The sequence below is a fragment of the Pseudomonas sp. KB_15 genome (assembly GCF_052114525.1).
Classification (GTDB): Bacteria; Pseudomonadota; Gammaproteobacteria; order Pseudomonadales; family Pseudomonadaceae; genus Aquipseudomonas.
In genome coordinates this window covers 1-57,671 of record NZ_JBFREX010000022.1, presented here as the reverse complement: position 1 = coordinate 57,671, position 57,671 = coordinate 1, and the positions used below count along the sequence as shown (strand labels likewise).

Genomic DNA, 57,671 nt, shown 5'->3' with positions numbered 1-57,671 from the left:
GAAACAGGCCGGTGAAGGCGCGGGTGTAGATTTTTTCTCTGGAGGCGTAGAGGTCGACGCTGTTGTTCGCGTTCCTGGCGGGTGGAGTGACGTCGTGTACCGGAATCTGGTTGCTCATCATTGCATCCCACGGCAGTGGAAAAGTGCCTCGGTCAGTACGTGCCGACCGGGGTCAAAAAGGGGTGTTGCAGTGGCTCAATGATACGCCTGTCGCTCTAGCCTGCGGGTGCGACCTTTGGTCACGTTTGGCAAAATCAATTGTTGGTGTAATGACTTGAATCAATTGACTTGAGAATTATGGACGGTTTTCAGGTGCGGGCGGAATCAATTCTCTGATGGCCTGCTAATGATGACTACTCGCTCAGGGTTGAAGTCGATGCTGTCTTCAGGCAACGCAACAACCTGTAGGAGCCAGCCTGCTGGCGATGGAGTCAAGGGCGCCGCGTTGAACCAGAGAGCACGCGTTATCGTTAACGACCATCGCCAGCAGGCTGGCTCCTACAGGTTCCCGGGAATGCGTGAAGAACCATAAAAAAAGCCCCGCCAATTCTCATTGGCAGGGCCGTTTTTTATTGCATCAAGCGTTTGCCTTACTCGGCGTCCGCTGCCTTCTCACCGTGAGACAGGCTGTAGACGTAAGCGGCCAGCAGGTGAACCTTGTCGTTACCTTGCAGTTGCTCTTGCGCAGGCATCTGGCCCTGACGGCCGTAACGGATGGTCTGCTGCAGTTGAGCGAAGCTCGAACCGTAGATGAACGCTGCCGGGTGAGTCAGGTCAGGCGCGCCCATCGCTGGCGTACCTTTGCCTTCCGGACCGTGGCACGCCACGCAGTTGGTGGCGAACAGTTTCTGCCCGGCAACCGGGTCGGCCTTGGTGCCTTCCGGCAACTTGCGGCCATCGAGGTTGGTCAGGACAAACGCGGCCACGTCGGCCACGCCTTGCTCGCCGATCACTTCAGCCCACGCCGGCATTACTGCATGACGGCCGCCCATGATGGTGGTCTTGATGGTTGCCGGCTCGCCGCCCCAGCGCCAGTCGGCGTCGGTCAGGTTAGGGAAGCCATAGGCGCCCTTGGCGTCGGAACCATGGCAAACCGAGCAGTTGGAGGCGAACAGACGGCCACCCATCTTCAGGGCTTGCGGGTCCTTGGCCACTTCTTCGATTGGCATGGCAGCGAACTTGGCGAAGATCGGACCGAACTTGGCGTCCGACCTGGCCATTTCCTTTTCCCACTCGTGAACGCCGGTCCAGCCGGTCTGGCCGTTGGCGAACGGGGTCTGCTTCTCGTTGTCGAGGTAGCCGTAACCCGGCAGCAGGCCTTTCCAGTTACCCAGGCCCGGATACAGCGCCAGGTAGCCCAGTGCGAAGATGATGGTGCCCACGAACAGCATGAACCACCATTTCGGCAGCGGGTTGTCGTACTCCTCGATCCCGTCGAAGGAGTGCCCGACTGTCTCGTCCGTCTGCTCTGCGCGCTGGCCCTTGCGGGTCGACAGCAGCAGCCAGGTCAGGGAAAAGATCGTACCGAGACTGAGGACTGTGACGTACAGACTCCAGAATGTAGTCATTCTTTGTTACTCCTAGAAGCTTGCTCGACGTGCTTGATGGCTTCGGGATCATCCGCGAAAGGCAGCAAGGTCGCGTCTTCAAACTCCGACTTGCGCTTGGGACTGAACACCCACAGTGCCAGTCCGATGAAGGCCACCATCACGACAACGGTGCCCAGGCCACGAATCATCCCGATATCCATCCAATTCACCGTTTGCTTTTGATGATGGTGCCCAGGCCTTGCAGATAGGCCACCAGCGCGTCCATTTCGGTTTTGCCCTTCACAGCATCCTTGGCGCCGGCGATGTCTTCGTCGGTGTAAGGGACGCCGAGCGTGCGCAAGACTTCCATTTTTTTCGCAGTGTCTTTACCGTCGAGCTTGTTTTCCACGAGGAACGGGTAGGCCGGCATTTTCGACTCAGGCACTACGTTGCGCGGGTTGTACAAGTGCGCACGCTGCCAGTCATCGGAGTAACGGCCGCCGACACGGGCCAGGTCCGGACCGGTACGCTTGGAACCCCACAGGAAGGGGTGGTCCCAGACGCTTTCACCGGCGACCGAGTAGTGGCCGTAGCGTTCGGTTTCAGCACGGAACGGACGGATCATCTGCGAGTGGCAGCCGACACAACCGTTGGCGATATAAACGTCCCGGCCTTCCAGTTCAAGGGCGGTGCGGGGCTTCATGCCCTCGACCGGCTTGTTGGTGACATCCTGGAAAAACAGCGGAACGATCTGGGTCAGGCCGCCGACGCTGACGGCGATGACCATGAAGAAGGCCAGCAGGCCAATATTCTTCTCGACTGCTTCATGCTTCATCAGTGAGCTCCAACTACAACGATCTGTTCGGCGGCTTCAGCTTCAGCCGGGTTCGAGGCACGTACGGTACGGAATACGTTGTAGGCCATGAACAACATGCCGGTGGCGAAGAACGCACCGCCCAGGGCACGAACGATGAAACCAGGGTGGCTGGCTTGCAGCGCTTCGACGAACGAGTAGGTGAGGGTGCCGTCGTCGTTGATTGCACGCCACATCAGGCCCTGGGTAATGCCGTTGACCCACATCGAAGCGATGTAGAGCACGGTACCGATGGTCGCGAGCCAGAAGTGGGTGTTGATCAGGCCGGTGCTGTGCATCTGCGCACGACCGAACAGTTTCGGGATCATGTGGTAGATGGCGCCGATCGAGATCATCGCCACCCAGCCCAGAGCGCCGGCGTGTACGTGGCCGATGGTCCAGTCGGTGTAGTGCGACAGCGAGTTGACGGTCTTGATCGCCATCATCGGACCTTCGAAGGTCGACATGCCGTAGAACGCCAGGGACACCACCAGGAAGCGCAGGATCGGGTCGGTGCGCAGCTTATGCCAGGCGCCCGACAGGGTCATCATGCCGTTGATCATGCCGCCCCAGCTCGGAGCCAGCAGGATGATCGACATCGCCATGCCCAGGGACTGCGCCCAGTCCGGCAGTGCGGTGTAGTGCAGGTGGTGCGGACCGGCCCAGATGTACAGGGTGATCAGTGCCCAGAAGTGCACGATCGACAGGCGATAGGAGTAGATCGGACGTTCGGCCTGTTTCGGCACGAAGTAGTACATCATCCCCAGGAAGCCGGTGGTCAGGAAGAAACCCACGGCGTTGTGGCCGTACCACCACTGGATCATTGCGTCCGTCGCGCCCGAATAGGCCGAGTACGACTTGAACAGGCTGACCGGCAGCGACATGTGGTTGACGATGTGCAGCATCGCGGTCACGACGATGAACGCGCCGTAGAACCAGTTACCCACATAGATGTGCTTGGTCTTGCGCTTGACGATGGTGCCGAAGAACACCAGACCGTAGGTGACCCAGACAATGGCCAGCAGAATAGCCAGGGGCCATTCCAGTTCCGCGTATTCCTTGGTGGTGGTGAAACCCATCGGCAAGGTAATGATCGCGCCGACGATCACCGCTTGCCATCCCCAGAAGGTGAAGGCGGCGAGGCTGTCGGAAATCAGTCGCGTTTGGCAGGTTCGCTGCACGACGTAATAAGAAGTGGCAAACAGTGCACATCCACCGAAGGCGAAAATCACCAGGTTGGTGTGCAACGGGCGTAAGCGTCCAAAAGTCGTCCACGGCAGACCGAAGTTCAATTCCGGCCATACGAGCTGTGAGGCGATGAAGACACCGAGCCCCATGCCAAGGATCCCCCAGACCACCGTCATGATGGCGAACTGGCGGACTACCTTATAGTTATAAGCAGTCGGACTGATTGCTGTGCTCATTCTAAGGTTCCACGGTTTGGGTGTTTTATTAGGATTAAAAATCGGCCGCAAGTATGGAGAAAGCAGGGGGTCATTGCAACGCGCCATGACCTGGGTCAATGCTTTCAAATGCTGATTCTGCGGCCTTTCCATGCGCCGCGTAGGGACAAAATTGCCCGTGGGCAAAACGTCCTGGCGGACTGATCAGGCGAGGGGGTCAGGTCGGATGTAACGAGGTGTGTTCAAACGCAACGTTTGGCTGACCGAAGGCAATTGGCGCGACAGCCGGTATCTACCAGCCTTTGCGGCCTGTCATCGGGCAGATTCGTCGAACACATCGTTCAGGGTCGACCTGGAACCGGCACCGGCCAGTCCGCATCGGGGGAAGCTTAGACCTGAATCCGGGGAACCGAAAGGAAGAGTCAAAGAGGGTGCGACAATGCGTCGCAAAGGAGCAGGGAACTGCCGCATCCGGGAGAATGCGGCAGCAGAGCGGTCGGGATTTATTCGCGGTTGTCTTCAGCCTGTAAGCGCTCGGTATTCAAACCGTGGGAGAGGCTGTACACATACGCGGCCAGCAATTGCACCTTATCGTTGCCGAGCAGTTCGTTTTGCGCCGGCATATGGCCCTGGCGGCCATGCCGAATCGTCTGTTCAAGCTGCGTCAGGCTGGTGCCGTAGATGAAGCCGGCCGGGTGCGTGAGGTTCGGCGCACCCATGGCTTCGGTGCCCTGGCCGTTTGCGCCATGGCAGGCGACGCAGGTGGTGCTGAAGGCTTGTTGTCCGGCTTGCAGGTCGGCCTTGCTGTCGGCAGGCAAGGGCAGGCCGGCCAGACCATGGCGCACATAAGCGGCGACGTTTTTCACACCATCTTCCCCCAGGACTTCACCCCAGGCCGGCATCATCGCCATCCGGCCACCCATGATGGTGGTCTTGATGGTTTCCGGGTTGCCACCCCAACGCCAGTCGCTGTCGGTCAGGTTGGGGAAGCCGAATGCACCCTTGGCGTCCGAGCCGTGACACACCGAGCAGTTGGAGGCAAACAGGCGGCCGCCCATTTTCAGCGCTTGCGGGTCTTTGGCCACTTCTTCCAGTGGCATTGCCGCGAATTTGGCGAAAATCGGTCCGAACTTAGTGTCAGCCTTGGCCATTTCCTTTTCCCATTCGTGCACGCCGGTCCAGCCATTTTCGTAGCCGGGCAGGATGCCTTTCCAGTTGCCCAGGCCCGGATAGAGGATCAGGTAGCCGACGGCGAATACCAGGGTGCCGGCGAACAGCATGAACCACCATTGCGGCAACGGGTTGTCGTACTCCTCGATGCCGTCGAAGCTGTGGCCCATGGTCTGGTCGACGCTGCCCTTGGTTTCACCCTTGCGGGTGCCGATCAACAGCCAGGTCAGGCCGATCAGGCTGCCGATGGTCAGTACGCAGATCCACGTACTCCAGAAGGTGGTCATGGCCGGGTACTCCTTGTTGCAGATTCTTCGGTGATGTCGGGTTGTGGCTCGTCGGCGAACGGCAGCAGGCGCGCTTCGGCGAATTCCGGATTGCGCTTGCCGTTGAACACCCACAGGGTCAGGCCGACGAAGGCGATGAAGACAACGACGGTGCCCAGGCCGCGGATCATTCCAGTGCTCATCTCAACAACCATGGCTCACCTCTTGCTCTTGATCGCAGTGCCGAGCACTTGCAGGTAGGCGACCAGCGCATCCATCTCGCTCTTGCCCTTGAGCGAAGCGACGGCACCGGTGATGTCCTCGTCGGTGTATGGCACGCCCAGGGTGCGCATGGCGCGCAGCTTGGTTTCGGTGTGGCTGCTGTCGAGCTGATTGGCCACCAGCCACGGGTAGGCGGGCATCTTCGACTCCGGCACGACGTTGCGCGGGTTGTACAAGTGCGCGCGGTGCCAGTCATCCGAGTAACGCGCGCCGACCCGTGCCAGGTCCGGCCCGGTGCGTTTCGAGCCCCACAGGAACGGGTGATCCCAGACGCTTTCGCCGGCCACCGAGTAGTGGCCGTAGCGTTCGGTTTCGGCACGGAACGGACGGATCATCTGCGAGTGGCAACCGACACAGCCTTCGCGGATGTAGAGGTCGCGACCTTCCAGTTGCAACGCGGTGTAGGGCTTCATGCCTTCCACCGGTTTATTGGTCACGTCCTGGAAGAACAGCGGGACGATCTGGGTCAGGCCGCCGATGCTCACGGCCAGGATCATCAGCAGCAGCAACAGGCCGACGTTTTTCTCGATAGTTTCGTGTTTCATGGCGGACTCCTCAGGCCATCTGCGCGGCAGCGGCGACGGCGGCAGGCTGCGAGGCCCGCACGGTGCGCCAGGTGTTGTAGGCCATCAGCAACATGCCCGTGAGGAAGATCGCGCCACCCACCAGCCGCACGACGAAGCCAGGGTGGCTGGCCACCAGGGTCTCGACGAAGGAGTAAGTCAGCGTGCCGTCCTCGTTCACCGCACGCCACATCAGGCCCTGGGCGATACCGTTGACCCACATCGAGGCGATGTACAGAACGGTGCCGATGGTGGCGAGCCAGAAGTGCGCGTTGATCAGGCCAATGCTGTGCATCTGCTCGCGTCCGAAGACTTTCGGGATCATGTGGTACAGCGCGCCGATGGAAATCATCGCCACCCAGCCGAGCGCGCCGGCGTGGACGTGGCCGATGGTCCAGTCGGTGTAGTGGGAGAGGGCGTTGACCGTCTTGATCGCCATCATCGGCCCTTCGAAGGTCGACATGCCGTAGAACGCCAGGGACACCACCAGGAAGCGCAGGATCGGGTCGCTGCGCAACTTATGCCAGGCGCCCGACAGGGTCATCATGCCGTTGATCATCCCGCCCCAGCTCGGTGCCAGCAGGATCAGCGACATCACCATGCCCAGCGACTGCGCCCAGTCGGGCAACGCGGTGTAGTGCAAGTGGTGCGGGCCGGCCCAGATGTACAGGGTGATCAGCGCCCAGAAGTGCACGATCGACAGGCGATACGAATACACCGGGCGCTCGGCCTGTTTCGGCACGAAGTAGTACATCATTCCGAGGAAACCGGCGGTGAGGAAAAAGCCTACGGCGTTGTGTCCGTACCACCATTGCACCATCGCGTCGGTGGCACCGGCGTACAGCGAGTAGGACTTGGTGAAGCTGACCGGCAATTCCAGGTTGTTGACGATGTGCAGGATCGCCACGGTGATGATGAACGCACCGAAGAACCAGTTACCGACATAGATGTGTTTGGTCTTGCGCTGCATGATCGTGCCGAAGAACACGACGGCGTAGGCGACCCAGACAATGGTGATCAGAATGTCGATCGGCCATTCCAGCTCGGCGTATTCCTTGGAGCTGGTGTAGCCCAGCGGCAGGCTGATGGCCGCGAGCAGAATCACCAGTTGCCAGCCCCAGAAGCAGAACGCGGCGATTTTCGGCGCAAACAATGGCGTCTGGCAGGTGCGTTGCACCGAATAGAACGAACTGGCGAACAAGGCGCAGCCGCCGAAGGCGAAGATCACTGCGTTGGTGTGCAGCGGGCGCAGGCGGCCGAAGCTGGTCCACGGCAAATTGAAGTTGAGTTCGGGCCAGACCAACTGGGCCGCGAGAAAAACCCCGAGCCCCATGCCGACGATGCCCCACACCACCGTCATAATGGCGAATTGGCGGACCACCTTGTAGTTGTAGGCGGTACTGATAGAAGTGTTCATGGTTCCCCATCCACGGTTCAGCCGAAGTGAGCGCGCAGCGCAAGGCAGTGCACCCTTCGGCCGGAGTTATAGGCAGACTGAAAGCGAGGCAAGCATGGACAAAGGGCACAAGGCCGGTATTGACGGGGATCAATGGGCGCAGTGTGTGCGGGATCATGGATGGTTGTGGAATGCCGCCGCTGGCAAGGCTGCGGCGACGCTGATCCTCGCCCATGGCGCCGGCGCACCGATGGACAGCGACTGGATGAGCGACATGGCTGCACGCCTCGCCGCGCAAGGCGTCAACGTGTTGCGCTTCGAGTTCCCGTACATGGCGCAACGGCGTATCGACGGCGGTAAACGCCCGCCGAACCCGGCGCCGAAACTGCTGGAGTGCTGGCGCGAGGTGTATGCCCAGGTGCGACGCCATGTCGCCGGGCCACTGGCCATAGGCGGCAAGTCCATGGGCGGTCGCATGGCCAGTTTGCTGGCGGATGAGTTGGGGGTGGATGCGCTGGTGTGCCTGGGCTATCCGTTCTATGCGGTGGGCAAACCGGAGAAACCGCGGGTCGAACATCTGGCCGGGCTGAAGACACGGAGCTTGATCGTGCAGGGTGAGCGCGATGCGTTGGGCAGCCGGGAGGCGGTCGAGGGTTATACGCTATCGCCGGGTATCGAGGTGTTCTGGCTGGTGGCGGGGGATCATGATTTGAAGCCGTTGAAGGCTTCGGGGTTTAGTCATGAGCAGCATTTGACGGCTACAGCAGGGAAAGTGGCCGAATTTCTTCGTTGATCAACAGGCTTCCAAATCCTCATGTTAGATGGTGTGGTACGGATATTGGCGAGTATTTGAATGCTTGAATAATAGTGCCCCTTGGGGAAGGGGCACCGGCAATAAGCATTAACAACTAGGTGTTAGAGTTGGCCTGATTGAGTTCAAGTTGGTTCTGGGGGTTTTTGTTGCGCAGCTTCCTGATAAGGTTTTTTCCGAAGTCAATTGATTTTGTTTCTATCGTTATGTGCAGTGCATAAGATATGGCAATAATAATTGATACGGCGATCAATAAGGCTGCAAAGTAAGGGATGTTTTTGTCCATTGCGATTCGGATAATTGAATAGCCGATTAAGGAATGGGTTATGTAAAGGGGGTAGCTGATTTTAGCAATAAAATCTAATGGTGCAAATGGCCGGAAGTATTTTCTAAGGGTATAGGCTGCGACAAATACACAAAGGCCATAAATATAATTTTGTGGTGTGCTTGGGATTTGGTCTGCCCAGGAGTTTCGTGTCCAGCACATCAAAATCAGAAGAAGCAATATTGAAGAGTATGAAATTAGTTCTATGGTGGTGATTTTTTCAGAGAAGTGAAAATAGAAAAAGGTGCCTATGAACATGAAGCACACAACCATGAGCTCTACTTTGATTGACTCAATGGACAGGTTGAAATAGGTAAAGTTAATGATGGAGTGCGCTACGGGGTACCAGTCTGTGAAGCAGAGCGTGGCCACCGCCAGAAATACTATTGGCAGCGGGTTTGCTTTTCTTATAGCGCTGTAAAGGATTGCGGAGATAAGGTAGAACTTGATTTCGATTGCGAGTGTCCAGTTTACAAGATCAATTGTTTTTATCAGGATGTTTGAGTGTACAAGTGAAAGGTTGGCCAGCAGCACCTCTACGGTCATTGCGAATTCTTTGCCCCAGTAGTGACTCGAAAGCCAAATGCAAAGCAGCATGACAGCCGTGCCTGTCAGGTAGGTGGGGTAAATTCTAAGAAATCTGGATATCAAGAACTCTACCGGTGATGATTTAGCTAATGAAAAAGGTATTACGAATCCGCTGATGAGAAAAAAAATAGCAACGCCAAATGGGCCGTAGTTTACCGTTGGTGGTGATAACCACCCCAGTAGTCTGGAGGATGGGCCTTCGATTGCCGGGGCGAATATATAAGCCGAAACCGTGTCTCGCGCCACCCAGTAGATTCCGCATAAATGGATAACCATGACGGCAATAATGGCTATCGCGCGGAGTTGGTTTGCGAATATTACCTTATCTTTCTCTTGTTGCATTTAGATGATCCATTTCCAGTGGGTTGCTCTTCAAGGCCATGGTCGAAAGTTTGTGGGCGTGTGGGAGCTTGATTGTTGTTTTTTGATTCGGATGCCAGCCGAGTGGAGATTCTATCGATGAGCAGGTTCGCGGTCATCCATGTGATGACTTATTTTCTCACCAAAAAAAAGGCCCCGCTGGCGAAGGCTGCGGGGCCTTTTATTTCAAGTGTCGATCAACGGTTAAACCGCTCCACCAACGAGTACTGGGTATTCGCAGTCCTGGTCAGCTCTTCACTCAGCAACGCCGAGCTCTGCGCCTGCTCCGAGGTCTGGTCAGCCAGGGCCGAAATATTGCTGATGTTGCGGCTGATTTCTTCGGCCACGGCACTTTGCTCTTCGGTTGCGGCGGCGATCTGGGTGGTCATGTCGGTGATGTTGGCCACCGCTTCGCTGATACCCACCAGTGCCTGGTCCGCTTCCAGTACCCGCGCCACGCCTTCTTCCGCCTGACGATGCCCGGCTTCCATGGTTTGCACCGCAGTGCCGGCGGTTTGCTGGAGCTTGGCGATCAGTGCATGAATCTGCCCGGTGGACTCGCTGGTGCGTTGCGCCAGTTGACGAACCTCGTCGGCCACCACCGCAAAACCACGACCCATCTCTCCGGCACGGGCCGCTTCAATGGCAGCGTTCAGCGCCAGCAGGTTGGTCTGGTCGGCGATGCCTTTGATCACGTCGACCACGCCACCGATTTCGTTGCTGTCCTTGGCCAGTTGAGTCACGGTCACACCGGTTTCACCGACCACCACCGATAGGCGCTGGATGGCTTCGCGGGTTTCCCCGGCGATGTCGCGACCACGACCGGTCAGGCGATTGGCTTCCTGGGTGGCGTCGGCGGTGCGTTGTACGTGGCTGGCGACTTCCTGGGTGGTCGCGGCCATCTGGTTGACCGCGGTGGCCACTTGCTCGGTCTCGACCCGTTGACGCTCCAGGCCGCTGGAGCTGTTGTGGGCGAAAGCATCGGACTGCTTCGCCTGATCGGTCAGGTGCTCGGCAGTGTCCTGCAGACGTGTCAGGCAGGTTTTCAGACGCGCTTCCTGGCTGAGGATCGACATCTCCAGACGCGCCTGGGCACCACGGCTGTCGGTGTACATCTGCGCAATCAACGGGTCAGACGTCGTCTGTTCAGCCAGTTTCAACAAACGCTTGAGACCGCGCTGTTGCCAGCTCAGACCCAGCAAGCCCAGAGGCACCGAAAGACCGGCCGCCAGGGCAAAACCCCAGTGCGAGTTCAGCGACGCCCCGATCATGAAGCTCAACTGACTGACCAGAATGAACGGCAGCCAATCCTGCAGAACCGGTAGCCATTTATCGGTGGAAGGAATGGCCGACTTGCCCTGGTTGATGCGTTGGTAAAGCGCTTCGGCACGGCGGATCTGCTCGGCGGTGGGCTTGACCCGCACCGACTCGTAACCGATCACCTGATTGCCTTCGAAGATCGGCGTCACATAGGCGTTCACCCAGTAGTGATCGCCGCTCTTGCAGCGGTTCTTCACAATGCCCATCCAGGGCAAGCCTTGCTTCAGCGTGCCCCACATGTGCGCGAACACCGCAGCCGGCACGTCGGGGTGACGCACCAGGTTATGCGGCGCACGAATCAACTCATCACGAGAAAACCCGCTGATCTCGACGAAGGCGTCGTTACAGTAGGTGATCATGCCCTTGGCATCGGTGGTGGAAATCAGCCGTTGCTGAGCGGGAAAGGTTCGTTCGCGTTGTGTAATAGGCTGGTTGTTACGCATGGCGTTTTCAATCCGTGAGGCTTTGACAGGGTGTCGGCGGGGGAGGGGATTTGTTGAGTTTATTTTTCAACAGCCGCTGTTGTGCCAAGGGATGTACACAAAACCAATGTGGGAGCGAGCTTGCTCGCGATGGTCTATCAGGCAACAACTGAAGTTGACTGAACGACCATCGTCGGAGCGCCGCCCGGAGCAAGCTCGCTCCTACATTAGGTCGGGACGGCTAGCGCTTTACGACGCCAGCACAGACACCTTTTTGAGCTTCGTATTCCGATACCCGCGCCAAGCCAGAATCACCAACATGCCGCACGTCACACCCGTGGCATTGGCCACCATATCGCCCCATGACGCACTGCGCAGCGGCATTAAGCTCTGCTCCAGCTCAATCACCATCGAGCCTACCAACGGCCAGAACAACAACCAGATCAACCGCGTACCGGGGAACGCCAGATAAGCACTCACCGTCAGGCAGGCAAAACCTGCCCAGTGATGCAGCTTGTCCTGGTTCTCGAAAACCTGAGGCACCGGCTCGCCGCGCATTCCGGCGAAACACAGCACCAGCAAGATCACGAAAAACGCCAGCTTGGGCAGGGCACGCAGGATTCGCTGCTTCATTCGGTGACCTTGTAGAAGTTGCTGTGGAACAGGTCGATGTTGCGACGCTCTGTCAGGGAATACAGCGAGTAACTGCGAGCCAGTGCGGCACCACCGTCACGGGTCAGCGGTGTCCACGCCAGGGTGGCACGGCGCGTGGTAGAACTGGCCATCAATTCGTCGAACGGAATCGAGAAGTAAATGCCTTTGCCGAAACTACCTTCGCCGTACTCTTCCGTGGTCGCATTGGTCAACGTCACCCAGCCACCGAAACGCACGCCATTGTTGAATTCGCGGGACAGGTCCAGGGTAACCCCATAGTCCCTGGCCAGATAACGCCCAACGCTGACTGCACCGAGAATGTCCTGGAAGGCACTGCGGTAGTAGAGCGTAGCGTTACCGGTGACGGTGCTGTAGTCACGCAGACCAAAGCCCTGATCGAATTCACGCTGCTTGACCCAGTTCATGTCCACACCCACGGCCCAGCGTTCGCCCATCGGACGATACAGCGCTTCGCCACCGACACCGGCGAACATCGATTCCAGGTAGCCGCCATACAGCATGCCGTAAAGGTCCTCATCCAGCTGTTTGACCTTGTTCATCTGGAAGGTCGGCATGGTGACTTCCGAAGTCGTCATGTACTGGCGCAGGTCGGTACGCACACGCGGCAGACCGCTAGGTGCGTCGTACTTGAACTTGTCGAAGTTGTTTGCCAGGTTCGCACTCAGGGTGCCGCTCCACCACAGGTCAGGCTTGAAGCGATACTCGCCATTCAAGTCCGCACTGAACTGGTACAACAGGAACCCGTCGGGGCCGCCGACGTTTTGCTTGTAGCCCAGGCCCAAGCCATAGCTGAGCGGGTCAGGCTTCTGCTCGAACAGGGTCTTTTCCTGATGCGGTACCGGGACGGTCATCTCGGTGACCCGACGCAGGTCTTCCAGCGGACGATCCTCTTGCACCACTTCACGGAAGGTATCCCGCGGCAGGCTGACTTCCTCGACCGGCAGGCTGTAGCGCGTGTCGACCATGGTGAACCAGTCGATTTCGTCGTTGACGCTGTTGTCCAGAATGCGCGAAGCGCGGCCCACGGCTTTCGGCGTGTGGAAATAGCGCCCCTGTTCGCCATAGACGATCACCTCGGAATCCCGCTGGGTGATGCGTGAAACCGTGTAGCCCGCGTTGTTTTGCAGGCGCTTGGCGACACCGGCCCACTGCACATCCTGCGGCGCGACCATGGGTTTGGTGTCGGACACAGGTTCAGGTTTCGGGTCGAAGCTCTTGGTCGGTGCCTTGCGGGTGGCAAAGTTGGTGTGCATGGTGATGCCGAACATCGCGGTGTTGCCGCGTTCCCAGGCAGCGTGCAGGTCGATCCAGTCGTTGGCTTTGAAGACGAAGCCGAGGTTGATTGGGGAGTCCTGGATTTGGTTGTTCTGCTTCGGTTCGTGCTGGTAGTCGTTGCCTTCGTATTCGAGCTTTAGAGACAGTGGGTCCCAGGGTGTTTGGTAAGTTACGCCGCCGAAGAAGGAGGGTGAACCGCGAAAGTACTGGTTGCCGTTAAAGTCACCGGCTTGGCTATTGGTGGATGCAGGACGTTGATCGAACTTGTCGTCGAGCATGCCCAAGGGGTTGTCCATGTCGCCACGATTGCCAATGTAACCCCATGCCAGACCCAGGCTGAGGTCAAAATTGCCTAGGCGTTTGTTGCCGACAAAATATTCGCTGGAGAACAGGCCGGTACCACCAATGTCTCGCGCACCCAACGCCACTTGCGGAATCCAGTGGGTTTCTTCGAGCAGACGTACTTTGGCGTCGATAGCCTTGTCTTTATAACTCTGGTCACCGCTCAAGGAGGAAGGACCATAATTGCGGTTAGTGATAGCGGTATAGCGGAACGACCCTTCCAGCCAATCAAATGGCTGAAACGACACGCTGTAACGACTGTAAGGATCGGTACGGTTAGCGTTCAGTGACAACTCACCCGCAGGCGCCATACGCGCAGTAGGAGTTTGCAGCAGCCCCACGCCACCAAAGTCATTCTGGGTGTAACGCGGCTCTGCCACCGCCCACGAGCTGCAACCCAACAACAAGCAAGGGATCAAGTGATACTTCATGGCTTCACCTCCAGCAGCGGCTGGGTGGCAATGAAGGCAGCCAGTTCGGTATTCAGGTCAGGCGTGGGATCGCCTTGTTTGCTGTTGTGCACCGGCACGTAAATGCGCGCGCCTGGGGCAGGTGGTACGGATTTGGTTTCGTTCCACAGAGCCACGCCGTCCTTGAATACCCGGCCGTCAGGCTGAATCACGAACAGCCAGTCGGCGTCAGCGTTTGGATCACGCGGGCAAGCCTCGAGATAGTCGATCGCTGCTTGTAACGGTTGGAACGGCAATTCGCATTCACCCAGAACCGCGCCTTCGACCCGAACCGTGGTTGGGCGAAGAGGGTAAAGCAGCACATCGCCATCACTCAGGAAGCGGTTATTGATGCGGTCCAATTCAACCTGCACCGGGTCAAGTTGGGCGACCTTGCGCCCGGTCACCGGCATGGCCTGCACCTTGTCGCGCAGGCGCGCGGCAAGTGTTGCCAACCCAACCTGATCGCCCACCAGTGCATTACTGTGCAAGGTCGACAGATCGAAAAGTACACCCACCTTGAGACGCTCTTGCGCATCACGCAGAGGGGTATGCAACCAGGCTGCGCCGAGCAGATAAGCCTTGGGGCTTACCTGAGCCTGCAGCAGCACGTCATGCAGGCGCGTGCCGTCCACAATTGAGTAACGCCCGGGCTTGGCGGCATCGCCCTGTAGCGTGACCAGCGAGTCGGCATTTGCGGCAAAAGTCATGAGCAGGCTGCAGCAAAGCAGCCAGGAAGAGCGAAAAATCATTGCACTACCGGCTTATTCGGGCGCACTTGAACAATGCGTAGGGGCAATTCGGGGGTGAGGTGTTGCTCGCTGGCCATGATGAAACCATCGGCGGGGTCGACCCAGTAGCGGTTCTGCGCGGTGAAGCCCAGGCCGTCCATCGCGATCTCTTCGTCCACGCGCAGCAGTTCCACATCGCGGTCGAGGATGTGCACGGTCTCCAGGCCTTTCTTCTTGAAGTGGCTGGTGACATTCACACCCATCCGATAACCGGCGATAAAGTCCACCTTGCGCCGGGATTCCAACCCATCGGGAATACGGTGCAAGCCCGTCTTGAATGGGGATACGCCCTCGAAACGGGTGCCATCCAGATTGTCGTTGAAACCGACACTGCGAATGGCCAGGCCGTCTTCAAGCATCAGGATCTGGCGAGTCGAGGCCATCCAGAAGCCGACACCATCCTGCAGACGTACCAACGCCATCACGGCTTCACCCGTAGGGGCCGCGATGGTGATCTGGTAATAAGGCGTTGCATCGACCTGCTGGCGGGTCAGCTCCAAGGGCTCAGGCCCTTCGAATGCGGCCTTAAGCGTGTCCATGGAAGCGGTCATCAACGGGTTGCAGGCGCTCACCAGCAAGGAGGCCACCGTCAGGGTGGCCAGTCGCAGAAATTTCACAAGAATTCCAGTTCTTAGTTGGTGGTGCCCAAGTCGTCTTTGATGTTGGCACCAACGCTCAGCAAGTTAGCCGAGGGGAAAACCTGGCTGATAAAGCGGTTCCAGCGAGTGATATCGGCCGGGCCAACATACACTACGTCCTGTGGCTTTAATTTGAAGTGCTGGGCAAGGGCGAACGCTGAAGGCGATTTCAGATCGATCTGGAACACCTTGACCGGTTCATCCGCCAGGTTCTCGACCCCGCGAATTACGTAAACTTCCTTGCCGCTGGAAGTTTCCTGACGCAAACCGCCGACACTGCCAAGGGCATCCGTGAGGTTCATGTTGCTGCCCTTGAAGGTAAGCGCACGCGTGGAGACAACTTCACCCAACAAATAGACTTTTTTCTGGTCGTTGTAAGGCAGGTGCAGTTGGTCGCCATCCTTCAGGTAGAGATGGTGCAGGTTCGAGTTCTTGCGATTGAGTGCGTCGAGGTCGATCAGGTATTCATGACCATCGCGCTTGAGCACCAAGCCGGAAATGTCGGCAGTGCCAACTTGCACCGAACCCTGACCAACTGCGTCCAGTAGACTCAATGGTGTGTTGGTGATTGGCAACTGGCCCGTCTTGCCAAAGGCACCCGACAGCACAACTTTCTGGCTGACAAAACGCAGGATGCTGACGTCCACTTGGGGCTCGGCAACAACCTTGGACAGGCGGGAGGCAATAATCGAGCGAAGTTCGTCGATAGTTTTACCAGCCGCTTCGATGGTGCCTACATAGGGGTAGAACAGCGTACCATCCGGGCGAATCAGGCGTCCGTTCGCTTCTATTTGCTGTTGTGGGCCGGACGGAGCGGTCAGTTCCGGGTGATCCCAGACTGTGATGTAAATCAGGTCACCGGCACCGATGCGGTACTCAGCAGGCTGGTAGCGCAGCAACTCTGGGGGAACGACGTTCGAATGGTCCGCGGCCGCTTCAATGGCCACCAGTTTAGGCGTAATCGGAACCAGCTCGATACGGCTGCTTTCCGGGGAACCTTCACGTACCAGATTGCCCGTGTCCATGTGCTGACCAGGGGAGAAAATGCAGCCTTGTAGGGTCAGGCCAACCAGCATGGCCAAGGGAAGCGCGCGATTCATTGTAGAAATTGCTCGAAGGGAATAGGCAAAACAAAACCTCCCAGCAAGGCTGGGAGGTTAGCGTATCGAACTTTAAGCGGGGGGCTGTTACCGAGTGGTACCAGTAGTGCCGGTAGTACCAGTGGTGCCGGTAGTACCTGGGGTACCGTCGTTACCGCCGCCGCCGCTGTTGGAAGCAGCAACACCGGCAGCGATTACACCAGCGCCGATTGCCAGACCAGTACCGACGGTTACACCGCCAGCGATTGGAGTGGACAGGGACAACTCAGAAGATGCTCCAGGTTTTGCAGCAGTAGAAGGCGCCTTTGCTGGAGCGGTTTCAGCAGCCATCAATGGCAGGCTGATGGAGGTAGCGAGGGCGATGGCCAGTAGCTTTTTCATGTTCATGCTCCTTGAAGGGGTAATCCTTGGGGGGTTATTGGGTTAAGGGTATTGCAAGAAGTGTCTGTTTTGCAAGCTACAGTTGCGGATATGCACTATTTTTTTAATAGTGGCAACTGTTTGCCTTCGACCTAATCGGAAATCTATCAAAAAAATGTGCATTGTCTAGTTTTCTAAATGGAAACTGAAGTGTGCATGTAAATCTTTACTCGAATGGATAAGCCAAAAGCACGCTCGTTTCAAATTGGTTGAGTACTTAATCAATAATGATGATTCAAATGGTCGGTTATCGAAGTTTATAATTTTTTTAAGTTTTACCTGGAGTTGCAGGGGCGGGTAATGTCAATCTGCTAGAGGATGTAGTAGCTGCTTCTAGCACTAAGTTATGGCCTCGCTACTTCTTAAAAATCCCGACAATCTGCTTGTTCTCGAAAACAAGGAGCGAGGTTATGTTATGAGTATCCATGAGAAGTAGTGCATCTTCCACACGAGTCCCCGACGCAACCATGATTGGATCACAACACATAAATTCTGCTGCAGTTTTTTCAAATACAGCTTCGCTATATCGATCAATAGCTCGACGAATATCACCATCGGTTACCAACCCCCAACCGGAAACGGATTTTACAATGGCAAGGCCAAGACTGCCTCGAGTCATTGTTTGAATGACATCCAGGATCTTTGAATCTGCTTGAACAAATGGCAAGTTGGAGTCTGTCATCTCGTCCTCCACTTTGCTCAACAGTCGCCGTCCTAAAGAGCCCCCTGGGTGGAAGCGAGCAAAATTTTCGGGTCTGAAGTCACGTGCATTCATAAGTGTGACCGCTAACGCATCACCCATAGCAAGCGCGGCAGTTGTGGAAGATGTCGGTGCCAGTTGCAATGGGCAAGCTTCTTCTTGAACACCGACATCTAGATGGTTATGGGCCGCCCTAGCAAGGGTCGAAATAGAATTGCCAGTTAATGCAATAAGATAGTTGTTGTTTCCTCTGAGAAATGGAATCAACTTTACAACTTCATCTGTTTCGCCGGAGTTTGAAATGGCGACAAATATATCATCCGGAGTAACCATGCCAAGATCGCCATGATAGGCTTCGCCTGGATGCATGAAAAAGCTAGGTGTGCCAGTGCTTGCTAAGGTGGCGGCGATTTTTTTTCCAATAATGCCAGACTTACCCATCCCGCATACAATTACCCGGCCTTTCGATTCTAATATATGTTGTACGGCTTCTGTAAAAGATTCACTCAGTCGATCAGAGAGGCGAGCAACAGCCTTGGATTCGATTTCAAACACTTGCTTCGCAATTTCAATAAAACTGTATTTTTTCATAGAGGTTTTGGTGAGCTTATGATGTGAAAGCTGTCTCGCATATCGAAATAGTATCAACATCCGTCTAGCTTATGTTGTTGAAATAAGTGATGTGGTCGGTAAGTATTATATTTTATGAGAGAGTTTGGCGTTTTTTATATTTAATGTGTGTGGGGTGTTTGGGGTGGCGGTTGTTTCGTTGGATTCAAAGTTGAAATATAAAGTCGTTCTATTTTTAATGCCATGATGTCCGCATTAAATTTCGTTTCATAGGTTTCACGACAGTTTTTTTCGAAAAATGAAGCAGGTTTTGCTTCGAGTGTAGCTAAGCAATGCTGGAAGTCTTTCTCGAAGTTTTCTATGGAGAAGATTAATCCATTAAAATTGTGAGAAATAATGCTTGGCAGCGCTCCTCTGTCGGAGGAAATAACAGGTGTGCCTGCGCGTAGAGATTCGATAGCAACCAATCCAAAACCTTCCCATCTGCTAGGCATAACTACAGCTGTGTACTYAGCATATTTTTTTTCTAATTCTTCCGGGAGGAGCCACCCCAAATAGTTAATGTTCGGAGTGGAGTGGCGCTTTTTCGAATCGCCCAGTACTTGCTCGCCGGCGACATCTAGCGTGAATGAGGTGTTGTGTCTTTCAAAATAGTCGACGATTAAATCAAAGCCTTTTTGGTGGTCAAGGCGTCCAACAAAAAGAAGTTTTCCATTTCTCTTTTTTAATTGCTGTTGCAATAGGGTGTCACTCACTCCATTTTCAATTAAGTGAACTTTATTTTTATTAATTGCATTGCAAAGTAAGTTGAATTCGTAATGTGATATGGCAATCGTGGCGTCGCTAAGAAATGATAGTAGCCTTTCCGTAAAGGTTAACAACTTCTTCTTAATGCCGGTGACTCTTTGCGGGTCAAAGGAGACTCCATGCGATTGATATATTATTTTCGGAGGAAAAAAAACAAGCGCGAGTCTTCCAATAGCTCCGGCAAAAGAACTATGAAGATGTACGATGTCAGGCTTTAGTTTTAAATATACGTATATCAGTTTGGCTGTAAAAAGTATCAGGCCTAAGATTGACCTGGATCCCCTATAGGTGAAGACTTGTTGAGAAGGGTTGATGTAATTAGCATGAGACTCGTTCACGAGCACAAACGTATTGTGAGTTTTATTTTGGCTGGATAGCAGTTCATTTATGACGGTAGCAACCCCACCCTTTGCATACTCGGCAACATGAAGTATTTTTAACATAGTAGATCTCTGGGCAGGAATATAATTGGCCGCTAAATACGCAGTTTTCCACAGTTGGTTATTGAAGTGGAGGGTTTTATAGAGTTGTTGGGGTGCGAAATTTTATGTGTTTTTAAAATTCAACGTTTTATGCGGTTTAAGAAATAAAATAAGATTGACTTCAGTTTGAATTTTTTTGAGAAAAACTTTTTATATATAAGCCTTTTGCTGAACATAAAGCCGCTTAATTCAAAGCGGCTAATATTTTCACGAGTTGAGGCGTTTTGTCTTATTTCTGGTATTGATTGCATTGGGAGCATCCTTCGCTGGTAGTCCATGCGCGAAGGAGACTGAAGTATTATGGATGCAATTTCTTCGCTTAAATCCACCGACTCGTGAATTCTCCATCCGGCAACCGAAAGTATTGGGGCTGATCTGTAATCAAAGACTATTGCTGGAATTCCATAGTTGGCTGTTGTGTTTATTATCGAACTTGGCGTCGAAAATACAGCAGTGTAACCTGATGTCACGCAATCCTCGAAAGACCCCGAAGTCATATTGCGTTCAGGGCGAATTTTCAAAGCCTCAACTATTGATTTGTCAAATATCCTATAGTTGTACGGTATGTTCAGGCTTTCGAGTTGGGCTTCTAGGTTTTTTATTAGCTTAATTAATCTCGGGAATTCCGCTTGATTGAATATTGGATTGTTGGCCGCAGTAATCAAGAATAGTGGTGAGCTGGTCGTTGTAGGTGTGGCTGGGTTGTGCGATAACATACGTATAGGCCAATATAATTTTAGCTCGGCGTTAAATGGTTTGAAGTATTCAAATGCGGAAAGATCAGTGAAGAAAATTTGTGTGTAGCAGTCTTCGCTTAGGAGTGAAGTTTTTTTTGCTTTAAGAAGTTTGTTTTCGAATGAGTTACTGAAATCAAATATTCCGTCTTGCAGAAATATCACTTCCAGGCCTAAGGCTTTCGCGATACCGCAAATTTTTCGCGCTTCTTTATCATGATCGATACAACTAAAAACGATATTATAGTTCGAGAGAATGCTTTTTATTGGCCGTAGTGGTGAATACCCGAATGTAAGATTATTAGAGCTCGCTAGATGCTTTAGCTCTATAAGCTCTTCAAAATAATCTCTTGGTTGTAAGAATAAGATATTCATCGGTGAAAGATGATTGGTGATTTGTTATTTTGATATGAGGATATCATGCTTGTGTCATTACTGGTTTCAGTTGAGGTTGTGATTTGTTGTACGGCGTTTTAGCATTCTTTAGTGTCGCATAGATGAAGGCTCCTGCGAACCAGAAAATAGGTAGGAGGACTTCATCCTCCGTCAGGCTCATTAGTATCAGGCTAAGAAAGCCAGAAATTAAGAAGGCACGGTTTCTGTGTTTTAGTCGACTGGCTTTGCGATAGAGGCCATAAAGAACAGCGATAAAGCACAAGAAGAATACAGACCCGAATTGATAAGTGATGAACAAAGGTAGATTATGGGGGTTTATGGGCATTGTCTTTGTTAGATCTGCGTCGGTGAAAACACCAAATAAAAGATTAATAGGGTCTTTGGTAATTTCATAAAAATAGGCAGGCCAGGTATTTATTCGCGACTTTCCATTACCAGAGTCAAAGCCATATATTGCACGCTCTAAAATTTGGTCGGTGTCTGAAAATATAAAAATAAATGAAGCTGTCGCTGTGATAATTATTGCAAAATATACGATGCTTGCAGTTTTTCTTTCAAGTATTGCGCGTATCGTCAGATAAGCTAGGAGTCCAACGTAACCTCCTTTTGAAAAGGTTAATAGTAGAGATGCTAAAATCAAACCCTTGCAAATAAACTGTAGTTTTTTGCTCTCTGCTCTGCATGTGTCCGTGAACATATACATAAAAATTAGACAAAAAGACCACCTGTTGGGGTCAAGGTAAAAACCGGAGTATCTATAACCCCAAGTGTCAGCGAAAACAAACGAGTCTAATGAGTTTATCAAGATCTTTCGTGACTCTGATGCCTCTCCGTTGAAAAGTATAACCAGTTCAGCGTGATCTCTTGTGGCGACAGTGAAAAGAAAAGCCAAAATTCCCAGTGAATTCATTACTATGAAAAAAATCATAGCGATTTTACCGAATTCTTTTGTTCTTGAAAGATTACATGTGGTTGTGAAAATGAAAAAAGGAAGCATTAAAAGGAAGTAAATCAGAATATGTATTTCATCACCAATTCCGCCAAAGTTTCGTGCTGTAAATGCAATAAGCATTAATAGAGTAAAGAATAATAAAATTATTACTGGTTTGAGTTTTATTTGCTTTGGTTTAAGGGTGACCGATATTAAGAAAAAAGCTGAAAATAATATGTGGAATGGAACTAGTATTGATATGTTTTTGATGAAGATCGATAGAAGTAAGAGGGTCGTGACTAAAGTAAATCCAGTTTTATTATTCATTTGTGATCTCGTGGAAAAAATCATCTATAGACCGTAGGCACTTATTCGTTGGTAGGCTTTTCATGAGATATTCAGCAGATAGTATGGCTTTTGATATTTCATGATTTGAAGCATTAGTGTCTATTAGTTTTCCATGAGAAATGTGTTTAAAAGCCTCCGGGACGCCTCCAATATTACTTCCGATAACATAGCATCCGCAGTTTGCGGCTTCTAAATAAGCTAATCCAAAGGCTTCTTCGAGTTCTGTTAATAAAAGAAAGATGTTGTTGTTTGAGTATATGTATGGAAGTTTGCTCTGGTCTACTTGACCTAGGAAGATAACATCTTCGCTGATTGAGCTTTCTGATACTTGTGTTTTTAAATCATTAAGATATGCGCCATCACCTACGATTGTCCATTTTATATCTATGTTTGGGTTAGATTTTTTCAAATATAGGACAGCTTCAAATGATTTCTTGTATCCCTTTCCCTCAACGATTCGCGATACGGATACTATTCGTATCTGATTTTTATGCTTTTGCGTTGAGACGGGGTAAAATAAATTTTTATCTATGCCATTGTGCGAAACTTTGATTTTATCAAGAATGCCGCTAGTGTCTAAATCTTTGGAAAAACGACCTTTAATGAACTCTGAAACAAAGAAGATTTCTTTGCAGTGTTCCAGGCATTTGCTGTACTTGCCCTTAAAGTTAATAAAATTGGCCTTTCGGTTATTTTGTTGTAAAAGAGGTTCGACGCCATGGATAATGCATTTGACTTTTTTTAAATTATTATTGCTGAGGTACAGGCCCGCGCAATAGATGCTAGCGCCATCGTTGCAAATTATTAGATCATATCGATTGGCATGAAATCGCAAGAAGGGAGCGTATGCCAACGGCCATAACTGTAGAATTGTCTTTTTTACAAACCTTGGAAGGTTTGATGACCTGAGCCAGTTAAGGGATAGAATATCTATCTCAACGTTTAATTTTTTGGCGGTGTTGAATATATTTTGAGCAACGCTGCCCGCACCACCTATTGCAGGTGGGTACTCATGGCTGAAAAGCAATATTTTTTTCATGTTTAGTTTAATTGGGCGCAGTCGCAAGAATTAATTATATGCTCAAACCCTATCTATCTACAATGTTTGGTGGATTTCATTAAGAGGACATTGTTGATGGCTTAGTGTTTAATTATATGTTTATCGGGGTTTTAAATAAAACGCCGTTCATGTGCTAATGTGTTTGATGTTTGATCTATCTTCACTGATTAGTTTCATTTCTAAGTAGTGACCACTTGCCTTCCATACTAACGAGCATGCGAACACCAAAAGCAAAGAGATTGGGACTACGTTGTAGCAATTAAAAAACTCAAGTATCTTCGCGGTGATAAGAAAAATTGGGAGCATTAGGATGTTGCAGCGGAATAACGCTTTGTCTTTTTTAAGAGCATAAAGAGAGTAATGAAAAGCCATGCTCAATGCATGGGCGCTGAATGCGAGCATTAAAATATAGAAAGAGTTTAGCTCGGCTATGTAAATTGGTTTGTCAATCCAAGTTAGTACGTATTTTATGGTTAATGTACAGGCGATTGAATAGATTACGCATACTACTATTGTTTGAGTTAGCATGGATTGAAATGCAGTTTTGAATTCTTTTGGAGAGTTTCTTGCGGACTTTATCATGCTTGGATAATGATATGCATAAACCCCTGAGTCGAGTAGGGATATCATTGCATTTGATATTCCAATAAATAACACATAGGGGGCTACATGTGTGATGCCTTGAAAGGCTTCTATCATGTATCTGTCAAAGGTAAATATACCTCTCGAGGATAGTGTCGATATTAATATGGGTATTGAAATTATTAGACCCTTTTTTGTCCATGAGTAATCTAAGCGTAAATTACACTCTATAGAAATATTTGTTATCAGTGCGGCGATCGCAATAGAAATAATTCCTCCGGCAATCCAGAAGTATAAAACGCTTTCTATTGTCCTGGATTCAGGAATAAGCCACAAAACTGGGGCTATTACGATGGTCCATGCACTTGTTCTAATAAATAGCACAATGTTTGAGGAGAGCGGCCTGGAAATGGCAATAAGCACTCTGCTCTGTTCTTGTCCCAAATGCTCGATAATAAGAATTATTATAAGCAAAGTTATAATGTTGTTGGGTATTTCTTGAGAGATCATTGCTGAAATAATGATCGGAATGGCTATGATGTATGAGAATATAAGAAGGGCTGCGTGGTTTTTGACTATTTCGCCCCATTCGTTTCTGGTTGATGAAGCAAGCTCTCTTGTAGTGAAGCAGTAAAACTCTAGACCAAGTATGTAAACGAGGTAGCCTGCCGTAGCAGTAATTAGTCCGTAGACTCCAACGTCTTCTGGAGGAAGTAGTTTGGCTAGTAATATTATTAAAAAGAACTTTGAGAATAGCGTTGTCAGTCGGATGCTAATGCTTAATATTTTCTCGACTGTTTTACTGTTGGTAATCATGGTCACTCATAATTTATTTCTGCAAGAGGCCTTGATTCGTTTAATGTTTGGATTGCACTTCTCAAGGAGTTGATTTAGTAAATGTTTTTCGATAGTAGTGTAAATGGTGTCTTTATAAGAATTTTTATATCTAACCACAAAGTCCAGTTGTTGATATACGCCAGATCAAGCTCTACACGCTTTTCCATCTTGTCGATGGTTTCCGTCTCACCGCGATAACCACTGATTTGAGCAAGCCCGGTAATCCCCGGTTTGATTCGGTGCCGAGCCATATAGGCGTCGATTTTGCCGGTGTAGTAATCGTTATGTGCCACGGCGTGAGGGCGAGGGCCTACCAGAGACATGCTGCCTTGCAGGGCATTGAACAGTTGCGGCAGTTCGTCGAGAGAGGTGCGGCGGATGAACTGGCCGACACGGGTGATTCGCGGGTCATCGCGGCTGGCCTGCTTGACCTCTTTGTCGTCATGCACGCGCATTGAGCGGAATTTCCAGACCTTGATGATCTTGCCGTTCCAGCCGTGGCGTTTCTGTTTGAACAGGATCGGGCCAGGGGATGAGCATTTGACGGCGATGGCGGTGGCCAACAATACCGGGCTGAGCAGGATGATCGCGATGAATGCGACGGTCCGGTCCATTATCGCTTTAGAGGCGGCGGCGGTTGGGTAGGACGTCAGTGGGCTCTCGTTCAAGTGGATGGCGGGAAGGCCTTCGATATCACTTACGGAGTGGTTGAGCAGGATCAGGCTTTGCAGGTCCGGGGTCCAGATGACGTCGACGCTGGAGTCCAGCAGGTCGATGTACAGGCCTTCGATCTGTTCGGCTTCTGTCAGCGGCAATGCGATGTAGAGGCGCCGAATCTGGTGGGTTGCGATCAGGTCCCGCAAGTGGGCAAGGCTGCCAATCACCGGGTACAGGCCATTGTTGGGCAAGGGTTGGTCGTCCGCAGCTACCAGGCCAACCAGTGGTTCGTTTCTATTGCGAACCAATTTGTCCGCGAGCTCTTGGGCCAGGTCGCCGGTGCCGATAATCAGCGAGGTGCGGGCAGCTTGCAGCTTTTGCTGGTAACGCCGGGAGAGGTTATGCAGTGGCACATAGAGGCAGGCTTGGAGTGCGAAACCGCCGAGCGCGAGGCCAATAATAACTTCGCGGGAAAAAAGCTCACTGGTTTTGGTGATAAACGCCACGACGGTCAAGCCGGAGAGTAGCACCAGCCAGCCAGCCAACAATCGGCCTAGTCCTACCAGATAGCCATGGTGTTTATGGTAGACCTGCATCATGGAGTAGGAGGGTACCGAGCCGAGCATTATGAATGCCGCGAGTATCCGGTAGTGGGCTTCGACTTCCCCGGTCTTTATGGTTGCCAGTGCACAGAGCAGGAGGATGAGTGCGCAGATTGCGGCAAGCCATTGGGTCCAGAACGTAAGACCGCGACCGGCCGGTAGCGAGGTGTTGCGCTTGCGAATCAAAATAATCTCCCTTGCGTCGATTTGGACATAGCCTTCCTGGGCATGCCCGCTGTCTGGAGTGTTCACTCCATGCAGCTTTAGTTGCTGTTTGAGCCTCTGGCACAAACCGGTCTGTGTCGTGGCGTTTCCCCTATCCGTGACAGGGAACGCACTCGCCTTGGCCAATATCAAGGTTTTGGGCACGCTACCGCCCCAGGATTGACCGTTGGTTTCCTGAGAACGTGCGCCGTGGGTGCGACGAATGAGCCGATGCGCGAGCGCTGGCATTTTTGGGGAAGAGGGTCAATCAGGCAGGCCGAGTTTGCGCTCGGAGGATAATGAGTCTGTCCTTGACTGCTGCACAACGCGAGGTTTGTGCAATGGCATCCTGCCGGAATGGGAATATACCTCAGCCGACGGCGTATTCTACGGTTTTGTTAGGAAATGTGAAGGTATAAAACAGGCTCATATGGGGTTCGGACGGACAAAATTACCAATAACCAGTGAAAAGCCGATTGCAGCCGATAGCCCAGTGTTTGTTGGGCGAAGTGCCACTATTCGGGCCACTACGCGAGCCATCATGCGATCGATTCTGGAGTATGTGCGGAAGGGGGTGTAGGAGCGAGCTTGCTCGCGATGGACTCAGGGGTGATGCGTTTACTCAGAGAGCAGGCGTTATCGTTAACGTCCATCGCGAGCAAGCTCGGTTCCTACAGGGTCTTTTCTATGGCGTTGATCGGGACGCTGAGGGTGTGTTCGCGGTGCAGGAGTTGCAGGAGAATTATGATGCGTTCGGCACCGTCGCGGGCGAGGAAGATAGCGTCCAGTTCCTTGAAGCTGCCGCGGTTGATGCGCACGCTGTCACCGGGTTCCAGTGCCAGGGTCTCGGGCGGTTTTTCGCTGAGTTGTTGCTGGAGTTGCGCGATGAGTTCGTCTGCCACTGCGATCGGCTGCTTGCCGAACGTCACCAGTTGGTTGACCCCGCGCGTGGAGCGGATGGGGTGCCAGTTGTCGTTGAGCTGGTCGAGCTGGATGAACAGGTAGCCGGGGAAGAGAGACTCCACCGAGGTGCTGCGGCGACCGCGCTGAATACGTTCGATCCATTGGGTTGGTCGGTAGCAAGTGAAGCCCTGGTGAATCAGGTTTTCCTCGGCGCGGGCGTCTTGCCGGGGTTTGCACTGGATCAGGTACCAGCGTGGGGGCGGGTGCGGGCGAGGCATGCTAAGGGCTCTCATGGGTGAATCAGGGCAGCGGCGCTGCCCTGATGTCGGGTGTCACTTTTTGTCCGAGGCGTATTCGTATTGATAGTAGCTGTAGCTACCATAGCCGTAAGCTGAAGCTTTGCGTTCCACGGCGTTGAAAATCGCACCCTTGACCACGATGCCGTTCTGTTCGAAGCGGCGCTTGGTTACTGCGATCTCTTTGGCGGCGTTTACGCCGAAACGGGTCACGATCAGGTTCGTGCCGGACTGGCGGCCCACCAGGGCGGCATCTGTCACTGCGAGGATTGGCGGGGTGTCGATGATCACCAGGTCATACTGGCTGCTGACTTGCTCCAGGAACCGGGTGAAGTTGCTGTGCATCAGCAGTTCGGATGGGTTTGGCGGGATCTGACCGCGGGTGATGACGTGCAGGTTGTCCACTTCAGTGGAGTGGGTTGCCTTGTTCAGATCAATCTTGCCGGCGAGCAGGTCGGACAAGCCATTGTTCACGTCCATGCGGAACATTTTGTTCAGGTAGCCTTTACGCATGTCGGCGTCGACCAGCAGTACCTTTTGTCCGGTCTGGGCAATGATGGCGGCCAGGTTGCACGAGACGAAGGATTTACCCACGGCCGGGYTTGGGCCGGAGATCATCAGGATGTTGTTCTTCGCTTCAAGGGTTGCGAAGTGCAGGCTGGTACGCAGGCTGCGCAACGATTCGACAGCGAGGTCGGCCGGGTTGTTAACAGCAAGCAGCAGAGAGCCGGTAGATGCGCGGCTGTTGCCCTTCAATGTGCTTTCAATCTGGGACTGGCCCTTGCTGAGAGGGATCGACGCGTAAACCGGGATACCGAGTTGCTCGATGACTTCCGGGTCTTCCACGCCACGATTCATTGCTTTGCGAACCAGCACGTAAGCTATGGCAACTAGTGCGCCAAGCAGTGTGGCGATCAACACAACCAGCGCTTTTTTCGGTTTGACCGGTTTTTCGATGTTCGCATCCGCCGAGTCGATCACGCGGACGTTACCTACCGTACCGGCTCGGACAATATCCAGCTCCTGGGTTTTGTTCAGCAACTGCGTGTAGATGTCGGTGGTGACTTGCATGTCACGGGTAAGGCGCAGTAATTCCTGCTGGGTTTCTGGCAGGTTTTTAACCTTCTTTTCCAGCCCGCGTTTCTGCTGATCCAGCTGACCCATTTGGGTCATCAGTGCCTGGTAGGACGGATGTTCGCGGGTGAAGCGGTGCTCCATCTCGGCTTGCTTGAGCTTTAATTCGGAAATCAGGGTTTCCAGGGCTACGATCTGATCGAGTACAGCTTTGGTTTCGATAGTGATGTCTACGGAGCGGGCACTGCTCTGGTAGGCATTCAACTGACCTTCGGCCTTCTCAAGTTGCTTTCGTACATCCGGCAACTGTGTGCGCAGAAACTCCAGGCTTTGTGCGGCTTCGGCGGAGTTACGCTGGACGTTCTGCAGTACGTAGAGCCGGTTGATCTCGTCCAGCACCTTGTTAGCCAGATCAGGATCTTCGTTTTCCAGCGACAGCGCGATGATGCCGGACTCTTTGCCACGTTCAGTGGCCGACACATCGTCCTGGTACTTGAGAATGGTATTGAGGCGACGCTGCTTGGTAACTGTGAACAGAGCGCCGGTATTGGCATTCAATGTCGAAACTTGCAGTTTGAAGCCATTTTGCTCCAGTTTTTCACCTGCTTGACCATGAAGGAGGACTTCGTCATCGTCATTCAGCAGGGTGAAGGCGCCATTGCCTTCCGCGCGAAGCGTCAGCTCCTTACCCAGGTAAGCATCCGGCACTTCCAGTTGGAATATATCGAGTTTTTCTCCACCCCAAGTGAAGCTGTTGAGGCCGAGCAGTGGCGAGGCCACCTGGTTTTCACTCACCGGCTCAAAGCGCCGGCTCAGAAAATGGCCAATCAGCGGGAAATAGTTCGGCTCAACAATAATATCGAGCTTCAGGTTCTCCACAGCCTTGCCCAGAACCGCGCGGGATTTAAGCAGCTCAATTTCAGTCACTGCCGGAGAGGTCCCGCCGAACATCTCACTCATTTCCGCCATGCCGCCCAGCGCAGCCATGCCGCCTTTTTTCTCTTCAACCTGCACCAGTGCATTCGCCTGGTAAATCGGCGTCGACAACAGGGCATAAGCAACACCCACCGCGCAAAAGAACGCAGTGATGCCAACAATGATCCACTTGCTATCGATCAAGGTGCCGAAGAGTGCGAGCAGATCGATGTCGTCATCGTCGTCGCGGTGTTCCTGGATGGGGAGGCTGTTTGGGCTTTGCATGCGGGGTACTTTTACAAGAGGTGATTATAGTTTTTGCGACCAACTGTCGACGCCTTGCGTCATCAGTTGGTAGACGTGATCGAAAGCGACTTTCTGCTGACGGTAGGGGTCAGGAATTTCCTGGTTGTTCTGCCACTTGCCCAGTAGAAACGTCTTGCCGCGGACTTCTGGAGCCATTCGCGCGATAGTCTCCACGTGGCGTTGTTCCATGGTCAGGACTATATCCGCCTGTTGCAGCATTTCTCGAGTTAGTTGGCGGCCTTTGTGGTCTGGGAGATCGCCGCCATGTTCGCGCAGTACCTCCAGCGCGGTCTTGTCCATGGGTTTGTCTACAAGGGCGCCGAGGCCCGCAGAGCAGACATCGATGCCGCGATTGGCCAGCTTGCTTTTAAGCAGGGCTTCGACGGTGGGGCTGCGGCAGATGTTGCCGATGCATACGACCAGGATTTTATTGAACATAGGGGCTGCGCAGGTTGCGAAATCGTGTGTGGTGACCGCACAGGCAGCAGGAGGAGGGGGCTGGTTTCCTTTCCAACGCAACAGTACGGCTTTCTCCGGTGCATTGCTGCTGCCGGGGCCATTTCAAAAGTGTGCACTTTAGTGGCGTAGGGGGGGAGGGTCAAGGCTCGGCTGTTACTTTCTATCATACGGGCGTTTGTCTTTGCTGGTAGTATTATTATGCCAGCATCAGGTGAGTGAGCAGGCCGAAGTGCAGCAGATTCAAGTCGAAGTGCGTGGCATTGCCAAGCAGTGATAGCTCGGGTAAAGGCCTTTGCGCCGGTAGTACTCGCCTATGTTGATCTCGGACAAGCCGGCCGCTACAAGTACGACAGAAAACTTAGTTTCGGCTGACCAGTTCACGGTCAGCGGCTTGTTTTCGGGCACTGTATTTCGTTCAGAACTGAACTGCTTGAAAGTTGGACAAAGGCATTTCGCTGACCCCTTCGCGCCGAGAAACCTCGGCCATCATCAGACTCAGTGGGGGAAGCAGCATCTTGAGCAATGCGGCTCTGCGTTCATATGAATGATACGGCACGACCAGTCGCATCCCGCCCCCGATATGCTTTTTTAGGAGAAATTGGCGAAGCGACAACTATCCAGGCACCGGGGGGGGGGGGGGCGAGCTAAAGAAAGGTGAGGGCGAAACAGGCGTGATCACCCCACCAATTCAAGCCTAAATTTACGAGTAAGCTTGCTCACGATGAATGATAACGTGACCCCGCGCTGGCCTTCGTACCATCCATCACGACCGAGGCAAGAGGCTCATTGCGCCATCTGCGCCATGACTTGCCTATAACCTGTTGCAGTGGCTAGTACGGCACCCTTGCCTTGGGCAATTAGTATACTGTCCGCAACTTCGCGAAATGCTCCGGTACCGCCCGCAGCTATCAACACATGCGTCGCAGCTGCTTTTACGTAAACCGGTGCATCTGCCACCGCGAAAGACAAAGCGCATGCTGCAAAGGCCGGCAGATCGATGCAGTCGTCGCCGATGCATGCCGTTTGTGCAGCACTGACGCCGGCTTCGGCCATCAGTTGATGGCAGGCGGCCTGCTTATCCTTCACGCCGAATTGGCAGAGCGTTATGCCCAAATCCGCCACGCGCTTGCGTAGCGTCGCCGAATCGCGACCTGACAGCACCGCCACCCGCACACCATTTTCTTCCAGTAGGCGCATGCCCATTCCATCGCGGACGTGGAAGCGCTTCAGGCACTCGCCAGTTGCGTCGTAATAGATGCCACCGTCGGTCAGCACCCCATCCACGTCAGTAATCACCAAACGAACATCGTCCAGCGTTGGCAACGCCGCAAGGGGTAGGCCACTCATCAATGCTCGCACCTTTTCCAGGCACTCCGGTGTGTCCACACCCGGGCCGGTCGGTTCTACCCGATATGCTCGAATGCAGTATCCAGCAGCCATCAGTCGCAATTGCTCAAGATTTTCTGCGTGCTCGAGCATCGGTTGCGGCAGGCTGCTGTAGTCGGCCAGGACGTCGCGACGAAATCCATACACACCCACATGTTTGAGGTATTCGGCAACTTCGCCGTCCCTTGGGTACGGGATCGGAGAACGACTGAAATACAGCGCGTTGCCATTGTTGGCCAGTACCACTTTCACCGTATTCGGTGTGCCAGCTTCATGAGCTTCGATCGGGTGACACAACGTACCGACTTGTACTTGTTTATCGGCAAGCATGCCGGCGGCGAGGGTATCGATGTCGGTCGGGCGCACCAGTGGCTCATCACCTTGTAGGTTGATGTAGATGTCCGCGTCGACCTGCGCCATGACTTCGGCCAGGCGGTCGGTGCCGGACGGATGATCCGGCGAGGTCATTACGCAAACACCCCCAAACGTTCGAACCACCTCCGCGACGCGCTCGTCGTCGGTAGCAACCACGACAACTTGAGCATGAGTAACTTGCAGGGCCCGTTCATATACGTGCTGCACCATGGGTTTGCCCGCGATATCGGCTAGCGGCTTGCCGGGCAGACGTGTTGAGGCATAGCGTGACGGAATGACTATTGCGACCCGTTGATCTGTACTTGCCATGTTCGGAATCCTTTCATCAAAAAACGTTGCTTCAGGCAATGTTCAATGGTTTGAACGACTTGACAAGATCGTCCAATGCTTTGATCTGAGTCAGGAACGGTTCCAACTGATCCAGCGGTAGCGCGCTCGGGCCGTCGCATTTGGCCTCATTCGGGTTCGGATGCGCTTCCAGAAACAGTCCTGCCAGTCCCACGCCCATGCCGGCACGTGCCAGTTCAACCACTTGTTCACGACGACCACCGGATGCTGCTCCCGATGGATCGCGTTGTTGCAGCGCGTGGGTCACGTCGAAAATGATCGGCAAATTCTCGCAGGTGCGCTTCATTACGCCGAAGCCCAGCATGTCCACCACCAAGTTGTCATAACCCAGGCAAGTGCCGCGGTCACAGAGGATCAACTGATCGTTACCGGCTTCCTTGAACTTGTGCATGATGTTCTGCATCTGCGACGGGCTCAGGAACTGTGGCTTTTTGATGTTGATCGGTTTGCCCGTCTTCGCTAGTGCCATGACCAGGTCAGTCTGCCGTGCTAGAAATGCAGGCAGCTGCAGAACGTCGACCACTTCTGCGACTGGCGCAGCCTGGTAAATCTCGTGCACATCTGTAATCACTGGCACACCGAACTCAGCCTTCACAGCTTCGAATATGCGTAGGCCCTCTTCCATACCAGGGCCGCGATAAGAGTGGATGGACGAACGGTTTGCCTTATCAAAGCTGGCTTTGAACACGTAAGGAATGCCCAGCTTTTCGGTAACGCGCACGTATTCGGCGCAAGCGATCAGCGCCAGATCCATGGATTCAAGTACGTTGATTCCGCCGAAGAGTACGAAGGGTGAGTTGTTGGAACATTCGATAGTCGGGGTGATTTTAATCACGATAATAGTTCACTATGAATATGACGATAGGAGGACTTGGTGTTGATGTCGGCCACCTTTATTGCGGTCCGGCATCAGTTACCACGGTTTAGGGGATGGATTGGGCTGAACGGTAATTGGCATATCAGCCGTTGAGCCAACTGGCGAACTTGCTTTCAATCGCGACTCGGTCATTTGCGGCCATCGAGTAAGTGTTTACGTAATAGTGCAAAAGCTTCCGGGTGCGCTGCTGATCGAAAACGAATTCGTGGTTAAGGCATTTTTTTAGTTCGGCATCGCTGCGCGACGGCTTAAGAGTAATCGCATTCACCGGTCACGACAACCGGACGGCCGTGCAGCAACGCCTCCAGGCCAACACCGGAGTTCATTGTGAACACAGCATTCGCGCCAGAGAAGAGGTCGTGCACCGAGGCGTCGGACATTTCAATCGCACCAGTACTGGCGAGTGCTTCCAGTGTTTTCTGAACCGTCAAGCTGTTGCAGTAAGGGTGACGCTTGACCCGAACTTTCGTCGGGCTGCCGTAGTAGTGGTCCGCGACAGTGCAGACTAGTTCGACACCCGCGATCCCTGCAAGAGCCGCTACGGTGTCCGTTGGTGTTTGCAGAGCCACAAAGACGTAGTCATCTGCAAATGTGATGAGCGCTGTTTTTTGCGAATACTTGGATGCGTTGTTATGGATGTAAGTGGTGCGAAGCTCGTTTTCGGTCTCGGTCAGGACTGCGACGTTGTAATCCAAATTCGATTGTTCAATCGGTTTGTGGATCGTCGCGAGCGAGGAGTTGAGCCTGCGAAATCTTGGTGATCCATGCTGCAGTGGGCGGCCAAGGGTACTTTCAGGATGTGCAGATGATTGGTGTTCAGAGGCGCATTGGTGTGGTAGCTGACGATGCGCGCACCCAGAGTCCGAGGGTCACAGTTCCTATAATTCCGCTGATGTTTAGGGGCGGCTGATGTCATCACTTGGTAATAGATAGTCTTCTTCTCGGGCGCTTGCCTTGAAAGCAGGGCTATCCCGCCATCGGGTAGGTGAACAGTCCGAAGTGCAGCAGGTTCAAGCCGAAGTGGCTGAGGATGGCAGCGCCCAATCCACCAAAACGGTAGGCGAGGCCATAACCGACCCCCGCCAGACTCGCCAGTACAACCCATTGCCAGCCGGCCCCGGCGTGGGCCAGGCCGAAAATCAGAGACGCCAGCAGCAGGGCGAGGTTTTCACCCTGGGGCAGGGTTTTCATGATCCGGCTTAGTCCGCCCTGGATATAGCCGCGAAACAACGCTTCCTCGACCAGGGTTACCAGCAGCAGGTTGTTGAGTATCCATAGCCAGGCCTGGTCCGGCCATTTCGGCGCCCAGGCGATGATGCCCATCAGCAGTGCGCCGCCCAGCGCCAGCACGGCGCTCAACGCCAGTGCCAGCACGGTGGCATATAGGAAGGAGCGCAACGAGTAACGAGCGACAATCCATGGGCAAGCCAACAGCAGCCAGAAGCCGATCAGGGGTTTGTCCAGGTTCAGGAACATGGAAAACGACACGGCGTTTTCGCTGAAGCGCTGTAGAGCAATGCCGCGACCGTTATGGAAGCCCGGTAGCCAGTGCAATGCCAGGGCCAGCGCCAGGACGATGAACAGGCCGTGACCGAGGATGCGTAGACCAGGGATTATTTGTTGGCGAACGGTGAGGCCGGCGATCAACAGCAGCATTACCGAGATTGCCGCCAGCCAATCGAGGTGGCCGTAGGTCAGCGCCAATCCGTAGCCGAGGGAGAGCAGGGCCAGAAAAGTCCATGGCAGGGCAAGCATTTGAAATCCTTAGAGATGTAGAGCTTTTGTGGCGAGGGAGATTGCCGGAGGGCTGCGATTATAAGCAGAGCCCAAACAAAAACACCGCCCGAAGGCTAATACCAGTCAGTTAAGCGGTAATGCGATCTGTAGCAGCTGCCGAGCCTGCGAGGCTGCGTTCGGCTGCATGGCAGTCGTGAGTCCGGCTGACGCGGTCTGCCTGACGTACCGCGATTACCGGTTTTACGACTGCTTCGCAGCCGAACGCAGCCTCGCGCGCTCGGCAGCTGCTACAAAGGGTGTCGTGCCCGAAGGCAGTGTTGTTGTCAGCGGTCGGTCAAGACGCGATCAATTGCCGCAACACGTAATGCAGAATCCCTCCCGCCTTGAAGTACTCCACTTCATTGAGCGTATCGATGCGGCACAGCACCTCGATCTTCTCGCTGCTGCCGTCTTCGCGGGTGATGACCAGCGTCAGGTTCATCCGTGGCGTCAGCTCGACGCCGGTCAAACCGAGGATGTCCAGGGTTTCACTGCCGTTGAGGTTCAGGCTCTTGCGGTTCTGATCCAGCTTGAACTGCAATGGCAGCACGCCCATGCCCACCAGGTTGGAGCGGTGGATCCGTTCGAAACTTTCGGCGACGACTGCTTTCACTCCCAGCAGGTTGGTGCCTTTGGCGGCCCAGTCACGACTCGATCCGGTGCCGTATTCCTGGCCGGCGATCACCACCAGCGGGGTGCCCGAAGCCTGATAGCGCATGGCGGCGTCGTAGATCGGCATTTTCTCTCCGGTGGGAATGTAGCGGGTGTTGCCGCCTTCTTCGCCGCCGAGCATTTCATTGCGGATGCGGATGTTGGCGAAGGTGCCGCGCATCATCACTTCATGGTTGCCACGCCGCGAGCCGTAGGAGTTGAAATCCCGCGGTTCCACGCCTTTGTTGCGCAGGTATTGCCCGGCCGGGCTGTCGGCCTTGATGTTGCCGGCCGGGGAGATGTGGTCGGTGGTCACCGAGTCGCCGAGCAATGCGAGGACCCTGGCGCCGTTGACATCCTTGACCACTGGCGGCGGGCCGCCGATGTCGTCGAAGAACGGTGGATGCTGGATGTAGRTCGAGTCGTCCTGCCAGACATAGGTCGCCGCCTGCGGTACTTCAATCGCCTGCCATTGCGCGTCACCGGCAAACACTTCGGCGTATTCCTTGTGGAACATGGCGGTGTTGACCTGATTCACGGCGTCGGCAATTTCCTTGCTGCTTGGCCAGATATCCCGCAGATAAACCGGTTTGCCGTCCTTGTCATTGCCCAACGGTTCGCGGCTGATGTCCGTGCGCACGGTGCCCGCCAACGCGTAGGCGACCACCAGCGGCGGGGAGGCCAGCCAGTTGGTTTTCACCAGCGGATGCACCCGGCCTTCGAAGTTGCGGTTGCCTGAGAGCACGGAAGCCACGGAGAGGTCGGCTTGCTGGATGGCTTTCTCGATGGGCTCCGCCAGCGGCCCTGAGTTGCCGATGCAGGTGGTGCAGCCATAGCCGACCAGGGCAAACCCCAATTCATCGAGGTACCGGGTCAGGCCGGCCGCCTTGTAGTAGTCGGTAACCACTTTCGAGCCAGGCGCCAGCGAGCTCTTCACCCAGGGTTTGCGTTTCAGGCCTTTTTCCACGGCTTTCTTCGCCACCAGCCCGGCCGCCATCATCACGCTCGGGTTGGAGGTGTTSGTGCASGAGGTGATTGCGGCAATCACCACCGCGCCGTTTTTCAGGCGATAGGTCTGGCCTTCGTAGTGGTAGTCCGCTTCACCGGCCATATCGGCGTTGCCCACGGCAACGCCGCCACCGCCTTCGCTTTCCAGGCGACCTTCTTCCTTGGTGGTGGGTTTGAATTGGTGGTCGAGGAAGTCACTGAAGGCTTGCGGGACATTCGGCAGCGAAACCCGGTCTTGGGGGCGTTTCGGCCCGGCGAGGCTGGCTTCGACGCGGCCCATGTCCAGCGCCAGGCTGTCGGTGAACAGCGGTTCCTGGCCGGGCAGGCGCCACAGGCCCTGGGCCTTGCTGTAGGCCTCCACCAGTTGCACCGTTTCGAGGGGGCGGCCGGACAGGCGCAGGTACTCCAGGGTGACGTCGTCCACCGGGAAGAAACCGCAGGTGGCGCCGTATTCCGGGGCCATGTTGGCGATGGTCGCGCGGTCAGCCAGCGGCAGGTCGGCGAGGCCATCGCCGTAGAACTCGACGAATTTGCCCACCACGCCTTTTTTGCGCAGCATCTGGGTGACGGTCAGCACCAGGTCGGTGGCGGTGATGCCTTCCTTGAGCTTGCCGGTGAGTTTGAAACCGATGACTTCCGGAATCAGCATCGACACCGGTTGCCCGAGCATCGCCGCTTCCGCTTCGATACCGCCGACGCCCCAGCCGAGCACGCCGAGGCCGTTGATCATGGTGGTGTGGGAATCGGTACCGACCAGAGTGTCAGGAAAGGCGTAGGTGCGGCCGTCCTCGTCCTTGGTCCAGACTGTACGGCCGAGGTATTCCAGGTTCACCTGGTGGCAGATCCCGGTGCCCGGCGGCACCACGCTGAAGTTATCGAAGGCACTCTGGCCCCAGCGCAGGAACGCATAACGTTCGCCATTGCGCTGCATTTCAATGTCGACGTTTTGCTCGAAGGCGCTGCTGCTGGCGAACTTGTCGACCATCACCGAGTGGTCGATCACCAGGTCCACCGGGGACAGCGGGTTGATCCGCTGCGGATTGCCACCGGCCTTGGCCATCGCCGCACGCATGGCGGCCAGGTCGACCACGGCGGGAACGCCGGTGAAGTCTTGCATCAGCACCCGCGCCGGGCGGTACTGGATTTCGCGGTCGGAGCGACGCTCCTTGAGCCACGCGGCCAGTGCCTTGAGGTCGGCGCCGGTGACGGTTTTTTCGTCCTCCCAGCGCAGCAGGTTTTCCAGCAGGACTTTCAACGACATCGGCAGCTTGTCCAGCTCGCCCAGGCTCCTGGCGGCATCGGGCAGGCTGAAGTAGTGGTAGGTCTTGTTGCCGACTTGCAGGGTTTTCAGAGTCTTCAGGCTATCGAGGGACGGCATTACGATCACTCCTTTGAGTCCGTACGGCTACGGACAGAGGGAACGGATAGAGGTCTAAACCTAGTCCTCTTTAGTGCTTAAGGCTAATAACTGGACTCTATGGGCAAGTCCGGGGTTGCGAAGTCAGCTATCATGCGCCGGTTTTCGTGACAGGCTTTGCTTCAGGGCAAGCGGTCTCTCTTTGTGGGAGCGAGCCTGCTCGCGATGGACGTTAACGATAACGCGTGTTTCCTGAATAAATGCGCCGCCCTGAGTCCATCCGCGAGCAAGCTCGCTCCTACAGGGTCCAGGAGTAAGAATGAACACCCTATTCATGCATTGCCGGCCGGGCTTCGAAGGCGAAGTCTGTTCCGAGATTTCCGACCTTGCCGCGCGGTTGAACGTGGCCGGCTACGCCAAGGCCAGGGCCGCCACCGCTTGCGCCGAATTCGTCTGCACCGAAGAAGACGGTGCCGAGCGCCTGATGCGCGGGCAGCGTTTCGCCGAGCTGATCTTCCCGCGCCAGTGGGCCCGGGGGATTTTCATCGATCTGCCGGAAACCGACCGTATCAGCGTGATCCTTGATCATATGGCGGACTTTCCGCTGTGCGGCAGCCTGTGGCTGGAAATGGTCGACACCAACGATGGCAAGGAACTGTCGAACTTCTGCAAGAAATTCGAAGTGCACCTGCGCAAGGCGCTGATGGCGGCTGGCAAACTGGTGGAAGACGCGCACAAGCCGCGCCTGTTGCTGACCTTCAAAAGCGGCCGCGAAGTGTTCATGGGCCTGGCCGAGTCGAACAACTCGGCAATGTGGCCGATGGGTATTCCGCGTTTGAAATTCCCCCGCGAGGCACCAAGCCGTTCGACCCTCAAGCTGGAAGAGGCCTGGCACCACTTCATCCCGCGGGACCAGTGGGACGAGCGCCTGCACGGCGACATGACCGGCGTTGACCTCGGGGCCGCCCCCGGTGGCTGGACCTGGCAACTGGTCAACCGCGGCATGCTGGTGACCGCCATCGACAACGGCCCGATGGCCGAAAGCCTGATGGACACCGGGCTGGTGCAACATCTGATGGCCGATGGTTTCACCTTCAAGCCCAAGCAGCCGGTGGACTGGATGGTCTGCGACATCGTCGAGAAGCCGGCGCGTAACGCCGCGATGCTGGAAGAGTGGATCGGCGATGGGCATTGCCGCGAGGCGGTGGTCAACCTCAAACTGCCGATGAAACAGCGCTATGCCGAAGTGAAGCGTTTGCTCGAGCGCATTGCCGATGGCTTCAAGGCGCGGGGCATCAAGGTCGAGATTGGCTGCAAGCAGCTGTACCACGACCGTGAGGAAGTGACTTGCCATTTGCGCCGGCTGGACGTGAAGAAACCGAAATCCCGCTGAAACACCGCAACCCCCTGTAGGAGCGAGCCTGCTCGCGATGGACCTGAGAGCGCATTGGGGTGTCAGGCATCCAGCGTTATCGTTAACGATCATCGCGAGCAAGCTCGCTCCTACAAGGGTACGGCGTTATGCCACAGATGACGTTGCACCCGGCAATGCGCGACAATGCCGGCCAGTTTCAGGAGTGAATCATGAGTGAAATGCTTGATACGCCGGTAGACGGCACCCTCGACGCCACCGGCCTCAACTGCCCCGAGCCGGTGATGATGCTGCACCAGCACATCCGTGACCTGGTGCCCGGCGGCCTGCTCAAGGTGATCGCCACCGATCCGTCGACCCGTCGCGACATTCCCAAGTTCTGTGTGTTTCTCGACCACGAACTGGTGGCGCAGCACGAAGAGGCGGGCACCTACCTCTACTGGATCCGCAAGAAGTCCGGTTGACGGACTCTCAGCCGCGACACCCTTTGTAGCAGCTGCCGAGCCTGCGAGGCGGCGTTCGGCTGCGAAGCAGTCGTAAAATCAGAGTTCGCGGTACGTCAGAGAGATCGTGCAAGCCGGATTTACGACTGCTGCGCAGCCGGACGCAGCCTTCGGCAGCTGCTACAAAGAAGACGTAGCGTCTGGGTTCGCCTAACTGACTGGCATTAACCAGTGCAGGTCTTTTTTTGTGTGCGCTTAGCCCATCGATTGGCTATTACGAATCCGTTTGCGCGCACTGAGCGTCAGGCGGATCGACAGCATCAGCGCCGCACAGCTCAAACCGGCAATCAGCCCTTCCCACAGCCCGCTCGGGCCGCTGGCCGGACCGAACCAATCGGTCAGTCCCAGCACGTAACCGACCGGCAGGCCGATGCCCCAATAGGCGAACAAGGTCAGGATCATCGTCACCCGGGTGTCCTGGTATCCACGCAACGCGCCCGCGCAAATCACCTGGATGGCGTCGGAAAACTGGTACAGCGCGGCGTAGACAATCAACATCGAAGCAATCTGGATCACGCTCTGGTCAGGCGTGTAGATCGAGGCGATCGGTTCGCGCAGACACAGGATCAGGCTGGCCGAGAACGCCGCAAACACCAACGCTGCACCGAGCCCGACCTTCGCCGCGAAGCGCGCCTGCCAAGGATTGCCGGCCCCCAGTGCCTGACCGACCCGTACGGTCACCGCCATGCCCAGCGAGTAGGGAATCATGAACAGCAGCGAGCTGATATTCAGGGCGATTTGATGTCCGGCCACCACGGTAGAGCCGAGACTGCCGATCAACAGGGCGATGACCGCGAAGATGCTGGACTCGGCGAAGACGGCGATACCGATCGGCAGGCCAATCCCGACCAGGCGCTTGATCACGGCCCACTTCGGCCGGTCGAAGCGCACCAGCACCCGGGTGCGGGCATAGAACGGGGCCCAGAACGTCCAGCCGGCCATGCTCAACGCCATGAACCACATCACGATGCCGCTGGCCCAGCCGCAACCGACGCCGCCCAGGGCCGGTGCGCCGAAATGGCCATAGATCAACGTATAGTTCAGCGGGATGTTCAGCAGCAGGCCGCACAAGCCAATGACCATGCTCGGACGGGTACGCCCCATGCCATCGCTGTAGCAGCGCAGGACGTAATAGAACGCCATGCCCGGCAAGCCGAAGGCGATACCGTGCAGGTAGCCCATGCTTGGCTCGATCAATTGCGGATCGACTTTCATCCAGTGCAGGATCGGCTCGGCACCGAGCAGCAGGCCACTGCCGATCAACCCGACGCACAGTGCCAGCCACAGCGCCTGGCGTACCAGTGGACCGATCTCGTCAAACTGCCGGGCGCCAAAGCGTTGTGCAACCTTGGGCGTGGTTGCCAACAGGACGCCGGACATCAACAGGTAGACCGGAATCCAGATCGAGTTGCCCAGGGCCACCGAGGCCAGGTCCCGTGGGCTGACACGGCCGGCCATCACGGCATCGACGAAGCCCATGGCTGTGGTGGCCAGTTGCGCGATCATGATCGGCAGGGCCAGGCTGAGTAGGCCTTTGAGCTCCAGGCGTACCGGGGTCGTGCGTGGGGCGGCGGTAGTGTCAGTCACGGAATTCACAAGCGAAGCGTCCAGAGGTTTTGATGCGCAGGGCCGCGCATTCTACGCTTTGACATATCGGTCAGGAAAAGACTGTGTTGGGTATTTGTAATCGCACCGCTCTCCCTGTAGGAGCGAGCTCGCTCGCGATGGATGTGAGGTCACCGCGTTCATTCAGGCAGCCCTCGTTATCGTTAACGCCCATCGCGAGCATGCTCGCTCCTACACAGAGATGAATTCTGCGCCTAAACTGCCGGTCCGCCAAAGGAGCCTGCCATGCTGATTGTTGCCGACGAAAATATCCCCCTGCTCGATGCCTTCTTCGAAGATTTTGGTGAAGTCCGCCGGGTACCGGGTCGCTCCATCGACCGTGCCACGGTCGAGCAGGCCGATGTGCTGCTGGTGCGTTCGGTGACCAACGTCAATCGCGCGCTGCTCGAAGGCAGCAAGGTGCGCTTTGTCGGTACGTGCACCATCGGCACCGATCATCTGGACCTGAATTACTTTCAGCAGGCCGATATCACCTGGTCCAGCGCACCGGGCTRCAATGCCCGGGGCGTGGTCGACTATGTGCTCGGCAGTTTGTTGACCCTGGCCGAGATCGAAGGCGCCGACCTGACCCGGCGTACCTACGGCGTGGTCGGTGTCGGCGAAGTGGGCGGGCGGCTGGTCAAGGTACTGCAAGGCCTGGGCTGGAAGGTGCTGGTGTGCGATCCACCACGGCAGGCCGCTGAAGGGGGGGACTACGTCAGCCTTGAGCAGATCGTCGAGGAGTGCGACGTCATCAGCCTGCACACGCCGTTGACCAAACAGGGCCCACAATCGACCTGGCATTTGTTCGATGAAAAACGTCTGAACCAGCTCAAGCCCGGCACCTGGCTGATCAACGCCAGTCGCGGGCCGGTGGTGAACAACGCGGCCCTGCGCGATGTGCTGCTGGAGCGCGAAGACCTGCAAGCGGTGCTCGATGTCTGGGAAGGCGAGCCTGAGGTCGATGTGGCGCTCGCTGAACTGTGTGTGCTGGCAACGCCGCACATTGCCGGTTACAGCCTCGACGGCAAGCAGCGGGGGACCGCACAGATTTATCAGGCGTATTGCGATTTCCTCGGACAACCGGCCCGCGTCAGCCTGAGCGATTTGCTGCCGGCACCGTGGCTGTCGCACGTGACCCTGAATGCGCAAAGCGACCCGGCCTGGGCGTTGGCCATGTTGTGCCGTGGCGTGTATGACCCGCGTCGCGACGATGCGGATTTCCGTCGCAGCCTGGTCGGCAGTGTCAGCGAGCAACGTGCGGCGTTTGATGCGCTGCGCAAGAATTATCCGTTGCGCCGTGAGATCGACGGGTTGCAGGTGCGCATCGACGGGGATTCGCCTGAGTTGCAGAGGATTGTGGCGGCGTTGGGGGCAACGGCAATCTGATAGACCGTGGCGGCCCCTTCGCGAGCAAGCCCGCTCCCACWGGGGATTTGTGGTGCATATAGATCCAGTGTGGGAGCGGGCTTGCTCGCGAAGGGCGCCCCACAATGTCCGGACAGGCACCCATAAAAAACCCGGCCAACAATGGGCCGGGTCTAGAAGACGGTGGCTATATCACTTTTGTTCGGCAGGTTTGACCAATCGGCGTTCCAGTTCGCTGCAAGCTTTCTGGATCATTTTTTCAGTGATCGGTACTTCGCGGCCCTGCTCGTCAATAATCGAGCAACCCAGAGACTGGTCTGGTTGCGTGCGGATCACTTGAATCCTGTCATCGCTGCGGTGTTGCAAGGACATGGCCTGTCTCCTCATCAGGTTGTGTGCTTAATGTAGAACCTCCAGGTGACCGGGCTGTGACAACGTCCTGCGATCTTTCCGGGGGGACAGAACCAGTCCAGCAGAAATGCCGGCGCGTGGCTAGCCGAACTTTAGATCAATAGCGTCTAGCCTCCAGTCTTGGTGGACATAATTAACCTGACTCATTGTGATTTGCACCGGGCTACCCCATTGAGCGGTGTAGGCTGACCCTATTGACTGCTTTGTACTGGATGATTGCGATGCTCTCTGCCCGTCACCGTCGTGCTGCTCGCCTGGCCAGTCGTTTCATCGCGCCGTATCGCTGGCAGGCCTTTGGCGCTTTGCTGGCGTTGATCGTCACCGCTGGCATCACCTTGTCCATGGGGCAGGGCATCCGCCTGCTGGTGGACCAGGGGTTCATGACCCAGTCACCGCACCTGCTCAATCAGTCCATCGCTCTGTTCATGTTGCTGGTCATGGGGCTGGCCGTCGGTACGTTTGTGCGGTTTTACCTGGTGTCGTGGATCGGCGAGCGCTGCGTCGCCGATATCCGGCGTCAGGTGTTCAATCATCTGATTTACCTGCACCCGGGGTTTTACGAAGACAATCGCAGTTCCGAAATCCAGTCCCGCCTGACCGCCGATACCACGCTGCTGCAATCGGTSATCGGCTCTTCGCTGTCCCTGTTCTTGCGCAATTTATTGATGGTGATCGGCGGGATCGTCTTGTTGTTCATCACCAACCCCAAGCTCACCAGCATCGTGGTGGTTGCCTTGCCCCTGGTGATCGCGCCGATCCTGATCTTCGGTCGCCGGGTGCGTAGCCTCTCGCGCCTGAGTCAGGACCGGATTGCCGACATCGGCAGTTATGTGGCCGAAGCCCTGGGACAGATCAAGACCGTGCAGGCCTACAACCATCAGGCCCAGGACGAGCGCCGGTTTGCCGTGACCGTGGAAGAGGCATTCAATACGGCGCGCAAACGCATCTTCCAGCGGGCGTGGCTGATTACCCTGGTGATCGTGTTGGTACTGGGCGCGGTCGGGGTGATGCTCTGGGTCGGTGGCATGGACGTCATGGCCGGGCGAATTTCCACGGGCGAGCTCGCGGCGTTCGTGTTCTATAGCCTGATCGTCGGCAGTGCATTTGGCACGTTGAGCGAAGTGATTGGCGAATTGCAGCGAGCAGCCGGCGCGGCCGAACGGATTGCCGAGTTGCTGCGTTCGGAAAACATCATCCTGCCGCCGGTCACAGGCGCGGTGACTTTGCCGGAACGGGTCAACGGCCACTTGCAACTGCAAAACGTGCGTTTTTCCTACCCGTCGCGGCCGGAAAGTTATGCCGTCGATGGCTTGAGTCTGACGGTCAATGCCGGTGAAACGTTGGCGCTGGTCGGGCCATCAGGGGCCGGCAAATCCACGGTGTATGACTTGCTGCTGCGTTTTTATGACCCGGCCGAGGGGCGCATCCTGCTCGATGGCGTACCGTTGACTCAACTCGATCCCCTGGACCTGCGCCGCTGCTTTGCCTTGGTGTCGCAAACCCCGGCGCTGTTTTTCGGCAGCATTGAAGAAAACATTCGCTACGGCAACCCGAAGGCGACGTTGGCCGAGGTACAGGAGGCGGCAAAAATCGCTTACGCCCATGACTTTATCGAGGCCATGCCCAACGGTTACCAGACTCATCTTGGGGACGCTGGTCTCGGCTTGTCGGGCGGTCAGCGCCAACGCCTGGCCATCGCCCGCGCGTTGCTGGTGGATGCGCCGATCCTGCTCCTCGACGAAGCCACCAGCGCCCTCGACGCCCAGAGCGAACACCTGATCCAGCAGGCGCTGCCGAGCCTTATGAAAAACCGTACCACCCTGGTGATCGCCCATCGCCTGGCCACGGTCAAAAACGCCGACCGAATCGCCGTGATGGACCAGGGGAAACTGGTGGCGGTGGGCACGCATCAGGAACTTATCGCCAGCAATGCGCTGTATGCGCGGCTGGCGGCGTTGCAGTTCAGTGATGGACAGAGCGCTCTTGCCGGACGGGCGACCGGTTAAGACGAACTCAATAAAAATGCCCGCATCTTTCGATGCGGGCATTTTTATTGGCAAAACATAAAGCTTGCGGCTTAAAGCTTGCCGCTGCGCTTACTGATCATCAAAAAACCGCTCATGCCAATCCACGATCGGCTGTGGGGAATTGAGCTTCTCACCGTAGATCACCGAGTACGACAGCACGTTTTGCACGTACTGGCGGGTTTCGTCGAACGGGATGCTTTCCACCCACACGTCGAAACTCAGGTGGTCCGCACCGCGCAGCCATTGGCGGACCCGGCCGGGGCCGGCGTTGTAGGCGGCGGAGGCGAGGACGCGGTTGCCGTTGAACTGGCTGTGCACCTGGCTCAGGTAAGCGGCGCCGAGCTGGATGTTCTTGTCCGGATCGAACAGTTGCTGTGGCGAGCTATAGGGAATGCTGAACTTGCGTGCGGTTTCCTTGGCGGTGGCGGGCATCAGTTGCATCAGGCCCGAGGCGCCGACACCGGAACGGGCGTCGTCCATGAACGCACTTTCCTGGCGGGTGATAGCGAACGCCCAGCTCGGATGCAGGCCGCGGGTCTTCGCTTCACGCACCAGGGTCTCGCGGTGAGCCATCGGGAAGCGGATATCCAGGTCGTCCCAATACTGCGCCTGACTGATGGTGCGGATCGCCGGGAAGTACCATTTCAGGTCGTAGGCCAGCTTGGCCTGGGCGACCATTTCGTCGCGGCTGAAGTGACGGCTGACGTAGTACCACTCGCGACGGCCATCGACGATCTGCCCGCGGGCGTGCAGTTCCAGGGCGCGGCGCACGCCGGGCGTGTTGCGCACCTTGTTGATGGTGGCCTGGCTGAGCACCAGCGGTTTGTTGAGCAGCGAGTAGGGTGACTGTGAGCGGTCGGCGGCGAGGAAACCATAGAAGTCGCGTTCGCGGGCCAGGCTTTTATACAGCGTCTGCGCTTCCGGGTTCTGCGGTTGCGCCAGTTCCAGGCTGCGGGCCTGCCAGTAACGCCAGCGGTTGGTGGTGGCCAGGTCCTGGGGCAGGCGACGGGTCAATTGATAGGCATCGTCCCAGCGCGCCAGGCGCAGGAGCAGGCGCAGGCGCCATTCGGACACCGTATTGTCGCGCAGCTCGGGATCGTATTTGGTCATGACATCCAGTGCACGGCTGTCGAAACGTCGTGCGAGGGTCAGGCCGATTTCCCGGGCAATTGCCACTTTTTCATCCCGGGAGAAGTGCATGCTGCTGGCGTAGCCATCGAGCAGTTCCATGGCCTTGTCCGGGTCCTGGCGAGCCAGGCGGCGCAGGCCGAGGCTGACCACGTCGGACATGGCTTCATCGGCCGGGGTGAAGCGTGACGGCTGGTTGAGCAGTTCCGGTTTCTGCGCGACGTCCACCAGCAAGCGGCCGCGAGGGGCGAGGGTGGTCATGCCGTTGACCAGGCTGTTGGCCAGCGGGTAATTGCGCGCATGGGCGGCGAGTTTGGTGCGCTCCCAGCGTTTTTGCTCGGTCAACTGGCCTTCTGCAGCCCACATGCCGAACAGGGTGTCGCAGGCTTCGGGCTGGGATTTGCCGGTCAGCCAGAGTTTTTCCGCGTTGGCGTTACCCTCGGCCTTGAGGTTGTGGCTGAGCTGGTACTGCGCATTCAGGCAGTCCAGCTCGGTGAAGTTCATTTTCGGGTCGTAGTACTTGACGAAAGTCGCCCAGTCACCCCGATCCGCCAGCCAGCGCAACCAGCGCAGTTTCATCCAGTTGGCCTGGGGCAGGTCGCCGTGTTCGGCGAGGAATTTCTCGATTTCGGCGTTGCTCGCGGTTTTCAGGCGCGCGGTCAGTTCGTCATAGGCCAGGTACGGTTCCAGCGGATAATCGGCGAGGGCCTGGCTGTAACGGAAATACGGGCCGGTATCACCCTTGGCCAGGGCGCGCTTGGCTTCATCGTAATATTGGCGTTGGGTGGACAGGTCCACCGCCTGGGCGGATTGAAACGCTGCGGCTGAAAGTAAAAAACAGGACAAAAGATTGAAAAGGCGACTGCGCATGAGACGTCCAGGCAGAGAAAACATGACAAGTGCGGGTCAGGCCCGCACTGAATTGTCTGTAGCTTAGCCTTTTGCCAGCAGCCGGCGAAAGCTTTGCGGGTCTTCCCGCATCAGTTCGCAACATTTGTAGTTCAGAGTGCTACGAGAGTGAAATTGCCGGCCTTCTGAAGCCTCAAGTCAGGTAGAATGCGCGCCCGGTTTTTGGAGAAGCTCATGACCCTGCTCAAATTCAGCGATGTGTCCCTTGCTTTCGGCGCTATGCCGTTGTTGGACAAGGTGTCCTGGCAGATCGCCCGTGGTGAGCGGGTGTGCATCATCGGCCGCAACGGCACTGGCAAGTCCAGCATGATGAAGCTCGTCAAGGGCGACCAGAAGCCCGATGACGGCTCCGTTTGGCGCGCACCAGGGCTCAAGATCGGCGAATTGCCGCAAGAATTGCCGCTAGCCGACGAGCGGACAGTGTTCGACGTGGTGGCCGAAGGCCTGGACGGCGTCGGTGCACTGCTCGCCGAATATCACCACCTGAGCCAGAACATCGTCACTGACGCCGATCTGGACAAACTGATGCACGTCCAGCACGACCTCGAAGCCCGCGATGGCTGGCGCTTGCAGACGCTGGTCGACAGCACCCTGAGCCGCCTGCAATTGCCGGCCGACAAGACCCTCGCCGAGTTGTCCGGCGGCTGGCGTCGTCGCGTCCTGCTGGCCCAGGCCCTGGTGTCCGAGCCGGACCTGTTGCTGCTCGACGAACCGACCAAYMACCTGGACATCGGTGCCATCGCCTGGCTTGAAGAAGCACTGAAGGATTTCCAGGGCGCCGTGCTGTTCATCACGCACGACCGTTCTTTCCTGCAGAACCTGGCAACCCGCATCCTCGAACTGGATCGCGGCGGCCTGATCGACTGGAACGGCGACTACGCCAGTTTCCTCGTGCACAAGGAAGCCGCGCTGGCGGCCGAAGAAACCGCCAACGCGCTGTTCGACAAGCGCCTGGCCCAGGAAGAAGTGTGGATTCGCCAGGGCATCAAGGCCCGTCGTACCCGTAACGAAGGCCGCGTACGTGCGCTCAAAGCCTTGCGTGTCGAGCGCAGCGAGCGTCGTGAGCGTACTGGCAAGGCCAACATCCAGCTGGATACCGCCGACAAGTCCGGCAAGCAGGTGATGGTCCTCGAGAATGTGAGTTTCGCTCACCCGGACGGTCCGTTCCTGATCAAGGACTTCTCCATGGTGCTGCAGCGCGGCGACCGTATCGGTCTGCTCGGCGCCAACGGTACCGGCAAGACCACGTTGCTGAAGCTGATGCTCAGCGGCCTGCAACCGACCAGCGGCACAGTGGAAGAAGGCACCAGGATCGATGTCGCCTACTTCGACCAGTTGCGCCATCAACTGGATCTGGAAAAGACCGTGATCGACAACGTCGCCGAAGGTCGCGACTTCATCGATATCGACGGCCAGAGCCGCCACGTGCTGAGCTACCTCGGCGACTTCCTGTTCAGCCCGCAACGTGCCCGCACGCCGGTCAAGGCGCTGTCCGGTGGTGAGCGCGCCCGTCTGCTGCTGGCCAAGCTGTTCAGCAAGCCGGCGAACCTGCTGGTGCTCGACGAACCGACCAACGACCTCGACGTCGAAACCCTCGAGTTGCTCGAGGAGGTCTTGCTGACCTTCAACGGCACCGTACTGATGGTCAGCCACGACCGGGCATTCCTCGATAACGTGGTCACCAGCACCCTGGTCTTCGAAGGTGAAGGCAAGGTTCGCGAGTACGTCGGCGGCTACCAGGACTGGCTGCGTCAGGGCGGCTCGCCGCGCCTGCTGGGCGTGACCGAGAGCAAGTCCGGCAAGGCCGACCTGAACTCCGCGGTGGTCAAGGCTGAACCCGCACCAGTGGCGGCAGCCGTTGAAGCGCCGGTGGCGAAAAAGAAGCTCAGCTACAAATTGCAGCGCGAGCTGGAAGCGTTGCCAGGCGAGATCGAAGCCATGGAACAGCAGATCGCCGCTGTCGAGGCGCAGATGGCTGATTCAGGCTTTTACCTGCGTCCGGCTGCCGAGACGGCTGCGGTGATCGCGCAACTGGCACAGTTGCAGGCTGAACTCGAGGTGATGGTCGAGCGTTGGGCCGAACTGGATGCCTGATTGACCCTGCAATAAAAAAGCCCGGCTTCATTCGCATGAACGCCGGGCTTTTCATATGCAATTGGGTCGATTCGATCCCCTGTAGGAGCGAGCTTGCTCGCGATGGTCGTCAACGATGACGCGGGGAACCTGACACCCCGTGGCGCTCTCAGGTTCATCGCGAGCAGGCTCGCTCCTACAGGGGCGTGTTGTCAGGATTTGTTTTGCAGGCGCACCGCCAGCACATCGCAAGGCGCGCCATGCAGCACGTCATTGGCGGTGGAACCCAGCAGCAGTGCCAGGCCATGTCGGCCATGGCTGCCCACCACGATCAGGTCGCAGGTTTGCTCCTTGGCCAGGTGGTGAATTTCCTGGCGTGGCTGGCCGTAGGTCAGGTGGCTGTATTCCCTGGAGAGCTCAGGATACTTGAGGATCAACCGCTCAAGGCGCTCTTTGGCCTGATCGAACTGCTGCTGTTGCAGTTGTGACAGGTCCATCGGCACGTCGCCGCCGAAGGCCATCGCCATCGGCTCGACAATGTGCACCAGTGACAATTTCGCGCCATTGCTCACCGACAGTTCGCGAGCGCGGTGGATCACAGGGTCGCACTCTTCGGTCAGATCTACAGCGACCAGAATATGGTTGTAGGGCATGAGGTGCTCCTCCTGAGGGTTGCAATATTGGTAAGTATGGCTGGTTTCAAGCGCATTGGTTCCAAAGTGACACAATGGGCTCATTCAAATTCGGGAGTACAGATATGACGGTCTGGATAGTGGTGTCAATCCTGCTGGTGGTGCTCAGCCCGCTGGCGTGGTTGCGCCCGTCGCGTGCCCAGAGTGGGCGCATCGCCCTGCGGATGGAGGCGCGGCGCATCGGCCTGGCCATGCAGTTGGCGCCTCAGGAGTGGCCACATTGGTTAAGCCAGGAGCCGCCGAGCCCCTGCGCCCAGTACCATCGTCCGCGACGAGGCAATCAGCCGGCGTGCTGGAGTTACTGGCAAAAATCCCCGGGTGTCTGGGTGAATCAGTGGCAGGAAATCTGTGAGGATCCGTCGCTGCTCAATCATTTCGAAAAATTGCCAGGCAATGTCTACAAGGTCGAGGCCGACAAACAATTGATCGCCTTGTATTGGGGCGAGAAGGGCGAAGCCGAGGTTTTGCAACAGATCGATGCAACGCTCAAAGCCCTTGCCTGAACCCGATCTGTAGCAGCTGCCGAGCCTGCGAGGCTGCGTCCGGCTGCGAAGCAGTCGTAATTCAGGCGCCGTAGTACATCAGGCTGATCGTGCGCTCAGGGTTTACGACGACTTCGTCGCCGAACGCAGCCTCGCAGGCTCGGCAGCTGCTACAGAAGGCAATAAAAAGCCCGACATTCATCATCGGGCTGGAGTTGGCCAGGCAGGCCGGTAAAACGGTGTGGGCTGATCTTACGCTGGGCGTTCGCCAAAGCGTTCAACTTTTTCCCCTGGTTCCGCCAGCGTAGCTTGTTAAACACGGGCTGCAGCGAATTAGGGCGACTTTTCTAACAATTGATCCTATGAATGACTTCGCATGCTCAAGCGTGTTTAAGGTCTTCGCAGTACGGATATGACCGGAAAGTCGCGTTTCAACCAGTGTTTCGGGCGATTGACAATTGTCGGAAATTCCGTGAAGGTGACGTACCCAAATCAAACGGGCGTATGAATTGAGCGTTTGTATTTCAGATCGCTCCTACAGAATCCCGACTATCGCGTTGGCGGGTGTGCCGGGGGAATGGGCGTAGCATTGACGATCAACGTCCCTGCCGAGCCATTCGCCTGCGTCCGACGTGTACTGTTCAGCTTCCATATCGTGGAGATCAGTTGATGATTTACGAAGGTAAAGCCATCACGGTTAAGGCTCTTGAAAGTGGCATCGTCGAACTGAAGTTCGACCTCAAGGGTGAGTCCGTCAACAAGTTCAACCGTCTAACCCTGAACGAACTGCGTCAGGCCGTAGACACCATCAAGGCAGATGCTTCGATCAAGGGCGTGATCGTCAGCAGTGGCAAGGACGTGTTCATCGTCGGCGCCGACATCACCGAATTTGTCGACAACTTCAAGCTGCCGGATGCAGAACTTGTTGCTGGCAACCTCGAAGCCAACAAGATTTTCAGCGATTTCGAAGACCTCAACGTCCCGACTGTAGCCGCGATCAACGGCATCGCATTGGGTGGCGGTCTGGAAATGTGCCTGGCCGCGGACTACCGCGTCATGTCCACCAAGGCCAAGATCGGTCTGCCGGAAGTCAAATTGGGCATCTACCCGGGCTTCGGCGGTACTGTTCGCCTGCCGCGCCTGATCGGTGCCGACAATGCCATCGAGTGGATTGCCGCCGGCAAGGAAAACCGTCCTGAAGACGCGCTGAAAGTCGGTGCTGTCGACGCAGTGGTTGATCCGGAGAAGCTGCAAGAAGCCGCGCTGGAACTGATCAAGCGCGCCATCTCCGGCGAGTTCGACTACAAGGCCAAGCGCCAGCCGAAGCTGGAAAAGCTGAAGCTGAACGCCATCGAGCAAATGATGGCTTTCGAAACCGCCAAGGGTTTCGTGGCAGGCCAGGCCGGCCCGAACTATCCGGCGCCGGTTGAAGCGATCAAGACCATCCAGAAAGCCGCGAACTTCGGTCGCGACAAGGCGCTGGAAATCGAAGCAGCCGGTTTCGTCAAGCTGGCCAAGACTTCGGCCGCACAGAGCCTGGTCGGTCTGTTCCTGAACGATCAGGAACTGAAGAAAAAGGCCAAGGCCTACGACGAAATCGCCAAGGACGTGAAGCAGGCCGCCGTACTCGGTGCCGGCATCATGGGCGGCGGTATCGCCTATCAGTCGGCCTCCAAAGGCACGCCGATCCTGATGAAGGACATCAACGAGCACGGTATCGAGCAGGGGCTGGCCGAAGCCGCCAAACTGCTGGTTGGCCGCGTTGATAAAGGTCGCATGACCGCCGCGAAAATGGCTGAAGTGCTCAACGGCATTCGTCCAACCCTGTCCTACGGTGATTTCGGTCACGTGGACCTGGTGGTTGAAGCGGTCGTCGAGAACCCGAAGGTCAAGCAAGCCGTTCTGGCCGAAGTCGAAGACCAGGTCAAAGAGGACACCATCCTCGCGTCCAACACCTCGACCATTTCCATCACCTTGCTGGCCAAAGCCCTCAAGCGTCCGGAAAACTTCGTCGGCATGCACTTCTTCAACCCGGTGCACATGATGCCGCTGGTGGAAGTGATTCGTGGCGAGAAGTCCAGCGAGCTGGCCGTTGCCACCACCGTTGCCTACGCCAAGAAAATGGGCAAGAACCCGATCGTCGTCAACGACTGCCCGGGCTTCCTGGTCAACCGCGTCCTGTTCCCGTACTTCGGCGGTTTCGCCAAACTGGTCAGCGCCGGTGTGGACTTCGTGCGTATCGACAAGATCATGGAAAAATTCGGCTGGCCAATGGGCCCGGCCTACCTGATGGACGTGGTCGGCATCGACACCGGTCACCACGGTCGTGACGTGATGGCTGAAGGCTTCCCGGACCGCATGAAGGACGACCGTCGTTCGGCCGTTGACGTGCTCTACGAAGCCAAGCGCCTGGGCCAGAAGAACGGCAAGGGCTTCTACGCCTACGAGACCGACAAGAAGGGCAAGCAGAAGAAAGTCGCCGACCCGTCGGTACTGGAAGTGCTCAAGCCAATCGTCTTTGAACAGCGCGAAGTCACCGACGAAGACATCATCAACTGGATGATGATCCCGCTGTGCCTGGAAACCGTGCGTTGCCTGGAAGACGGCATCGTCGAAACCGCTGCCGAAGCCGACATGGGTCTGGTCTACGGTATTGGCTTCCCTCCATTCCGTGGCGGTGCGCTGCGCTACATCGATTCGATCGGTGTGGCAGAGTTCGTTGCCCTGGCTGACCAGTACGCTGATTTGGGCGCGCTGTACCACCCGACCGCGAAGCTGCGCGAAATGGCCAAGAACGGCCAGAGCTTCTTCGGTTAAGCGCCCCCAACTAGAGTGAGAGTGAACTTATGAGCTTGAATCCTAGAGACGTCGTGATTGTCGACTTCGGTCGTACTCCGATGGGCCGCTCCAAGGGCGGCATGCACCGCAACACCCGCGCCGAAGACATGTCGGCGCACCTGATCAGCAAATTGCTGGAACGCAACGTCAAGGTCGACCCGAACGAAGTCGAAGACGTGATCTGGGGCTGTGTGAACCAGACCCTGGAGCAGGGCTGGAACATCGCACGCATGGCGTCGCTGATGACCCAGATCCCGCACACTTCGGCCGGCCAGACCGTCAGCCGTCTGTGTGGCTCGTCCATGAGCGCTCTGCACACTGCTGCACAAGCGATCATGACCGGCAATGGTGACGTTTTCGTCGTCGGCGGCGTCGAGCATATGGGCCACGTGAGCATGATGCACGGTGTCGATCCGAACCCGCACATGTCGCTGTATGCGGCGAAAGCCTCGGGCATGATGGGCCTGACCGCGGAAATGCTGGGCAAGATGCACGGCATTACCCGCGAGCAACAGGATGCTTTCGGCGTGCGCTCCCACCAACTCGCCCACAAGGCGACCGTGGAAGGCAAGTTCAAAGACGAAATCATCCCGATGCAGGGCTACGACGAGAACGGTTTCCTGAAAACCTTCGACTACGACGAAACCATTCGTCCGGAAACCACCCTGGAAAGCCTGGCGGCTCTGAAGCCGGCATTCAATCCGAAGGGCGGCACCGTGACCGCCGGTACTTCGTCGCAGATCACCGATGGTGCCTCGTGCATGATCGTGATGTCGGCGCAGCGTGCACAGGACCTGGGCATCCAGCCTATGGCGGTGATTCGCTCGATGGCAGTGGCAGGTGTGGATCCGGCAATCATGGGCTATGGTCCAGTACCGGCCACACAAAAAGCACTGAAGCGCGCGGGTCTGGGCATCTCCGACATCGACTTCTTCGAGCTCAACGAAGCTTTCGCCGCACAGGCCCTGCCAGTGCTGAAAGATCTGAAAGTGCTCGACAAGATGAACGAGAAGGTTAACCTGCATGGCGGCGCGATCGCCCTGGGCCACCCGTTCGGTTGCTCCGGTGCGCGTATCTCCGGCACTTTGCTCAATGTGATGAAGCAGAATGGCGGTACCTTCGGGGTAGCCACCATGTGCATTGGTCTCGGCCAAGGCATCTCCACCGTCTTCGAACGCGTTTAAGCGTCTCGTTGATGGAAGCCGGGGCCAAGTGCCCCGGTTTTTGTTTTTCCGGATTTATTTTGTTTTTATTTTGAAAGAATTTCAGCGAGGGCCAAAGCATGCCGATACAACCTGGGCTCTACCAACATTACAAAGGTCCGCAGTACCGCGTATTCAGTGTTGCGCGGCATTCGGAAACCGAAGAAGAAGTGGTCTTCTATCAAGCCCTGTATGGCGATTACGGCTTTTGGGTGCGTCCCTTGAGCATGTTCCTGGAGTCCGTCGAGGTTGACGGCGAACAGGTGCCACGCTTCGCTTTGGTGCAGGCCGAAGAAAGCCTTTTTACCAAGCCATAAGCTGAGTTCGCGCAATACCCTGCGCTTGACCTCACCTTGTTGCCACTATATATAGCGGTGCCGCGTCAGGCGCCAATCGCCTTTCACTTCTCGAATTCAGGAATTTTCTGATCCATGGGCAAATCGCTGGTCATTGTGGAATCCCCGGCTAAGGCCAAGACCATCAACAAGTATTTGGGCAACGAATACGTGGTGAAGTCGAGTATCGGCCATATCCGAGACCTGCCCACCAGCGGTTCGGCTAGCGCCAGCAAAGAGCCAGCCGCCAAGCGCGGCAAGGCTGCTGCGGGTGAAGCGCCGGCACTGTCGCCGAAAGAAAAAGCGCGCAAGCAGCTGGTCGCGCGCATGGGTGTCGATCCGGACCATGGCTGGAAAGCCAAGTACGAGATCCTCCCGGGCAAGGAAAAAGTCATCGAAGAGCTGCGCCGGCTCGCCAAGGATGCTGACACCATCTATCTCGCAACCGACTTGGACCGCGAGGGGGAAGCCATTGCCTGGCACCTGCGCGAAGCCATCGGTGGTGACGACAGCCGCTACAAGCGCGTAGTGTTCAACGAAATCACCAAGAAGGCGATTCAGGAAGCCTTCTCCCAGCCGGGCGAGCTGGATATCGACCGCGTCAACGCCCAGCAGGCGCGTCGCTTCCTCGATCGCGTGGTGGGCTACATGGTTTCGCCACTGCTGTGGGCCAAGATCGCTCGTGGTTTGTCCGCCGGTCGCGTGCAGTCGGTTGCCGTGAAGCTGGTGGTCGAGCGCGAACGTGAAATCCGCGCGTTCATCCCGGAAGAGTACTGGGAAGTTCATGCCGACCTCGGCACTGCAAAAGGCGCGACCGTGCGTTTCGATGTGGCCCGCGAGAAAGGCGAAGCCTTCAAGCCGCTCAACGAAGCCCAGGCCATGGCTGCGCTGGAGAAGCTCAAGTCTTCCAGCTACAGCATCGTCAAGCGCGAAGACAAGCCGACCAGCAGCAAGCCGTCGGCACCGTTCATCACCTCCACCCTGCAACAGGCTGCAAGCAATCGCCTGGGCTTTGGTGTGAAGAAAACCATGATGATGGCCCAGCGTTTGTACGAAGCCGGCTACATCACCTACATGCGTACCGACTCCACCAACCTCTCGGTGGATGCCGTGGCGATGGCGCGTACCTATATTGAAGGCGAGTTCGGCAAGAAGTACCTGCCGGAAACCCCGAACGTCTACAGCAGCAAGGAAGGCGCACAAGAGGCTCACGAAGCGATTCGTCCGTCCGACGCCAATACCGAGCCAAGCAAGCTGTCGGGCATGGAGCGTGACGCTGAGCGCCTCTACGAGCTGATCTGGCGCCAGTTCCTCGCTTGCCAGATGCTGCCGGCGCAATACCTGTCGACCACGGTCACTGTGGGCGCCGGCGACTTCGAGCTGCGCGCCAAGGGCCGCATCCTGAAGTTCGACGGTTACACCCGTGTCATGCCGCAAATCGCCAAGCCAGGCGACGACGATGTGCTGCCGGACATGGCCCAGGGCGACGCGATGAAGCTGATCAAGCTTGATCCGACCCAGCATTTCACCAAACCGCCGGCGCGTTACTCGGAAGCCAGCCTGGTCAAGGAAATGGAAAAACGCGGCATCGGTCGTCCTTCGACCTACGCGGCGATCATTTCGACCATCCAGGACCGTGGCTACGTGGCGCTGCACAACCGTCGTTTCTACTCGGAAAAGATGGGTGACATCGTCACCGAGCGTCTGGCCGAGAGCTTCTCCAACCTGATGGACTACGGCTTCACAGCGGGCATGGAAGAGCATCTCGATGATGTGGCCCAGGGCGAACGTGACTGGAAAAACGTGCTCGACGAGTTCTACGGCGACTTCAAGAAGAAACTCGAAGTGGCCGAAAGCCCGGAAAGCGGCATGCGGGCCAATCAGCCCGTCATGACTGACATTCCGTGCACCACTTGCGGGCGGCCGATGCAGATCCGTACCGCGTCGACCGGCGTGTTCCTCGGTTGCTCGGGCTACAGCCTGCCGCCGAAAGAGCGCTGCAAGGCCACCGTCAACCTGGTGCCGGGCGACGAAATCGCTGCGGACGATGAGGGTGAGTCGGAGTCGCTGGTGTTGCGTGGCAAGCATCGCTGCCCGATCTGCAGCACGGCGATGGATGCCTACCTGCTCGATGAGAAGCGCAAGTTGCACATCTGCGGTAACAACCCGGATTGCGATGGCTACGAAATCGAAGAGGGCACTTATCGCATCAAGGGCTATGAAGGTCCGAGCCTGGAGTGCGACAAGTGTGGCAGCGAGATGCAGCTCAAGACTGGCCGTTTCGGCAAGTTCTTCGGTTGCACCAATGCCACCTGCAAGAACACCCGTAAACTGCTGAAGAGCGGTGATGCGGCACCACCGAAGATGGATCCGGTGAAGATGCCTGAGCTGAAGTGCGAAAAGGTCAACGACACCTACATTCTGCGCGACGGTGCATCCGGCCTGTTCCTGGCGGCCAGCCAGTTCCCGAAAAACCGCGAGACTCGTGCTCCGCTGGTGATGGAAATCATCCCGCACAAGGACGAGATCGATCCGAAGTATCACTTCCTCTGTGAAGCGCCGAAGAAAGATCCGGATGGTCTGCCAGCAGTGATCCGTTACAGCCGCAAGACCAAGGAACAGTACGTGCAGACCGAAGTCGACGGTAAGCCGACTGGCTGGAAAGCGTTCTACGACGGCGGCAAGTGGGTGGTCGAGGACAAGCGTCCGGCGAAGACTGCCAAGGCTTGAAACTGTAGGAGCGAGCCTGCTCGCGAAAAACGTCTAGTCTACGCGGGCATTCAGACAGCCCGCGTCATCGTTGACGTCCATCGCGAGCAAGCTCGCTCCTACAGGTAACTAGCAAAGGCCGCATGAGAACCCTCGGGTTTTCATGCGGCCTTTTTTGTGCTCCTGCAAAAAAGGAGGTGCTTGCGGTAATGCCAGTCAGTCAAGCAATTTCAGCCGCGACACCCTTTGTAGCAGCTGCCGAGCCTGCGAGGCTGCGTTCGGCTGCGAAGCAGTCGTGAGTCCGGCTGACGCGGTCTGCCTGACGTACCGCAATGACTGATTTTACGACTGCTTCGCAGCCGAACGCAGCCTCGCGGGCTCGGCAGCTGCTACAGATC

The 57,671-nt window shown here is 56.1% G+C and carries 47 protein-coding genes and 1 pseudogene (1 of these 48 running past the window's edge); 11 read left to right on the top strand and 37 right to left on the bottom strand.

Translation table 11 applies throughout. The annotated features are described in order from the left end of the window. The 9 genes from ccoG to ccoN (AB4Z35_RS18305) form a co-directional block, all read right to left on the bottom strand. A protein-coding gene (ccoG, locus tag AB4Z35_RS18345) for a cytochrome c oxidase accessory protein CcoG (RefSeq protein WP_442098504.1) crosses the window boundary here: on the bottom strand, positions 1-118 show its 5' end (the start). The gene continues 1,298 nt to the left of window position 1, outside the view; the window shows 118 of its 1,416 coding nt (coding positions 1-118); the start codon lies at positions 116-118; its stop codon lies off the left edge, out of view. 472 nt (positions 119-590) lie between these two features. Next, entirely contained in the window at positions 591-1,568 is a 978-nt protein-coding gene (gene ccoP / locus AB4Z35_RS18340) for a cytochrome-c oxidase, cbb3-type subunit III (protein ID WP_442098502.1), read from the bottom strand. Next, complete coding sequence (locus tag AB4Z35_RS18335; protein WP_003175465.1) at positions 1,565-1,750, bottom strand: CcoQ/FixQ family Cbb3-type cytochrome c oxidase assembly chaperone; 186 nt, start codon at positions 1,748-1,750, stop codon at positions 1,565-1,567. Before AB4Z35_RS18335 ends, ccoP (AB4Z35_RS18340) begins: the two co-directional genes overlap by 4 nt. A gap of 5 nt (positions 1,751-1,755) precedes the next feature. Beyond that, entirely contained in the window at positions 1,756-2,364 is a 609-nt protein-coding gene (ccoO, locus tag AB4Z35_RS18330) for a cytochrome-c oxidase, cbb3-type subunit II (protein WP_007905434.1), read from the bottom strand. Then, the gene (gene ccoN, locus AB4Z35_RS18325; RefSeq protein WP_007987240.1) at positions 2,364-3,806 is read right to left on the bottom strand and encodes a cytochrome-c oxidase, cbb3-type subunit I; all 1,443 of its coding nucleotides are present in this window, start codon (positions 3,804-3,806) and stop codon (positions 2,364-2,366) included. The genes ccoO (AB4Z35_RS18330) and ccoN (AB4Z35_RS18325) overlap by 1 nt, the downstream gene beginning before the upstream one ends. A 482-nt stretch (positions 3,807-4,288) precedes the next feature. Beyond that, the gene (ccoP, locus tag AB4Z35_RS18320; protein WP_442098500.1) at positions 4,289-5,242 is read right to left on the bottom strand and encodes a cytochrome-c oxidase, cbb3-type subunit III; all 954 of its coding nucleotides are present in this window, start codon (positions 5,240-5,242) and stop codon (positions 4,289-4,291) included. Then, entirely contained in the window at positions 5,239-5,436 is a 198-nt protein-coding gene (locus AB4Z35_RS18315) for a cbb3-type cytochrome oxidase subunit 3 (RefSeq protein WP_103394979.1), read from the bottom strand. Before AB4Z35_RS18315 ends, ccoP (AB4Z35_RS18320) begins: the two co-directional genes overlap by 4 nt. 3 nt (positions 5,437-5,439) lie before the next feature. Then, positions 5,440-6,048, bottom strand: coding sequence for a cytochrome-c oxidase, cbb3-type subunit II (gene ccoO / locus AB4Z35_RS18310; protein WP_007987243.1), 609 nt, complete (start codon positions 6,046-6,048; stop codon positions 5,440-5,442). Positions 6,049-6,058: 10 nt separating this feature from the next. Then, entirely contained in the window at positions 6,059-7,483 is a 1,425-nt protein-coding gene (gene ccoN, locus AB4Z35_RS18305; protein WP_102673238.1) for a cytochrome-c oxidase, cbb3-type subunit I, read from the bottom strand. Between the two features lie 94 nt (positions 7,484-7,577). Between ccoN (AB4Z35_RS18305) and AB4Z35_RS18300 the strand changes: the two genes are divergently transcribed. Next, positions 7,578-8,255, top strand: a complete 678-nt coding sequence (locus AB4Z35_RS18300; RefSeq protein WP_442098497.1) for an alpha/beta fold hydrolase — start codon at positions 7,578-7,580, stop codon at positions 8,253-8,255. A 115-nt stretch (positions 8,256-8,370) separates the two neighbouring features. Here the strand turns inward: AB4Z35_RS18300 and AB4Z35_RS18295 are convergent, their stop codons facing one another. From AB4Z35_RS18295 to acnA, 24 genes and pseudogenes are all read right to left on the bottom strand, one after another. After that, a complete protein-coding gene (locus AB4Z35_RS18295) occupies positions 8,371-9,528 on the bottom strand; it encodes an acyltransferase family protein (RefSeq protein ID WP_442098496.1) in 1,158 nt (385 codons plus the stop codon). A gap of 215 nt (positions 9,529-9,743) precedes the next feature. Beyond that, the gene (locus AB4Z35_RS18290; RefSeq protein WP_442098495.1) at positions 9,744-11,309 is read right to left on the bottom strand and encodes a methyl-accepting chemotaxis protein; all 1,566 of its coding nucleotides are present in this window, start codon (positions 11,307-11,309) and stop codon (positions 9,744-9,746) included. A gap of 228 nt (positions 11,310-11,537) precedes the next feature. Continuing rightward, positions 11,538-11,921: a teicoplanin resistance protein VanZ gene (locus AB4Z35_RS18285; RefSeq protein WP_108230121.1), complete on the bottom strand. Its 384-nt coding sequence runs from the start codon at positions 11,919-11,921 to the stop codon at positions 11,538-11,540. Further along, positions 11,918-14,011 (bottom strand): YjbH domain-containing protein, encoded by a 2,094-nt coding sequence (locus AB4Z35_RS18280; RefSeq protein WP_442098494.1) that lies wholly within the window; start codon positions 14,009-14,011, stop codon positions 11,918-11,920. The genes AB4Z35_RS18285 and AB4Z35_RS18280 overlap by 4 nt, the downstream gene beginning before the upstream one ends. After that, positions 14,008-14,739 (bottom strand): capsule biosynthesis GfcC family protein, encoded by a 732-nt coding sequence (locus AB4Z35_RS18275; protein ID WP_442098493.1) that lies wholly within the window; start codon positions 14,737-14,739, stop codon positions 14,008-14,010. The genes AB4Z35_RS18280 and AB4Z35_RS18275 overlap by 4 nt, the downstream gene beginning before the upstream one ends. A gap of 38 nt (positions 14,740-14,777) precedes the next feature. Next, entirely contained in the window at positions 14,778-15,437 is a 660-nt protein-coding gene (locus AB4Z35_RS18270) for a YjbF family lipoprotein (RefSeq protein WP_442098492.1), read from the bottom strand. A gap of 14 nt (positions 15,438-15,451) precedes the next feature. Further along, positions 15,452-16,558 carry a polysaccharide biosynthesis/export family protein gene (locus AB4Z35_RS18265; protein WP_442098491.1) on the bottom strand — a complete coding sequence of 369 codons (1,107 nt, stop codon included), beginning with the start codon at positions 16,556-16,558 and terminating at the stop codon, positions 15,452-15,454. 87 nt (positions 16,559-16,645) lie between these two features. Further along, positions 16,646-16,939 (bottom strand): hypothetical protein, encoded by a 294-nt coding sequence (locus AB4Z35_RS18260; RefSeq protein WP_007999429.1) that lies wholly within the window; start codon positions 16,937-16,939, stop codon positions 16,646-16,648. A gap of 394 nt (positions 16,940-17,333) precedes the next feature. Then, the gene (locus AB4Z35_RS18255; protein WP_442098490.1) at positions 17,334-18,269 is read right to left on the bottom strand and encodes a KpsF/GutQ family sugar-phosphate isomerase; all 936 of its coding nucleotides are present in this window, start codon (positions 18,267-18,269) and stop codon (positions 17,334-17,336) included. Positions 18,270-18,409: 140 nt separating this feature from the next. After that, on the bottom strand, positions 18,410-19,498 hold the full coding sequence (locus AB4Z35_RS18250) for a glycosyltransferase family 4 protein (RefSeq protein WP_442098489.1): 1,089 nt from the start codon (positions 19,496-19,498) through the stop codon (positions 18,410-18,412). 119 nt (positions 19,499-19,617) lie between these two features. Then, positions 19,618-20,646: a hypothetical protein gene (locus tag AB4Z35_RS18245; protein ID WP_442098487.1), complete on the bottom strand. Its 1,029-nt coding sequence runs from the start codon at positions 20,644-20,646 to the stop codon at positions 19,618-19,620. Positions 20,647-20,689: 43 nt separating this feature from the next. Further along, the gene (locus AB4Z35_RS18240) at positions 20,690-21,925 is read right to left on the bottom strand and encodes an O-antigen ligase family protein (protein ID WP_442098486.1); all 1,236 of its coding nucleotides are present in this window, start codon (positions 21,923-21,925) and stop codon (positions 20,690-20,692) included. After that, positions 21,918-22,985 (bottom strand): glycosyltransferase family 4 protein, encoded by a 1,068-nt coding sequence (locus tag AB4Z35_RS18235; protein WP_442098484.1) that lies wholly within the window; start codon positions 22,983-22,985, stop codon positions 21,918-21,920. The genes AB4Z35_RS18240 and AB4Z35_RS18235 overlap by 8 nt, the downstream gene beginning before the upstream one ends. Before the next feature lie 147 nt (positions 22,986-23,132). After that, positions 23,133-24,404 carry a hypothetical protein gene (locus AB4Z35_RS18230; RefSeq protein WP_442098482.1) on the bottom strand — a complete coding sequence of 424 codons (1,272 nt, stop codon included), beginning with the start codon at positions 24,402-24,404 and terminating at the stop codon, positions 23,133-23,135. A gap of 74 nt (positions 24,405-24,478) precedes the next feature. After that, complete coding sequence (locus AB4Z35_RS18225; protein WP_442098512.1) at positions 24,479-25,870, bottom strand: undecaprenyl-phosphate glucose phosphotransferase; 1,392 nt, start codon at positions 25,868-25,870, stop codon at positions 24,479-24,481. A gap of 689 nt (positions 25,871-26,559) precedes the next feature. Continuing rightward, the gene (gene rfaH / locus AB4Z35_RS18220) at positions 26,560-27,069 is read right to left on the bottom strand and encodes a transcription/translation regulatory transformer protein RfaH (protein ID WP_442098480.1); all 510 of its coding nucleotides are present in this window, start codon (positions 27,067-27,069) and stop codon (positions 26,560-26,562) included. A gap of 54 nt (positions 27,070-27,123) precedes the next feature. Next, positions 27,124-29,361: a polysaccharide biosynthesis tyrosine autokinase gene (locus tag AB4Z35_RS18215; protein ID WP_442098478.1), complete on the bottom strand. Its 2,238-nt coding sequence runs from the start codon at positions 29,359-29,361 to the stop codon at positions 27,124-27,126. A gap of 24 nt (positions 29,362-29,385) precedes the next feature. Then, on the bottom strand, positions 29,386-29,820 hold the full coding sequence (locus tag AB4Z35_RS18210) for a low molecular weight protein-tyrosine-phosphatase (protein ID WP_277536299.1): 435 nt from the start codon (positions 29,818-29,820) through the stop codon (positions 29,386-29,388). A gap of 300 nt (positions 29,821-30,120) precedes the next feature. Next, a pseudogene (locus AB4Z35_RS18205) lies at positions 30,121-30,409 on the bottom strand (IS3 family transposase); the annotation flags it as partial. Positions 30,410-30,624: 215 nt separating this feature from the next. Beyond that, positions 30,625-31,911: a 3-deoxy-manno-octulosonate cytidylyltransferase gene (gene kdsB, locus AB4Z35_RS18200; protein ID WP_442098476.1), complete on the bottom strand. Its 1,287-nt coding sequence runs from the start codon at positions 31,909-31,911 to the stop codon at positions 30,625-30,627. Positions 31,912-31,942: 31 nt separating this feature from the next. Continuing rightward, positions 31,943-32,785, bottom strand: coding sequence for a 3-deoxy-8-phosphooctulonate synthase (gene kdsA, locus AB4Z35_RS18195; RefSeq protein ID WP_277536304.1), 843 nt, complete (start codon positions 32,783-32,785; stop codon positions 31,943-31,945). Between the two features lie 290 nt (positions 32,786-33,075). Further along, a complete protein-coding gene (locus tag AB4Z35_RS18190; protein WP_442098474.1) occupies positions 33,076-33,522 on the bottom strand; it encodes a capsular polysaccharide export protein, LipB/KpsS family in 447 nt (148 codons plus the stop codon). A gap of 271 nt (positions 33,523-33,793) precedes the next feature. Then, complete coding sequence (locus AB4Z35_RS18185; protein WP_442098472.1) at positions 33,794-34,582, bottom strand: CPBP family intramembrane glutamic endopeptidase; 789 nt, start codon at positions 34,580-34,582, stop codon at positions 33,794-33,796. Positions 34,583-34,898: 316 nt separating this feature from the next. After that, complete coding sequence (gene acnA, locus AB4Z35_RS18180; RefSeq protein ID WP_442098471.1) at positions 34,899-37,640, bottom strand: aconitate hydratase AcnA; 2,742 nt, start codon at positions 37,638-37,640, stop codon at positions 34,899-34,901. A 298-nt stretch (positions 37,641-37,938) separates the two neighbouring features. On the opposite strand from acnA, the gene rlmM reads away from it, so the two are divergent. Continuing rightward, complete coding sequence (gene rlmM / locus AB4Z35_RS18175; protein WP_442098469.1) at positions 37,939-39,012, top strand: 23S rRNA (cytidine(2498)-2'-O)-methyltransferase RlmM; 1,074 nt, start codon at positions 37,939-37,941, stop codon at positions 39,010-39,012. A 191-nt stretch (positions 39,013-39,203) separates the two neighbouring features. Further along, a complete protein-coding gene (gene tusA, locus AB4Z35_RS18170) occupies positions 39,204-39,455 on the top strand; it encodes a sulfurtransferase TusA (RefSeq protein WP_007987255.1) in 252 nt (83 codons plus the stop codon). 234 nt (positions 39,456-39,689) lie between these two features. Here the strand turns inward: tusA and AB4Z35_RS18165 are convergent, their stop codons facing one another. Further along, positions 39,690-41,090: an MATE family efflux transporter gene (locus tag AB4Z35_RS18165; protein ID WP_442098467.1), complete on the bottom strand. Its 1,401-nt coding sequence runs from the start codon at positions 41,088-41,090 to the stop codon at positions 39,690-39,692. Between the two features lie 255 nt (positions 41,091-41,345). Between AB4Z35_RS18165 and pdxB the strand changes: the two genes are divergently transcribed. Next, a complete protein-coding gene (gene pdxB, locus AB4Z35_RS18160; protein ID WP_442098465.1) occupies positions 41,346-42,488 on the top strand; it encodes a 4-phosphoerythronate dehydrogenase PdxB in 1,143 nt (380 codons plus the stop codon). Positions 42,489-42,659: 171 nt separating this feature from the next. Here the strand turns inward: pdxB and AB4Z35_RS18155 are convergent, their stop codons facing one another. After that, on the bottom strand, positions 42,660-42,839 hold the full coding sequence (locus tag AB4Z35_RS18155) for a PA1571 family protein (RefSeq protein WP_008001600.1): 180 nt from the start codon (positions 42,837-42,839) through the stop codon (positions 42,660-42,662). Between the two features lie 251 nt (positions 42,840-43,090). Here AB4Z35_RS18155 and AB4Z35_RS18150 point away from each other — a divergent pair, with 251 nt between their 5' ends. Then, on the top strand, positions 43,091-44,884 hold the full coding sequence (locus tag AB4Z35_RS18150) for an ABC transporter transmembrane domain-containing protein (protein WP_442098510.1): 1,794 nt from the start codon (positions 43,091-43,093) through the stop codon (positions 44,882-44,884). Positions 44,885-44,974: 90 nt separating this feature from the next. Here the strand turns inward: AB4Z35_RS18150 and AB4Z35_RS18145 are convergent, their stop codons facing one another. Then, entirely contained in the window at positions 44,975-46,903 is a 1,929-nt protein-coding gene (locus tag AB4Z35_RS18145) for a transglycosylase SLT domain-containing protein (protein WP_442098463.1), read from the bottom strand. Between the two features lie 213 nt (positions 46,904-47,116). Here AB4Z35_RS18145 and AB4Z35_RS18140 point away from each other — a divergent pair, with 213 nt between their 5' ends. Further along, positions 47,117-49,036: an ATP-binding cassette domain-containing protein gene (locus AB4Z35_RS18140; protein ID WP_442098461.1), complete on the top strand. Its 1,920-nt coding sequence runs from the start codon at positions 47,117-47,119 to the stop codon at positions 49,034-49,036. 191 nt (positions 49,037-49,227) lie between these two features. Here AB4Z35_RS18140 and AB4Z35_RS18135 read toward each other — a convergent pair whose 3' ends face one another. Then, positions 49,228-49,668, bottom strand: coding sequence for a universal stress protein (locus AB4Z35_RS18135; RefSeq protein ID WP_116261700.1), 441 nt, complete (start codon positions 49,666-49,668; stop codon positions 49,228-49,230). Positions 49,669-49,772: 104 nt separating this feature from the next. Between AB4Z35_RS18135 and AB4Z35_RS18130 the strand changes: the two genes are divergently transcribed. The 5 genes from AB4Z35_RS18130 to topA all read left to right on the top strand — a co-directional run bounded on the left by AB4Z35_RS18130 (position 49,773) and on the right by topA (position 57,294). Continuing rightward, entirely contained in the window at positions 49,773-50,210 is a 438-nt protein-coding gene (locus AB4Z35_RS18130) for a hypothetical protein (RefSeq protein ID WP_007994703.1), read from the top strand. 648 nt (positions 50,211-50,858) lie between these two features. Next, entirely contained in the window at positions 50,859-53,006 is a 2,148-nt protein-coding gene (gene fadB, locus AB4Z35_RS18125; protein ID WP_442098459.1) for a fatty acid oxidation complex subunit alpha FadB, read from the top strand. Between the two features lie 29 nt (positions 53,007-53,035). Next, a complete protein-coding gene (fadA, locus tag AB4Z35_RS18120; RefSeq protein WP_007986361.1) occupies positions 53,036-54,211 on the top strand; it encodes an acetyl-CoA C-acyltransferase FadA in 1,176 nt (391 codons plus the stop codon). A 98-nt stretch (positions 54,212-54,309) separates the two neighbouring features. Further along, positions 54,310-54,546 (top strand): DUF1653 domain-containing protein, encoded by a 237-nt coding sequence (locus tag AB4Z35_RS18115; RefSeq protein WP_007986363.1) that lies wholly within the window; start codon positions 54,310-54,312, stop codon positions 54,544-54,546. Positions 54,547-54,660: 114 nt separating this feature from the next. Continuing rightward, the gene (gene topA, locus AB4Z35_RS18110; protein WP_007994702.1) at positions 54,661-57,294 is read left to right on the top strand and encodes a type I DNA topoisomerase; all 2,634 of its coding nucleotides are present in this window, start codon (positions 54,661-54,663) and stop codon (positions 57,292-57,294) included. The last annotated feature ends 377 nt before the right edge of the window (positions 57,295-57,671 follow it).

Bases quoted from the DNA above. Each gene is read 5' to 3' on its own strand.
- ccoP (WP_442098502.1), bottom strand. From the start codon at position 1,568: ATGACTACATTCTGGAGTCTGTACGTCACAGTCCTCAGTCTCGGTACG.
- AB4Z35_RS18335 (WP_003175465.1), bottom strand. From the start codon at position 1,750: ATGGATATCGGGATGATTCGTGGCCTGGGCACCGTTGTCGTGATGGTG.
- ccoO (WP_007905434.1), bottom strand. From the start codon at position 2,364: ATGAAGCATGAAGCAGTCGAGAAGAATATTGGCCTGCTGGCCTTCTTC.
- ccoN (WP_007987240.1), bottom strand. From the start codon at position 3,806: ATGAGCACAGCAATCAGTCCGACTGCTTATAACTATAAGGTAGTCCGC.
- ccoP (WP_442098500.1), bottom strand. From the start codon at position 5,242: ATGACCACCTTCTGGAGTACGTGGATCTGCGTACTGACCATCGGCAGC.
- AB4Z35_RS18315 (WP_103394979.1), bottom strand. From the start codon at position 5,436: ATGGTTGTTGAGATGAGCACTGGAATGATCCGCGGCCTGGGCACCGTC.
- ccoO (WP_007987243.1), bottom strand. From the start codon at position 6,048: ATGAAACACGAAACTATCGAGAAAAACGTCGGCCTGTTGCTGCTGCTG.
- ccoN (WP_102673238.1), bottom strand. From the start codon at position 7,483: ATGAACACTTCTATCAGTACCGCCTACAACTACAAGGTGGTCCGCCAA.
- AB4Z35_RS18300 (WP_442098497.1), top strand. From the start codon at position 7,578: ATGGACAAAGGGCACAAGGCCGGTATTGACGGGGATCAATGGGCGCAG.
- AB4Z35_RS18295 (WP_442098496.1), bottom strand. From the start codon at position 9,528: ATGCAACAAGAGAAAGATAAGGTAATATTCGCAAACCAACTCCGCGCG.
- AB4Z35_RS18290 (WP_442098495.1), bottom strand. From the start codon at position 11,309: ATGCGTAACAACCAGCCTATTACACAACGCGAACGAACCTTTCCCGCT.
- AB4Z35_RS18285 (WP_108230121.1), bottom strand. From the start codon at position 11,921: ATGAAGCAGCGAATCCTGCGTGCCCTGCCCAAGCTGGCGTTTTTCGTG.
- AB4Z35_RS18280 (WP_442098494.1), bottom strand. From the start codon at position 14,011: ATGAAGTATCACTTGATCCCTTGCTTGTTGTTGGGTTGCAGCTCGTGG.
- AB4Z35_RS18275 (WP_442098493.1), bottom strand. From the start codon at position 14,739: ATGACTTTTGCCGCAAATGCCGACTCGCTGGTCACGCTACAGGGCGAT.
- AB4Z35_RS18265 (WP_442098491.1), bottom strand. From the start codon at position 16,558: ATGAATCGCGCGCTTCCCTTGGCCATGCTGGTTGGCCTGACCCTACAA.
- AB4Z35_RS18260 (WP_007999429.1), bottom strand. From the start codon at position 16,939: ATGAAAAAGCTACTGGCCATCGCCCTCGCTACCTCCATCAGCCTGCCA.
- AB4Z35_RS18255 (WP_442098490.1), bottom strand. From the start codon at position 18,269: ATGAAAAAATACAGTTTTATTGAAATTGCGAAGCAAGTGTTTGAAATC.
- AB4Z35_RS18245 (WP_442098487.1), bottom strand. From the start codon at position 20,646: ATGAATATCTTATTCTTACAACCAAGAGATTATTTTGAAGAGCTTATA.
- AB4Z35_RS18240 (WP_442098486.1), bottom strand. From the start codon at position 21,925: ATGAATAATAAAACTGGATTTACTTTAGTCACGACCCTCTTACTTCTA.
- AB4Z35_RS18235 (WP_442098484.1), bottom strand. From the start codon at position 22,985: ATGAAAAAAATATTGCTTTTCAGCCATGAGTACCCACCTGCAATAGGT.
- AB4Z35_RS18230 (WP_442098482.1), bottom strand. From the start codon at position 24,404: ATGATTACCAACAGTAAAACAGTCGAGAAAATATTAAGCATTAGCATC.
- rfaH (WP_442098480.1), bottom strand. From the start codon at position 27,069: ATGCCTCGCCCGCACCCGCCCCCACGCTGGTACCTGATCCAGTGCAAA.
- AB4Z35_RS18210 (WP_277536299.1), bottom strand. From the start codon at position 29,820: ATGTTCAATAAAATCCTGGTCGTATGCATCGGCAACATCTGCCGCAGC.
- kdsB (WP_442098476.1), bottom strand. From the start codon at position 31,911: ATGGCAAGTACAGATCAACGGGTCGCAATAGTCATTCCGTCACGCTAT.
- AB4Z35_RS18185 (WP_442098472.1), bottom strand. From the start codon at position 34,582: ATGCTTGCCCTGCCATGGACTTTTCTGGCCCTGCTCTCCCTCGGCTAC.
- rlmM (WP_442098469.1), top strand. From the start codon at position 37,939: ATGAACACCCTATTCATGCATTGCCGGCCGGGCTTCGAAGGCGAAGTC.
- tusA (WP_007987255.1), top strand. From the start codon at position 39,204: ATGAGTGAAATGCTTGATACGCCGGTAGACGGCACCCTCGACGCCACC.
- AB4Z35_RS18155 (WP_008001600.1), bottom strand. From the start codon at position 42,839: ATGTCCTTGCAACACCGCAGCGATGACAGGATTCAAGTGATCCGCACG.
- AB4Z35_RS18145 (WP_442098463.1), bottom strand. From the start codon at position 46,903: ATGCGCAGTCGCCTTTTCAATCTTTTGTCCTGTTTTTTACTTTCAGCC.
- AB4Z35_RS18135 (WP_116261700.1), bottom strand. From the start codon at position 49,668: ATGCCCTACAACCATATTCTGGTCGCTGTAGATCTGACCGAAGAGTGC.
- AB4Z35_RS18130 (WP_007994703.1), top strand. From the start codon at position 49,773: ATGACGGTCTGGATAGTGGTGTCAATCCTGCTGGTGGTGCTCAGCCCG.
- fadB (WP_442098459.1), top strand. From the start codon at position 50,859: ATGATTTACGAAGGTAAAGCCATCACGGTTAAGGCTCTTGAAAGTGGC.
- fadA (WP_007986361.1), top strand. From the start codon at position 53,036: ATGAGCTTGAATCCTAGAGACGTCGTGATTGTCGACTTCGGTCGTACT.
- AB4Z35_RS18115 (WP_007986363.1), top strand. From the start codon at position 54,310: ATGCCGATACAACCTGGGCTCTACCAACATTACAAAGGTCCGCAGTAC.
- topA (WP_007994702.1), top strand. From the start codon at position 54,661: ATGGGCAAATCGCTGGTCATTGTGGAATCCCCGGCTAAGGCCAAGACC.